A 57,671-nucleotide genomic window follows, 5' to 3' on the forward strand; every position below is an offset into this window, starting at 1 on the left:
CGCCCAGGCCGCTCATCTCGGCGATGCCGCCGGCGTTGTCGGCCACGGGGCCGTAGGCGTCGGTGGCCAGGGTGATGCCCAGGGTGGACAGCATGCCCACGGCGGCGATGCCGATGCCGTACAGGCCCTTGGAGAAGAGCAGCTCATACTCGCCGGAGGCGGTGGACAGGGTGCCGCCGGCGGCCAGGAAGGAGACGATGATGGCGATGCCGATGATCACGATGGGGGCGGCGGTGGACTTCATGCCCAGGGAGATGCCGCCGATGATGGTGGTGGCGGCGCCGGTCTCGGTGGAGTCGGCCAGGTTCTGAGTGGGCTTATAGGTGTCGGAGGTGTAGTACTCGGTGAAGTAGCCGATGGCGCAGCCGCCCACCAGGCCCGCCAGAATGGCGATGTAGGGGCCCCAGGAGCCCATGAGCCAGTAGGTGAGGGGGGCGGCCACCACGGCGGCCAGGATGGCGGCGGTATAGGTACCCTTGCGGAGGGTGGCCAGCAGGGAGCGCTGGTCGGCGTTCTCCTTGGTGCGGACCAGGAAGGAGCCGATGACCGAACACACCACGCCCACAACGGCCACCAGCAGGGGCAGCAGCATGGCGTTCCAGGTCAGGTTGCCGCCGGCATAGGCGGCGGCACCCAGGGCAAAGGTGGCCAGGATGGAGCCCACGTAGGACTCGTACAGGTCGGCGCCCATGCCGGCCACATCGCCCACATTGTCGCCCACGTTGTCGGCGATGGTGGCGGGGTTGCGGGGGTCGTCCTCAGGGATGCCGGCCTCAACCTTGCCCACCAGGTCGGCGCCCACGTCGGCGGCCTTGGTGAAGATGCCGCCGCCCACACGGGCGAACAGGGCCATAAAGGAGGCGCCCATGCCGAACATGACCATGGTGGAGGCGATCTGAGCGGCCTCAAAGTGGGCGATATACTTCAGGATGTGGAACCAGACGGAGATATCAAACAGGCCCAGGCCCACCACGGTGAAGCCCATGACCGCGCCGGAGGAGAAGGCCACGTTCAGGCCCCGGTTCAGGCTCTCGTGGGCGGCGTTGGCGGTGCGGGCATTGGAGCTGGTGGCGATCTTCATGCCGATGAAGCCGGCCAGGGCGGAGTAGATGCCGCCGGTGAGGAAGGCAAAGGGGATGAACCAGTTGTCCAGCAGGTTGAACCAGCGCAGGACCAGCAGGATGACAAACACCACGATGAAGATCTTGGCCACAGTGGTGTACTGCCGCTTCAGGTAGGCGTTGGCGCCCTTGCGGATGGAGGCGGCGATCTTCTTCATCAGATCGGTGCCCTCGGAGAAGCGGAGCACCTTCCGAGCCTGAAAGACGGCGAAGAGCAGCGCTATGGCAGCGCCCAGCAGGCCCAGCCAGAAGAGATTCTGTACGTCCAAATTTCCCACTCCTTTACATAATAGGAAGACTGAAGAAAAAATAATATTTTACTTAAGCGAGAGAAAACACCGTTTGGCTCAGCCTTCCCTTTGCTGATGGCACCTTAATCTTACCATAATCATCTCATTTTGCAAGGAGTTCTTTACAAAAACAGAGGGCGGTCAGTGCGCTTTCGATAAAATCAATAAATTTATAAGGATGCATGATAAAAATTATGATGATTTTGCCCAAACAGAACCGGGGGCTTATAAAACAGAAAAAATGACAGAGCGGGAGACAGATCGTTTGCGTAAAAAATAAAAAGGAGTGGTCAAAAATGGGTAAAAAACTGTGGAATCTCACAACTTAGATAAAATTTTGACAAAAAGCAGGGCGGAAAAAAAGAAAATTACATGTTTTCAATGATAAAGTGCTGAAAAATTTAAATTTTAGAAAATTTCCAGGGAAAAGAGCCCTTGCAGAAACCAGATTGGCGTGCTATGATTGCCACAAATTAGTACAATAGTACTAGATGAATGAAAGGGGCATTCTATTATGAATAAGAAATGGATTTCTGCCTGTGCCGCCGCCGCGCTGCTGCTGAGCACTGCGGCCTGCAGCACGCCTGCGACCGAGGAGAGCACCCAGCCCTCCGCCAGCAGCTCCGCCGCCCAGAGCGAGACCCTGACCGGCAAGGGCAAGGGCTTCGGCGGCGTCATCACCGCCACCCTGACCGTGGAGAACGGCGTCATCACCGCCGCCAGCTTTGACGGTCCCGACGAGACCCCCGATGTGGGCGGCGCCGCCCTGGAGACGCTGGCGGAGCAGGTCGTGGCAGCCAACGGCGCCGAGATCGACGGCGTGTCCGGCGCCACCTACACCAGCGACGGCTGCCGCGCCGCCGTGCTCAACGCCCTGGACCCGGAGGCCAATCCCTTTGAGGCCGAGAGCGGCGACGAGGGCGGGGAGACGGCCTCCTATCCCACCGGCGCCGAGCCTGTGGAGATCCCCAGCGACCGCAAGATCGTCAGCGCCACCACCTACGGCATCTACACCAAGGACGTGACCTCTGCCCAGGACTGCGTCATCAAGGCCACCCTCTACTGGGACCTGGACAACAACCAGGCCTATGCCGTGCAGTTCTATGAGCCCATGCTCCCCTGGGACGACAACGGTGCCGCTTCTGGCTGGGGCAACATGACCGACGAGGCGGTGATCTCCGCCCTGGGTGAGGACGGTCTGGTCACCTTCACCTCCGGCGACACCACCTGTAACTTTGCCAAGTACATCCAGATCGGCGACGTGGTGTGGACCGGCGAGCTGGGCAGCGACCCCGCCTGCGAGGTGGCTGTGGTCTACTCCGCCGACATCGACGGCCAGACCGTGAAGATGAACGACTATGTGGCCACCGAGGAGGGCGGCAAGTGGTACGTGGACGCCTCCGCCCAGCCTGCCTACATCCTCAAGAGCGCCCAGAGCGTCACCAGCGCCGACGATGAGAACGTGGCCATGACCTACCAGATCACCGCCAAGGAGACCAACGGCCACGGCACCGACTTCTGGCCCAGCCCCATCACCTTCCCCGGCAACATGCAGGCCATCAAGGACTTTGTGCTGGAGAACGGCTTTGACTACGACTACTATGCCGACGGCGGCATGACCCAGAACGACGAGGGCTACTGGCAGACCCCCGACGCGGTCTCCGGCGCCACCCTGTCCGAGACACCCACCTACCTGGACATGCTCAAGACCCTCTACGAGCGCATCCAGAACGGCGACTACGTGGAAGAGAACTAAGCAGCATAAAAAAAGCCTGGGGCAGTTCACAACTGTGAACTGCCCCAGGCTTTTTTGTCCGTAATACAGGGCTCATTCCGCCGGAATACGTCCCAGGGCGGCGTATTCCGCCCTGCCGGCAGGGGTGAGATAGGGCATCAGGACGGCCCACTGGGCCGCCAGCATCTCCGATACGGAGATACCATGCGATGAGGGCCAGGTGGCGTTGTGCTGGGCCCAGCCGGTGTGGCTGAGCATGAGCAGGCAGGTTATCTGATCCAGCAGGGGGCCGGACAGCTCGGGCACGAACAGGCCCAGCCCGGTGCAGCTCCCAATGGCGTCCCGCAGGATGTTGAACAGCTCCATCACATTGGCGACATGCCGCGCCTGAAGAGAGGGGACAGAGCTGTACAGCGCCGGGTCGTTGAAGTAGAAGGGCGTCTCCAGGAAGGACTCCAGCATCCGCTCCAGCAGCCGGTTCAGGCCGGGCAGCCCCGGGACGGGGGCGGCGGGCAGGGTGTCCAGCTCGTCGTCCATAATGGCCTCCATGAGCAGCTCCTTCTGGGGGTAGTGGTAGGTCAGGTTGCCCACGCTGATGTCCAGGGCGTCGGCGATGTTGCGCATGGATACGGCCCGGTATCCCCGCGCGTTGAAGAGCTCCCGGGCGGTCTTCCGGATCAGCTCCTTGGTGGTTTTCATGGCGTTACCTCCGGAGATCGATCTGCTGGGATGGAGCGCTCAGGACCGGCTCCAGGCGCTCTTGCTGAACAGGACCAGGATGGGGAGCAGCTCCAGCCGGCCGATGATCATGCACAGGGTGAGCACCAGTTTGGACAGGGCGGAGAAGGCGGAGTAGTTGCCCATGGGCCCCACAGTCTCCAGGCCGGGGCCCACGTTGCCGATGCAGGAGACCACAGCGGTAAAGGTGGTGCCGAAGGAGAAATTGTCCAGGGCCACCACCAGCCCGGCGGTCAGAACAATCAGCATGTACGCGGCAAAGAACAGCAGGATGGAGCGCAGGGTGTCCTCGGGCACCACCTTGCCGTCCAGCTTGACCACGTTGACGGAGCGGGGGTGGATGACCTGGTTGATCTCCCGGCGGATGCACTTGAAGAGCACCAGCACCCGGGAACACTTCAGCGCGCCGCCGGTGGAGCCGGCGCAGGCGCCGATGAACATGAGAATGACCATCAGGAAGCGGGAGAACTCCGGCCACAGGTTAAAGTCCACACTGGAGAAGCCGGTGGTGGAGATGATGGAGGACACCTGGAAGGCGGCGGCCCGCACCGTATCCCCCAGGGAGGTGAAATACCCCTGGGTGAACCACAGGTTGCCCGTGATCAGCAGGATGCTCACTGCCACCACGCCCAGGAAGAACCGGAACTCATCGCTGTGGAGGGCCTGGCGGATCTTTCCGCACAGGATGAGGAAGTAGAGCGTGAAGTTGATGGAGAAGAGCAGCATGAAAATGGTGATGACGACCTCAGCGGCGGGGTTGCCATAGGCGCCGATGGAGGTGTTGCGCACCGAGAAGCCGCCCGTACCGGCCACGGCGAAGGCGTTGACAATGCAGTCGTACCACGCCATACCGGTGAGGCGGAGGCAGAGGATCTGGATGGCGGTCAGGCCGCAGTAGATGCCGTAGAGGATCTTGGAGGACTGGCTGGTCTTGGGTACCAGCTTGCTCACCACGGGGCCGGGGCTCTCCGCCTTCATCAGGTGGAGGGTGCGGCTGCCCAGGGAGGGCATCAGGGCGATGGTGAGGATGAGCACGCCCATGCCGCCCAGCCAGTGGGTAAAGGAGCGCCAGAACAGGATGCCCCTGGGCAGATTCTCCACCACCGGGAGGATGGACGCGCCGGTGGTGGTAAAGCCGGAGGCCGCCTCAAACAGGCAGTCCACATAGCTGGGGAAGTACCCCGAGAACCAGAAGGGCAGGGCGCCGAAGGCGGAGATGAGCACCCAGATCAGGCCCACGGCGAAAAAGCCCTCCCGGGGGAAGAAGTGGTTGGAGGCGGGGAGGGCGGATAAAATACCGCCCACCGCCAGCAGAATGGCGATGGTGAAAAGGAAGGGCAGGGGGGACTCCCTATAGATCAGGGATACCAGCAGGGGCAGCAGCATGCAGCAGGCCTCCACCAGGAGGGTCCTGCCGGTGATGCGGAAGACCAGCTTGAAATTCACAGCCCCGTTCCCCCTATGACGCCGGCATCCAGCAGAGATTCGTCGAAGATGTCGTTGACGTCCAGAATGCCCTCGTCCCGGGACACGATGATGACCGTGTCCCCCTGCTCCATACGGGTGGAGCCCTCAGGGATGATGATGCGGCCCTGATGGATGATGACCGCGATGAGGATGCCCTTTTTCAGCCGCAGGTCCTTCAGAGGGGTGCTCAGGTGGCGGGTGGTCTGGTTGACCACAAACTCCATGGCCTCCACCTTTCCCTCGGCGATGCGGTACAGGGCGGTCATCACGCTGCCCTTGGAGTTCTCCATACCCCGCACCACCTGGAGGATCTGGTTGGCGGTGATGAGCTTGGGGGAGATGACGCTGTCCAGGCCCACGGCCCGGGCGATGCCGGCGTAGTTCTGGCGGTTGGACTTGGCCACCACCTTGGAGATGCCCCGCTGCATGGCATAGAGGGAGATGATCAGGTTGTCCTCGTCCCGGTCGGTGAGGGCCACAAAGGCATCGGCGGAGGCCACGTTTTCCGACTCCAGCAGCTCCTGGTCCGTACCGTCGCCGCAGATGATCATGGTGTGGGGGAGCAGCTCGCTCAGCTCCCGGCAGCGGTCCATGTTCCGCTCCACCACCTTGACGTGGAGGCCCATGCCCTCCATCAGGGTGGTGAGGTAGTGGGAGATACGCCCGCCGCCCACCACAAACACATCCTTGATCTTGGGGGCGTACCGGCCCAGCAGCTTGAAGAACTGGGTCATGCCGGCGGGCTGGCCGATGAGGTAGAGCTTGTCGCCTGCGGTGGGGACGTAGGAGCCGTCGGGGATGATGCTCTGGTCGCCCCGCTCCGCGGCGCAGAACAGGATGGGCAGGGCCTTGACCTGACGGCTGAGCTCGGACAGGGGGTGGCCGCAGATGAAGTCGTCCGCCTGGACCCGGAAGCCGATGAGTTCCACCCGGCCCCGGTAGAAGGTCTCCAGGTTGGCCGCGGAGGGGAACCGGAGCAGCCGGGCGATCTCCACGGCGGTGGCGTTCTCCGGGTTGATGACCATGTCGATGCCCACCACCTTCTTCAGCGTGGGCAGCTCCACGGCGTACTCCACGTTGCGCACCCGGGCGATGGTGTACTTGGTGCCCAGGCGCTTGGCGGTGAGGCAGCAGATCATGTTGATCTCGTCCAGGTTGGTGGCGGCGATGAGGATGTCGGCGCTTTCCGCGCCCGCCTCCCGCAGGGTGGCAATGGAAGCGCCGTTGCCCTTGACGCACATGACATCCAGCGCGTCGGAGGCCCGCTTCAGGGCATCGTCCCGGGTGTCGATGATGGTGACGTCGTGGTCCTCACGGGACAGGTGTTCCGCCAGGGTGAAGCCCACCTTTCCGTCGCCTACAATGATAATCTTCACACACACTCTCTCCTATTTACTTTACATGTTGTATAACATGGCACAGGACACACGCCGCGTAAACGGCGGGTAACTACCATCATATTAGCGCAATTCAGGCCAGCCGTAAAGGGCGAGCAGGCATTTTGGTTGAAAAAAGGGGAAATTTACCTGACAGACACGAAAAAGAGCGGAGCAGGCCGGGCGGGAAAATAGACAACTGGGGTTGCAGAGAGGGAGGAAGAGCAGCTATAATGAATAAAAAAAGACAGAAATAATATTATGAGGTGAGCAATATGCACGAACATGAACTGCAGTTCCACATCCAGTGCAAGGCCGGGGACGTGGGCCGGTATGTGCTGCTGCCCGGCGATCCGGGCCGCTGCGAGATCATTGCCTCCTATTTCGACAACCCGGTGAAGATCCAGTCCAACCGGGAGTACACCACCTATACCGGGACCCTGCTGGGGGAGAAGGTTTCGGTCTGCTCCACCGGCATCGGCGGCCCCTCCGCCGTCATCGCCATGGAGGAGCTGACCAAGATCGGCGCCGACACCTTTGTCCGGGTGGGTACCTGCGGAGGCATCAAGCTGGACGTGAAGGCCGGCGACGTGGTCATCGCCACCGGTGCCATCCGCCACGAGGGCGCCAGCCGGGAGTATGCCCCCATCGAGTTCCCCGCCGTGGCCGACTATGAGGTGCTCACCGCGCTGGTGGACTCCGCCAGGGACCTGGGCCACGTGTGGCACGCCGGTGTGGTCCAGTGCAAGGACTCCTTCTACGGCCAGCACGACCCCGGCCGTATGCCCGTGTCCTATGAGCTCCAGGCCAAGTGGGAGGCATGGAAGCGGCTGGGCGTCCTGGCCTCCGAGATGGAGTCCGCGGCCCTGTTCTGCTGCGCCTCCGCCCTGGGGGTGCGGTGCGGCTCCGCCTTCCACGTCATCTGGAACCAGGAGCGGGACGCCGCCGGCCTGCCCCAGGACGAGAGCCACGACGTGTCCTCCGCCGTCCGGGTGGGCGTGGAGGCCATCAAGCGCCTCATTCAGGCCGACCGGGCCAGAAAGGGCTGAAACTGAGCAAAAGAGAGCCGTCCGCATACAGCGGACGGCTCTCTTTATATAATGTGGATATGGCTCAGAACAGGCCAGTGATCTTTCCGTTTTCGTCCACGTCGATGTTCTCAGCGGCGGGAACCTTGGGCAGCCCAGGCATGGTCATGATGTCCCCGGTGAGGGCCACCAGGAAGCCGGCGCCGGCGGCCACCTTCAGGTTGCGCACAGTGATGCGGAAGCCGCGGGGCGCGCCCAGCAGGGCGGCGTCGTCAGAGAAGGAGTACTGAGTCTTGGCCATGCAGATGGGCAGCTTGTCGTAGCCAAGACTGGTGAGCTGCTTGAGCTGCTTGCGGGCGTTGGAGGTCAGGTCCACGCCGTCGGCCCGGTAGATCTTGCGGGCGATGGCGTCCAGCTTCTCCTCGATGGAGCTGTCCGTGTCGTAGCAGAAGCGGAAGTCGGCGGGGGTCTCGCACAGGCGCATGACCTCCCTGGCCAGCGCCTCGCCGCCTTCGCCGCCCTTGGCCCACACCTCGCTGAGGGCCACGTTGACGCCCAGAGCCTTGCACTTCTCCTCCACCAGGGCCAGCTCGGCCTCAGTGTCGGTGGGGAAGCGGTTGATGGCCACCACGCAGGGCAGGCCGTAGACCTGGGTGATGTTCTCAACGTGCTGGAGCAGGTTGGGCAGGCCCTTTTCCAGGGCGGACAGGTTCTCAGTGCCCAGCTCGTTCTTGGCCGCGCCGCCGTGGTGCTTCAGGGCCCGGACCGTGGCCACCACCACCACGGCGGAGGGGGTCAGGCCGCCGTAGCGGCACTTGATGTCCAGGAACTTCTCAGCGCCCAGGTCGGCGCCGAAGCCGGCCTCGGTCACCGTGTAGTCGCCCAGCCGGAGGGCGGCGTCGGTGGCGGTGATGGAGTTACAGCCGTGGGCGATGTTGGCAAAGGGACCGCCGTGGATGAGGGCGGGGGTGTGCTCCAGGGTCTGGACCAGGTTGGGCTTGATGGCGTCCTTCAGCAGGGCGGTCATGGCGCCGTCCGCCTTCAGGTCGTGGGCGGTGACGGGCCTGTCGTCCCGGGTGTAGGCCACCACCATGCGGCCCAGCCGCTCCTTCAGGTCCTTCAGGCCGGTGGCCAGGCAAAGCACCGCCATGACCTCGCTGGCCACGGTGATGTCGAACCCGTCCTCACGGGGCACGCCGTTGACCTTGCCGCCCAGACCGCAGACGATGTTGCGCAGCTGGCGGTCGTTCATGTCCACACAGCGCTTCCAGGTGATCTTGCGCACGTCGATGTCCAGGGCGTTGCCCTGCTGGATGTGGTTGTCCAGCATGGCGGAGAGCAGGTTGTTGGCCGCGCCGATGGCGTGGAAATCGCCGGTGAAGTGGAGGTTGATGTCCTCCATGGGCACCACCTGGGCATAGCCGCCGCCGGCAGCGCCGCCCTTGATGCCGAACACCGGGCCCAGGGAGGGCTCCCGCAGGGCCAGCACGGCCTTCTTGCCCAGCCGGTGGAGCGCGTCGGCCAGACCCACGCTGGTGGTGGTCTTGCCCTCGCCGGCGGGGGTGGGGTTGATGGCGGTGACCAGGATCAGCCGCCCCTTCCGGGGCAGGGCGCTGAGGGCCGCCGGGTCCAGCTTGGCCTTGTAGCGGCCGTAGGGCTCCAGGATCTCCTGGCTGACGCCCAGCTCCTCCGCCACCTGGGTGATGGGCAGCATGGTGCACGCCTGGGCGATCTCAATATCGGTTTTCATCTGTAACCGCGCCTCCTTAAAGTCGGTTTTCCTGTTTTGGGGATGCAAAAAGGGCACACCGCGCGAAAGCGCAGCGTGCCCAGACGGTCGGCTCATGTCCGCTATACTCCATGTGGTCAACCCACTTCCGTCAGTCATATAGCGCACTGTCAGGATACCAGAGAACCGGGCCGCTGTCAAGGGAAGGTGGCTTTCAGGCGGAGACAAAAAGGACAGAAATGGTATTATGCCCAAAAACAAGCCAAAAAATTTGGCCGTTTTATCGAGATTGCCTGTCAGAAATTTTTGTGCTAAACTATCTACGATCAGGCCGGAATGAGGCCTGCATATTTAATCAGGCGAGGCGGGGCTACTCCAATTTTAAATATTTAATTTAATATAGGCCCGTCTCCCCGTAAAAAAGGAGGAGACCAAAATCCGCCGGGCCGGCGGTGCGGCAGTGTGGAGACCTGTCGTAAAGCATGCGGGGTTTCGCCCCCCGAATGCAAGGCTGTATTTGCGGAGGCATTGCAGTCACGGCCTGTGTACATGGCAACTTTGAGCCTGAAGAACGTCAAGAAGATCTACGACAAGAACGTGGTGGCAGTCCACGACTTCAACCTGGAGATCGCGGACAAGGAATTCATCGTCCTGGTCGGCCCCTCCGGCTGCGGCAAGTCCACCACCCTGCGTATGATCGCCGGTCTGGAGGATATCTCCGAGGGCGATCTGTACATCGGCGACCGCCGCGTCAACGACGTGGAGCCCAAGGACCGCGATATCGCCATGGTCTTCCAGAACTACGCGCTCTATCCCCACATGACCGTGTACGAAAATATGGCCTTCGCCCTCAAGCTGCGCAAGATGCCCAAGGACGAGATCGACCGCCGCGTCCGTGAGGCCGCTGAGATCCTGGACATCACCCAGTACCTGGAGCGTAAGCCCAAGGCTCTGTCCGGCGGCCAGCGCCAGCGTGTGGCCATCGGCCGCGCCATCGTCCGTGAGCCCCAGGTGTTCCTGATGGACGAGCCTCTGTCCAACCTGGACGCCAAGCTGCGCAACCAGATGCGCGCCGAGATCATCAAACTCCGCCAGCGCATCGACACCACCTTCATCTATGTTACCCACGACCAGACCGAGGCTATGACCCTGGGCGACCGTATTGTCATCATGAAGGACGGTTACATCCAGCAGATCGGCACGCCTCAGCAGGTCTTCGACCACCCCGCCAACGTGTTCGTGGCCGGCTTTATCGGCACGCCTCAGATGAACTTCTTTGACGCCAAGCTGATCAAGGACGGCAACGGCTACTATGTGGACTATGCCGGCACCCGGGTCAACCTGGCCAAGAACATCCAGGAGGGTCTGGCCGCCAAGGGCCTGGGCTCCATGGACGTGATCCTGGGCTGCCGTCCCGAGCACCTGATCCTGAAGCCCTCCGCCGGTGAGGGCACCGTCACCGCCCATGTGGACGTGTCCGAGATGATGGGCAGCGAGGTCCACCTGCACGTGGTGGCCGGCGAGAAGGAGGTCGTGCTCCGCATCCCCTCCACCGACCTGCCCGCCCAGCACCGGGCCGGTATCCCCTTCGGCACCGAGGTGGACTTCACCTTCCCCGAGGCGCTGGTGCACCTCTTCGACCCCTCCACCGAGAAGAACCTGCTGGGTTAATCACACGATTCAAACGCCGCCGGCATTTGCCGGCGGCGTTTTCTGCTCTGAGGAAAAGAACGACCGGAACCGCCTCGGCAGCTCCGGTCGTTGTTTTTGTTCTGAAGGGAAGAAGGCTCAGCCCAGCTTGGCGGCGGCCTCCTTGGCCAGGGCGGTCACGGCGTCCAGGTCGGCCTGGGAGGGGGTGAAGGTGCAGCGGAAGGCGGTGTCGGGCACGCTGAAGCGCAGCTGGGCCAGACGGGTGCGCAGCATCTCGGGGCCCTCGCCGCTCCAGCCGTAGGAGCCGAACACAAAGGCGGGCTTCTTGGCGCAGTTGATGGCGTCGATGGAGGTGAGCACGTCCCAGATGGGCTTGGGAGCGTCCCGGTTGATGGTGGGCGCGCCCACGGCCAGCAGGTCGCACTCATTGGCCAGGGCGGCGCTCTCGCTCAGAGGCGTGGTGCTCACGTCCCGCAGCTCCACCCGCAGGCCGGCCTCCCGGAGGGCGGCGGCGGCGGTATTGGCCAGCGTGGCGGTGCAGCCGTAGGCGGAGCAGTAGAGCACGGCGGCCATCTTCTCAGGCTTGGCGGCAGGGGTGCTCCACTGGCGGTAGAGGCCTTCGATCTCGCCGATGCGGTCGGTGAGGCAGGGGCCGTGGCTGGGGCAGACGATAGCGGGGTTGAGAGGCTCAATCTTGTCCAGGCCGGCCAGCACGTGGGGCTTGAAGGGCCCGAAGATGCAGTTGTAGTAGTGGGCCACCATATCCAGATAGGCCTTCTGGTCGTGGATGTTGCGGTCCAGCATGGTGGGCTCGCAGTAGTGGGCGCCCAGGAAGTCGCAGGTAAAGAGTACCTTGTCCTGGGGGCACCAGCTGAACATGGAGTCGGCCCAGTGGAGCATGGCGGAGGGCATAAACTCCAGGGTGCGGCCGCCGCCCAGGTCCACGCTGTCGCCCTGCTTCACCACCCGGCAGGGCAGGGCGGCGTTGTTGGTGATGTCCGCCAGGTGCTTCTTGCCGGCGGCAGTGCACAGAATGGTCAGGTTGGGGCAGGCCGCCAGCAGCTTGGCCACGCTGCCCGAGTGGTCGGGCTCGTTGTGGTTCATGACCAGATAGTCGATCTTCTCCAGAGGGAGCACCTGCTCGATGTTGGAGCGGTACTCGTCCCAGTAGTCGGCGTGGACGGTCTCCACCAGCACGTTCTTCTCGCCGGTGAGCAGATAGGCGTTGTAGCTGGTGCCGTAGGGGGCGGGCATGATGATGTCGAAAATGCGCAGGCCGGGATTCAGCACACCCACAGAGTAGAGGTGCTCGGCCAGCTGAATGGTACCCATAGCAATCGCTCCTTTTTTATCTGGGGCGGCGTGCAGCAATCTTCGGGCCGCCCAATTTTATCTCATAAAAAGTATAAGGAGGACCACAAAAGAAGTCAATCGGAAAACCATATAAAACAGTAGGAAAAATGGGAAGGATTCTCAACCGAATTTCCCAATGCCGGGCTGTCAGGGACAAAACGTCCCGTTACGCGGCGGCGTCCTCGTCCTGCCACAGGTCCTCGTCCCGGTCCTCCACGGCCTGGACGGCGGGGATGGTGGGGATGCCGAAGATGAAGTACAGGATGTGGCACACCCACACGATGGCCAGGATGATCCGGCCCACCGGCACCCGGCCCATCATGGCAAAGCCGAAGGCCATGGTCAGGGTGACCACCGCCATGATCCGCAGCTTGGTGGACCGGGTCATGCCCTTGCCCCGGACAAAGCTCTCCAGATTGTTTTTGTAGAGCTTTGTGGAGGTGAACCAGTTGTGGAGCTTCTCCGAGCTGCGGGCAAAGCAGAAGGCGGAGAGCATCAGAAAAGGAAATGCAGGCAGCAGGGGCAGGGCAGCCCCCAGGGCCCCCAGGCCCAGGCCGATACAGCCCAGAATGATGTACAGAACCTTTTTCATGCCAGTTCCTCCAGTCGTCGTTTTTCCCGCCTGGTCTCCATCATGTGCCGGATGGCGGCCATGGGGTGGACCAGGAGCATCCGGGGCCCGGAAAAGCGCATCACGTCCCGGATCTTCTCCCGCATCTCCGGCCTGTAGCAGTGGACTTTGCAGTTGGAGCAGAAGGTCTTGGTCTCCATAAAGGGGCAGCGGTCGCTCCGCTGCTGGGCGTAGGCCGCCAGGGCGGCGCAGTCGGGACAAAGGCCGCTTCGCGTGCCGTGCTTCTTCCGGCAGTAGAGGGCGATCATCTCGTTTACCATGGCCTTTTCCCGCTGCCGCTTGGCCTGGATGTCGGTCCCCATCAGCTCAGCCTCCCGTTGGCCACCCGGCACACCCGGTGGGCGATGCCCATGGTGGACGCCCGGTGGGACACCAGCACCACGGTCCGGTTTCCCTGCTCCTCTTTCAGAGCCTTGAGGATCACCGCCTCGTTCAGGCTGTCCAGGTTGCTGGTGGGCTCGTCCAGCAGCAGCAGGGGCGCGCCGTGGAGAAAGGCACGGGCCAGACCCAGCCGCTGCCGCTCGCCGCCGGACAGGGTGTCTCCCAGCTCACCCACCGGGGTGTCGTATCCCTTGGGCAGAGAGAGGATGAAGTCGTGGACCGACGCCTTGCGGCAGGCGTCCTCCAGCTCCTCCCGGGTGGCGTCCGGTTTGGCGATGCGCAGGTTGTTGGCGATGCTGTCGTGGAACAGGTGGGTGTCCTGGGTCACCAGGGCCTCCATCCGCCGCAGATCGGCGGTGTTGATATCCTTCACATCGGTATTGGACAGCTTCACAGAACCCCGGTTCACGTCCCAGAACCGCATGAGCAGCCGCAGCAGGGTGGATTTTCCGCTGCCGCTGGGGCCGATGATGCCCAGAATCTCCCCCTTCTTCACGTCAAGACTCAGGTCGGAGAGGATGGTCTCATCACCATAGGAGAAGGAAATTTGCTCACAGCTGCCGCCGGAGAAGGACACAGGGGCCTTGCCTTCCACCTCCTCCACCAGGGGGGCCTCGTCCAGCAGGTCCAGCACCCGGCCGCCAGCCGCCAGGGTGTTCTGGAGGGTGCTGCCCAGGTTGGCCAGGGCCACCACCGGGCCGAAGGAGCTCATGAGGGCCACCAGGGGGATGAGCACCCCGTCAAAACCCACCAGCCCGGCCTGGAACAGCAGGGCGGCAGTCAGGAGCATGGCCAGGTCGAAAAAGAGGATCACCGTGTTGGTCAGAGCCATGCCGTGGGCGGCGGCGTCCTTCAGCTTCTGCTCGGTGTCCGAGAGGGCAGCGGTCCGCTGGTCCAGCTCCTCCAGGCGCTGCGTGCCCCGGCGGTACTGGAGGATTTCACGCAGACCCCGCAGGCTGTCCAGCACAAAGCCGCTGAGTGCCCCCGCACCGGCCCGGAACTGCCTCCCCGCGTCCCTGGTGCTCCGAGAGATGAGGAAGGGAAGCACCAGCCCGACAGTCACATAGGCCATGGCGGCCACCACACCCAGCAGGGGGTGGAAGGAGCCGATGAACACCGCCATGAGCACCGACATGATGAGGGCGATGGCGGCGGGGGAGATGGTGTGGGCGTAAAAGACCTCCAGCAGCTCGATGTCCGAGGTGATGAGGGCGATCAGGTCGCCCCGGTCCCTGCCCTCCAGCTTGGCGGGGCACAGGCGGCGCAGGGCGCCGAAGACCTTGTCCCGCACCAGGGCCAGCAGCTTGAAGGCGATGAAGTGGTTGCAGGCCTGCTCGCCGTACCGCAGGAAGCCCCGCAGCACGGCAGCCAGCACCAGGAAGTGGAACAGCAGGATGAAGGACATGGGGGCCTCCAGCCCCAGCACATCCAGCATGGCCCAGCCGCCCAGCACGGTGATGGCGGTGGCGCACAGGAACCCGGCCACGCCCAGGGCCACGGCCAGCACCATAAAGGGCAGCAGCGGCCCCACCAGTACAATCAGCCGGGCCATAATGCCCAGGCCGCTCCGGTTTGTGTTTTTCGGGGTCATACCGCTTCCTCCTCTTCGTATATTCCGATGTTCTCCAACGCCTGCTGGCTCTCCCACAGGTCCTTGTAGTGTCCGCCCTGGGAGAGCAGGGCGGCGTGGGTGCCCACGCCCGCCAGCCGTCCGCCGTCCATGACGTAGATGCGGTGGGCGGCGGTGACGTTGGCCAGCCGGTGGGTGATAAGTACCACCGTCTTCTCCCGGCTCAGGAGCCTGATCTGCTCCATGATGTCGTTCTCGCTGTCCGGGTCGATGTTGGAGGTGGCCTCGTCAAAGATGTACACCGGGCTGTCGTGGAGCAGGGCCCGGGCCAGGGCCAGCCGCTGCCGCTGTCCGCCGGACAGGTTGGCGCCCTGGCTCTCCAGGGCCAGGTCCAGGCCGCCCTCGCTGCGGAGGAAGCCGGCCAGGTTGGCCCGCTCCAGGGCGGCCCACAGGTCGCTGTCACTGGCGTCCGGCCTGGCCATCCGCAGGTTCTCCCGGACGGTGCCCCGGAAAATCCAGCTGTTAAAGCCCACGTAGGTCACCGCTCTGGTGAGAGCATCGCTGGACAGGGTGTTCAAATTTGCACCGCCCAGGGTCACCTCGCCGGCGTACCCGTGCAGGCGGCCGGAGAGGATGGCGGCCACGGTGCTCTTGCCGCAGCCGCTCTCGCCCACAATGGCGGTGCAGCTGTTGGGCGGGAACTCCATATCCAGCCCGTGGAGCACCTCGCGGTCCGCCTCATAGGAGAAGCGGAGCCCACGGCAGCGTAGGCCGCCCTTTGGGGCATCCTCCACCGTGCCGGAGGCCTCCTCCGGCAGGTCCAGCAGGGCGAAGATCCGGTCGCTGGCGGCCATGCCGTTCATGGCCACGTGGAAGAAGGAACCCAGCTGCCGCATGGGAAGGAAGAACTCGGCGGAGAGCAGCAGGATGGCAAAGCACCCGGCAAAGCCCACCTTGCGGGTCCACAGCTCCACCACGGCCAGGGCGATGCCCAGGGCCGCGCCGCCGTAGGCCACCAGGTCCATGATGGTGATGGAGTTGAGCTGCATGGTGAGCACCTTCATGGTGATGCGGCGGAAGGACTCGGCCTCCTTGTTCATCTCCTCGTGGCGGGCCTGGTCGGCCTGGTAGATCTTCAGGGTGGTCAGGCCCTGGAGGTTCTCCAGAAAGGTGTCCCCCAGGGCGGCGTACTGGCCCCAGTATTTGCCCAGCAGCCGCTTGGCAATGGTCTGCACCGCGGCGATGGACATGGGGATGAGGGGCACACACACCAGCAGGGCCGCAGCTGCCTTCAGGCTCACCGGGGCGAGCAGAAGGAAGAGGGTAATGGGGGCCAGCATGCTGTAAAAGAACTGGGGCAGGTAGCCGCCGAAGTAGGTCTCCAGCTGCTCCACGCCCTCAGTGGACAGCTGTACCGCCTCGGCGGTGGAACACTTCTGGCTGTAGGCCGGGCCCAGACGCAGAAGCTTTTCGTAGATCCTGCGGCGGAGCGCCTGCTTCACCGCCTTGGAGGCCCGGAAGCTCATCCGGCCCGCCCCCACGGCGCACAGCCACCGCACCACTGCGGTCAGCACCACCACACCTGTGGCAGCTGGCAGGCCCCAGGAGGGCAGGCTATCGCTGAGCAGGCCCTGAAGCACCCAGGCGAAGGAAAAGATCATGGCCGCGTTGCTGGCCATACCCAGCCACTGGAAGGCCACGTTTCCCGCGATATACCGCTTGCTCTCGGGTACAATCCCGATGAGCCGTCCGTTGATCATCATGGCAGAGGGAGTCTCCTTTCAAATATTAGCGTAAGCTAACTCGTGGGCAAAAAGAAAAGAAGCGGTCTGCTTCCTGAAAATAAGTGGTTAGTTTTATCTAACATATGGAAGTTTACAAAAGCTAACCGGTTTTGTCAACCAGAAAATTGAGGGAGAACCATTTTTGCCATAAATGTCAATTTGGAAAGAAACTATGTTTTAACATTGGATCAAAAGAAAAGATAAAAAATGCCCGCCGGCGTGATACCGGCGGGCGGGAAGAGCGGGGAGAAACTCAGACCAGGGGCTGAGCGCCCATGGCGGTGTGGAGCTCGGAGGTGAGGGCGCCCCGGAAGAGGCGCACCGCGTGGTAGTGCAGGTCCTCCAGGCCGGAGGCCACCTGGTCGGGGGCGGTGTTCCCGGTGACGGAGAAGTCGCCGTCCAGGATGAACTTGACCTCCGGGTCCTTCTTGGCGCCGCCCAGAAGGCCGGGGCCGGCGTGGACCTTCATCTGGCGGTTCTCCTCCAGGGACATGTTTACCTCCAGGGAGCACTTGCCGATCTTGGACTCGTCCACGTCGGGCTCGGCCATGACGCCCAGAAAGGCGGGCTGGATCAGGTCGGACCAGGGGGTGCCCTCCAGGCCCAGAGCACGGCGGGAGAAGGCGTTGACGTACCGCAGGCCCACCCGCTCAAAGAAGGTGGGGTGGTAGATCTGGATGAACTGGGCCAGGGGACGGTCCAGCCGCTGGGCGAAGTCCTCCCAGCGCTGGTAGCGCAGGGTGGACAGGGCGATGAAGTTCTGGGTCAGATTCAGCTTCCACAGGCCGTCCTCGGAGATAAAGTTGTAGTTGGTGATGGGCTCGGGCTGCACCAGCTTGGGCGCGCCGTCCACCAGGGTCATCCTGGGCGCCGGGCGCTCCTGGGCCTTGTTGAATCTGGGGAACTCCTGCCGGATGGCCTCCTGGAAGTCCACCGGGGCCTTGGCGCCGATGGAGAGAATGGCGGGGAACCGCAGCTGGCAGATGACCTCCACCAGGGGGCTGCGGACATACTGATACCGGTCATAGTGAGAGAAAAGCATAGTACCGCTCCTTTGATAATCTCTGCCGGAAGAGAGGGTTAGAGAAGAATAACGCCGGCGTTCTCACAGGCATGGATGGTCTCGTCGTCCCACACGCTGGCCTGGACCTCGCCGATGTGGGCCTTGCCCAGCAGCAGCATGCACAGCCGGGACTGGCCGATGCCGCCGCCGATGGTGAGGGGCAGCTTGCCCTCCAGCAGCATCTTGTGGAAGGGCAGGTTCCGCCGGTCGTCGCACCCGGCGATGGTGAGCTGCTTGTCCAGGGACTCGGGGGAGACCCGGATACCCATGGAGGACACCTCAAAGGCCCGCTCCAGCACCGGGTTCCACACCAGAATGTCGCCGTTGAGGGACCAGTCGTCGTAGTCGGGGGCGCGGCCGTCGTGGGGCTTGCCCGACTTCAGCGCGCCGCCGATGCCCATGAGGAAGGTGGTGGGGTGGTCCTTTACCCAGGCGTCCTCCCGCTCCTTGGGGGTCAGGCCGGGCCAGCGGTCCTCCAGCTCCTGGGTGGTGACAAAGCACACATCAGGGCTGATGAGGGGCAGGGCGGTGAGCTGGGGGAACATGGAGCGGAGGGTGGACTGGGTCTTGCACAGGCAGGCCACAATGGTGCGCACCGTGGCCTGGAGGTACTCCACCGTCCGGTCCCGGGGGGCGATGACCTTCTCCCAGTCCCACTGGTCCACATAGACCGAGTGGAGGTTGTCGGGCTGCTCATCCCGGCGGATGGCGTTCATGTCGGTGTACAGGCCCTCGCCCACGGAGAACTGGTAGCGGTACAGGGCCATGCGCTTCCATTTGGCCAGGGAGTGGACCACCTGGGCGTCCCGTCCGGCGGCGGGGATGTCAAAGGACACGGGCCGCTCCACGCCGTTGAGGTCGTCGTTCAGGCCGGTGCTGGCCTCCACGAACAGGGGGGCGGACACACGGCGCAGATGGAGGGCGCCGCCCAGCGTGTCCTCAAACAGGCGCTTGAGGATGGCGATGGCCTTCTGGGTATCGTACAGGTTGAGACAGGGGGCATAGCCCTGGGGAATGTAGGTTTTTTCCATGGTTGTGTACTCCTCTGCGGCAAAAATCCGCGTAATAAGATATTATATTATATAGCAAACAGCATGGAAAATCAAGGCGGCAGCGGGGGACGGCGGGGAAAGACTTTTGCGGATCTACCTTGCGAAGAGGGGGAAAAAAGGATATAATGTCTCAAACGCGGTATCGCGGTAAAGGAGTGAAGCCTGATGGAGAAAATCAAGATGACCACCCCTCTGGTGGAGATGGACGGGGACGAGATGACCCGCGTCCTGTGGCAGCAGATCAAGGACGAGCTGCTGCTGCCCTATATTGACCTGAAGACCGAGTATTACGACCTGGGCCTGCCCGAGCGGGAGAAGACCAGGGACCAGGTGACCATCGACTCCGCCGAGGCCACCAAGAAGTACGGCGTGGCCGTCAAGTGCGCCACCATCACCCCCAACGCCCAGCGGGTGGAGGAGTACAAGCTCACCGAGATGTGGAAGTCCCCCAACGGCACCATCCGCGCCATCCTGGACGGCACCGTGTTCCGCGCCCCCATCATGGTCAAGGGCATCTCCCCCGTGGTCAAGACCTGGAAGGAGCCCATCACCATCGCCCGTCACGCCTACGGCGATGTGTATAAGGGCACTGAGTACCGGGTGCCCGGCCCCGGCAAGGCTGAGCTGGTGTTCACCGACGAGAGCGGCAAGGAGCAGTTCCGCCAGACGGTGTACGACTTCGAGTGCGCCGGCGTGCTCCAGGGGCAGTACAACAAGGACAGCTCCATCTCCTCCTTTGCCCGCTCCTGCTTCCAGTACGCCATCGACACCAAGCAGGACCTGTGGTTCGCCACCAAGGACACCATCTCCAAGAAGTACGACCACACCTTCAAAGACATCTTCCAGGAGATCTACGACGCCGAGTACAAGGCCAAGTTCGAGGAACTGGGCATCACCTACTTCTACACCCTCATCGACGACGCGGTGGCCCGGGTTGTCCGCTCCAAGGGCGGCTTCATCTGGGCCTGCAAGAACTACGACGGCGACGTGATGAGCGACATGGTGTCCACCGCCTTTGGTTCCTTGGCCATGATGACCTCCGTGCTGGTGAGCCCCGACGGCAAGTACGAGTACGAGGCCGCCCACGGCACCGTTACCCGCCACTACTACAAGTACCTGAAGGGGGAGGAGACCTCCACCAACCCGGTGGCCACCCTCTTCGCCTGGTCCGGCGCCCTCCGCAAGCGGGGCGAGCTGGACGGCAACGCCGACCTGATGACCTTCGCCGACAAGCTGGAGGCCGCCACCATCGCCACCATCGAGGGCGGCGTGATGACCAAGGATCTGGTGGGCCTGTGGGAGGGCGAGACCCCCGCCAAGGGCGTCACCTCCCTGGAGTTCCTCCGGGCCATCAAGGCCAATCTGGAGAAGAGCCTGTAAAATAGCAAGAGCCCCGCGGCAGCCAGTCCGCGGGGCTCTTGTCCTGTTATGTCAGCGGGATGGTCTCTCCGTTGAGGGTTACCGATTCCACCAGCGACAGATCAATGGGCTCGTCGAACTCCCACATCACCCAGCCCACCCGCTGGCTCCATACCTCGTCGCAGTAGGCAGGGGTGAGGGTCGTACCGTCGGAGAGCGAGACGGTGAGGGACAGCTCTGAGCCGGTGAGCTGACAGGGGTATTCCTGCCCATCGGGTGTGGAGAAGTCGGTGCAAATGCTGAGGGGAGAGACGGTCACCCGGTCCAGTTGGGCATCCCAATCCCGGCCGTAGGGCAGTTCCCCGTTCCGGGTATAGGGGAATACCAGTATCTCCGCCGGAACGGCGGTCCGCTGTTCCACGGCCTCCACAGGGACAGTGACCTCCCAGTTTCCCTCAATCCGTCCACCGGCCACAGAGTAGTGGGTGCGGAGCGCCAGAAGATTCAGATATGGCAGGGTATCCTCTGTCAGACTGGGCAGGCACACATCCCAGCCCCCCTCCACAGCGGTCCACACTGCGTCCCCCACGCCTTGGCTGGGCCAGCGGTTGGGGGCCTCCGGGTCATAGAGGTAGTATTCAACGCTGAAAATCGGTTGATCGGCGTATTCCGACGCATCGGCGGAGGAGACCTTCTCACTCTGGGCAAGGCGGATGTGGTAGCATCCGTCTGCGGCAAAGCCCATGGAGGAGATGAAGACATCCGGCTGGTCGGATTCCGCTACGGGACTCAATGTGGCGCCGGGAAGCTGCTCATCCCCTACCATGAGCAGGGGCGTCTGGCCCGGCAGGAGCACGGTCACACCGCTTTCCAGCGTGGTGCTCTCCAGGGTGGAAGAGGGTACATCCGTGCCCTCCAGCGCCACGCGGGCCGACCGTTCCCCGGGGAGAAGATAGGTCATATTCAGCTTTGCGCGGGTGGGCGGCTCCTGGGAGAGCTCATCGGTGCCCCGGCTGTACACCAGAGTGGCCAGATGCCGCTCCGGGTCGTAGTCCAGCACCTTCAGTCCGCTTCCGCCGTTGCCCCAGCTGAACGTCCCGCCGGTCTCCAGGGAGAGGAGCAGGTCGCAGGAGGTGTCTTCACGAAAGAGTTCTCCGGTCAGATCCTCCATGGTGAAGTAGAGCCGGGTGACGCGGCTGTCTGCCAGAGCGGCCTGTACCTCTATGCGGATGCCCTGGTCCTCGCAGGAGCCCAGCACCTCGGTGGCGTAGGGGGCCCGAGACCCCAGATCCTCCTGAATGATTTTCCACAGGGTGGGTCCTGCCGCCGCGGCGGCGATCACCAGCGCGGCGCACACGGCCAGGGCGGCCACGGCCCTGCGCGGCAGACCGGGGCGGCGGACGGGGGCGGTATGTTCCGCCGACCGGAGCACCTGCTCCCGCATGTCCGCACGGAAGCGCAGGCCGTCCAAAGCCCGGTTCAGGGACTGCGCCATGTCATGCTTCTTCATAATACCACTCCTTCAGCATAGGCTTGAGCCTCTCTCTGGCCCGCATGAGACGGACCGACACGGTTCCGGTGGGAAGGTGGAGCATCTGGGCGATTTCCGGCGTGGAAAAGCCCTGATAGTAGTGAAGCACCACAATCTCCCGGTACTTTTTCGGCAGGGACAGCACGGCGCGGAGCACAGTGCCGTCTTCCGCCTGCTGCTCCGGCGCAGCCAGCTCCCCCAGTGCCTCCCAGTCCACCCGGCGTCTGCGCCAGGGGGAGCGGAGCTGGTGGCGGCACACGTTGACGGCAATGCTGGTCAGCCAGGTTTTGACCGCCGCCCGCCCGTCAAAGCGGTCCCAGCTCTGCCAGGCCCGGAGAAAGGTCTCCTGGGCGGCGTCCTCGGCGGCGGCACGATCCCGCAGGATGAGAAAGCACAGCCGCAGAATACAGTCCCCATGCTCCGCCATGGTCTGCTCCAAATCCATCTGCCTCATCTCCTTTCCTCTGCCTATCAGAGCCGTGAGCCGCCGGTTTTGTTTCAGCTGCCGCATAAAAATATTCCGGCAGGGCATCCTCTCCATATCCATGATAAGGGAGGCACTGCCCATGTCCGTTTCATTTGACAAGAGCCAGACCAGAGAAAACCTGATGCGCGCCTTTGCCGGAGAGAGCCAGGCCCGCAACCGCTACACCTTTGCTGCCGGCCTGGCAGAGAAGAACGACCTCCAGGTGCTCCAGGGAGTCTTTCTCTTCACCGCCGGCCAGGAGGAGCAGCACGCCAAGGTGTACTACGACCTGCTGGAGCAGCTGTCGGGTCAGACCGTCAAGGTGGACGGCACCTATCCGGTGGATCTCTTCCCCGATGTGCTCAGCCATCTCCGGGCCGCCCGGCGCAATGAGTACCAGGAGTTTGAGCACGATTACACCGGTTTTGCCAAGGTGGCCAAGGAGGAGGGTTTCCCCGAGATTTCCCACATTTTCTCCTCCATCGCCAGGGTGGAAAAGAGCCATGGCGACCGCTTCGGCGCCTTTGCCGACCTGCTGGAGCAGGGCAAACTCTTTGTCAGCGACGTGGAGTGCCGCTGGATGTGTCTCAACTGCGGCCACGTGGTGGAGGGGACCATGGCCCCGGCGGCCTGTCCCGTGTGCAAGCACCCCCAGGGCTACTTTATCCGCTGGGAGATGGCTCCCTGGGGTGTGCCGCTGAAGTGACAAAAATGCGGAGGCGTCTCAGACGAGACGCCTCCGCTTGGCGTTTTATCAGGTCATTGTGCTGTCGGCGATTTTTTCGTCCGTGTCTGCAATCAGCTGCTCCCGCAGGGCCTTTAGAAAGGGAAAGGGGGCGGCGTCCTCCACGCCGTAGGTGCGGTTGAGCTCGAACTCCAGGGGAATCCAGGTGTCCAGCGGGGCCTCGTTGTGCTGGAGCACCGCCTCCATCCGGTCCAGAGCCTTGAACACCCGGGCTTCGGGGGTCGTCCTGGCCTCCATCTCGGCAAACAGGGCGGAAAACTCGTCCGAGAGAGGGCGGGGCAGGGCGGCCGCCAGGCTGTCCACAGCCCTGGCCTCGGTGTGCCGGTGGTCGTCGGTCTTTTCAAAGGCGGGGATGTCGCCGGTGATGGCCTCCCCCAGGTCGTGGATGAGGCACATCTTCAGCACCTTGTCCATATCCACGCCGGGGAGCTGGTCCTTCATCAGAAAGGCCATCAGGGCCAGCCGCCAGGAGTGCTCGGCCACCGACTCATGCCGCCCGCTGGAGGTGTAGGAGTGGCGGGTGTTGCACTTGAGGTGCTCGGCGATGTGGAGAAAATCAAGCAGTTCTTTGGGTTCCATGTTATGTTACCTCCTGGGGCCGCACTCTGGGCCGGTCGGGATGCTCCCCGGACCAGCCAGCCTGGGGCATGGCCCGCAGCGCCGCCATCTCCTCCTCGGTCAGGGCGAAGGAGAACAGGTCCAGGTTCTCCGCCATCCGCTCCGGGCTGGAGGACTTGGGCAGGGGGAGCACGCCCTGCTGAAGGGCAAAGCGCAGGCAGATTTGGGCGGGGGACACGCCGTGGACCTGCGCCAGTTGGGAGAGCAGAGGATGGCCCGCCAGCCGGTTCCGGCCCAGGGGGCTCCAGGCCTCCACCAGGATGTTGTGGGCCTGGCAGAAGGCCGCCGCCTCCGCCTGGATGTAGCCCGGGTGGAACTCCAATTGGTCCACCATGGGGGCCACGTTGGCCCAGGCCAGAAGGGGCTCCAGGTGGTGGGGCAGGAAGTTGCTCACCCCGATGGCACGCACCTGGCCGGACTCATACAGCCGCTCCAGCGCCCGCCAGGTCTCCCGGTCCAACCCGGCCCAGTCCGCCAGCTCCAGGTCCGGCCTGGGCCAGTGGATGAGGTAGAGGTCCAGATAGCCGGTGCCCAGCCGCTCCAGCGTGGCGTCAAAGGCCCGGAGGGCGGCGTCATAGCCCATCTCGGTCTTCCACAGCTTGGAGGTGAGAAAGAAGTCCTCCCGGGGCAGGCCGCTCTCCGCCACGGCACGGCCCAGGGCGGCCTCAGTGCCGTAGAAGGAGGCGGTATCAAAGTGGCGGTACCCCTGGGCGATGGCGGCGGACAGCACGGCGCCGTCCGCCGTCTTATAGGTGCCGAAGCCCACGGCGGGGACGGACACGCCGTTGGAGAGGACAAATTCTTTCTCGGGACTGCACATAGCGGTGCCCCCTTTCCATTTGGGAAAAGGGTACCACGCCCCGGGGGAGAAGTCAACCGGCCTTTGCGGGGGCGGGCGAGGGCGCATTCTGGGGATATGCCAGCTTGGGGGCGGGGACCCGGCCGCCCCTGGTGAGGAGGGGCACCAGGCCCATCAGCTCGGCCAGCGCACACACCTTGTCCATGCAGCTGACCACCAGGGACTCCCAGCGGCGGTAGAACCGGTTGAGGGGCAGCGGCCACATGTGGGTGGCAATGATGTCCCGCTCGGTATCGTTGAGGACAAAACGGGCCTGGGCGTTTTCCAGGGCGTAGAGCGGGTGGCGGAAGGCGTGGTCAGCGCCGGGGCGGGAGTCGGTCTGCCAGTTGTAGAGGAAAAAGTCGTGGAGCAGGCCGCCCCGGGCGGCGGAGCGGGCGTCCAGCCCCAGAGCCGCGCAGACGCGGAAGCTGGAGTAGGCCACCAGACAGCAGTGGTCATAGGTGCTCACCCCCTTGGCGTGCTGGGGGAAAAAGCGCATGGACTGCACGTCAGGGTGGGACTCCAGGTCGGCCACGCAGGCCAGGTACTGAGCGGTATATTTGAAATTCCACATGGTGTTCATACTCCTTTGTTGCCTGTCTGTTGTACCCAGTATACCGGGAAAAGCGAAAGAGAGGCTTTGCATCCCCTTACGATTTCCTTAAGACTTGCGCAAGGAGGCGTAAACAAAGCGGGGTCAGGTCTATTGTGCCATACATGACAGTGGGCCTCCACCAGGGCGGCGTATGGTATGGGTGGAGCTCTGGTAAAGGAAAGAAAAATTCCGCCTGCCATCTTGACGGCAGCGGGGGAGAGCGAGTAAAATAACATGTACCAGACGAGAGCGGACAGCCTGGGTACAGCGTACCAAGGCTGTTCTTGCTTTTTGCGCAAGTACAGGGTTTTTGGCCTCTGGGGGCCAGAAACCCTGAATGTTTTCCCGCGGAGCGGGAATAAAAAACGGAGAATGAGAGAAAAAACAGGGACAAGGGCGTCCCGGGACAATGGGGTCCCATCCATTGATGGGAGGAATATAACATGGCAGTGAAGTACATCTTTGTCACCGGCGGCGTGGTCTCCGGGCTGGGTAAGGGCATCGCGGCGGCGTCCCTGGGGCGCCTGCTCAAGCAGCGGGGGCTGCGGGTGGCCCTCCAGAAGTTCGATCCCTATCTGAACGTGGACCCGGGCACCATGAACCCTTACCAGCACGGCGAGGTATTTGTCACCGACGACGGCGCCGAGACCGACCTGGACCTGGGCCACTACGAGCGCTTTACTGACGAAAACCTCACCGTCAACTCCTCGGTCACCTCGGGCAAGGTGTACTGGACCGTGCTGAGCCGGGAGCGGAGCGGCGACTATCTGGGCGGCACCATCCAGGTCATCCCCCACATCACCGACGAGATCAAGAACCGGATCTACCGGGTGGGCCGGTCGGGCATGGCGGACGTGGTCATCACCGAGATCGGCGGCACCGTGGGCGACATCGAGTCCCAGCCCTTCCTGGAGGCCATCCGTCAGGTGGGCCAGGAGGTGGGCCGGCAGGACGTGATGTACCTCCACGTGTCCCTGATCGTGTCCATCCCGGGCACCGGCGAGCTCAAGAGCAAGCCCACCCAGCACTCGGTGAAGGAGCTGCTGGGCCTGGGCATCCAGCCCGACGTGATCCTGGCCCGGAGCGACAGCCCTGTGCCCCGCGACCTGCAGGAGAAGATCGCCCTGTTCTGCAACATTGCCCCGGAGAACGTGATCCCCAACCTGACCGCCCCCATCCTCTACGAGGTGCCCCTCATGCTGGAGGCGGAGGGACTGGCCCGGGCGGTGTGCCGCCGGCTGAGCCTGACCGATATCTCCCCCGACCTGACCGAGTGGCAGGCCATGGTGGAGCGGGCCAAGCACCCCACGGGCACTGTGCGCATCGCCCTGGTGGGCAAGTATGTGGCCCTCCACGACGCCTATCTGTCGGTGGCTGAGGCCCTGACCCACGGCGGCATTGAGAACGACGTGAAGGTGGACATCAAGTGGGTGGACGCAGAGCACGTCACCGACGAGAACGCGGCCGATCAGCTGAAGGACTGCGACGGCATTCTGGTGCCCGGCGGCTTCGGCAGCCGGGGTGTGGAGGGCAAGATCTCCGCCATCCGGTATGCCCGGGAGCACAATGTGCCCTTCTTTGGCATCTGCCTGGGCATGCAGATGGCGGTGGTGGAGTTTGCCCGCCACGTGGCCGGCCTCACCGGCGCCCATTCCGCCGAGCTGGACCCGGTCACTCCCTACCCTGTCATCGCCCTGATGGACGAGCAGCGGAACGTGACCGAGAAGGGCGGCACCATGCGCCTGGGGGCCTACCCCTGCCGCCTGAAGGAGGAGAACACCAAGATCCGCCAGGCCTATGGCCAGGAGATGATCTCCGAGCGGCACCGCCACCGCTATGAGTTCAACAACGAGTACCGGGAGACCCTGACGGCCAAGGGACTGGTGCTCTCCGGCCTGTCCCCGGACGGCAGCCTGGTGGAGACCGTGGAGCTGCCCGGTCACCCCTGGTTCGTGGGCGTGCAGTACCACCCGGAGTTCAAGAGCCGTCCCAACAAGGCCCACCCCCTGTTCCGGGCGTTTGTGGCCGCGGCGAAGGAAAAGCAGAAGTGCTGAGATGCGGACGCGGGACGGCTCGTGTCATCCCCGAGCGGTTCCGGCGGAGCCGGGAGCGAGTGGGGACATAAGATGAGGCGGCATGCCGCCTCCCGTCCCAACAAGGCCTACCCCCTGTTCCGGGCATTTGTGGCCGCGGCGAAGGAAAAGCAGAAGTGCTGAGATGCGGACGCGGGACGGCTCGTGTCATCCCCGAGCGGTTCCGGCGGAGCCGGGAGCGAGTGGGGACATAAGATGAGGCGGCATGCCGCCTCCCGTCCCAACAAGGCCCACCCCCTGTTCCGGGCGTTTGTGGCTGCGGCCAAGGCAGGGAAGTAATCATAATATAAATTATGTAAATTGACTGCGGCGAAGAGAAAGGAGAACGCCTGTGTTCCAGGGCTTCAGCGACGAGACGATAGATTTTATGTGGGGCATCCGCTTCAACAACGAAAAGGCCTGGTTTGAGGCCCACAAGGAGGAATACCTCACCTATTTCTACAACCCCATGCGGGAACTGGGGCGGCAGGTGTTTGACGGCATGACGCAGCGGCACGGGGACCTGGGGCTGGTGCTCAAGGTGTCCCGCATCTACCGGGACGCCCGGCGGCTCCACGGACGGGGGCCCTACAAGGACCACCTGTGGCTGTCCATAGAGCGTCCAGGATGCGAGCAGTGGACCGGCCGTCCCACCTTCTGGTTTGAACTGGGGCCGGAGGCGTGGAGCTACGGACTGGGCTACTGGTGCGCCAGCGCCCTGACCATGGCCAAGTTCCGCGCCCGGCTGGACCGGGACCCCAAGCCCTTTGAGAAGCTGGCCCGGGCCTTCGATAAGCAGGACCTGTTCGTGCTGGAGGGGGAGGAGTACAAGCGGCCCAAGGGGCAGACCACCCCGCTGCTGGCGCCCTGGTACAACCGGAAGGGGCTGGTGCTCTCCCGGGAGTGCTCCAACGGCGGCGTGCTCTTCACGCCGGAGCTGCCCGACGTACTGCTGGAGGGCTTTGAGTGGCTGCTGCCCTACTACCGGTATTTCCTCACCCTGGAAGGAGACCAGGACCCCAGGGACGGACAGTAAAAAGAAAAAATTGCATCACAAAAAAAGCCCGCTGCCGCACATACTGTCTCTGAACGGACAGAAAGGCGGCGGACGGGATGGAATACAGGCGGAAAAGGCAGAGATTCGCTCTGATGAGCGGCGCGGCGGTCCTGGCGCTGGCCCTTTTGGCGGGGGCGGCGCTGAGGGCCGCTTTGCCTGCCGCCGTCACGGCGGAGGCGGAGGTGCCCCTGCTGCCTGAGGATGGGGAGCAGAAGCTTATCGCCCTCACCTTTGACGACGGACCCCGGCGCTCCACCACCACCGCCCTGCTGGACGGCCTGGCGGAACGGGGGGTCCACGCCACCTTTTTCCTCATCGGCGCCCAGGTGGAGGGAAATGAGGACGTGGTCCGGCGCATGGAGGCGGAGGGGCACCAGGTGGGCATCCACACCTACGACCACGTGGCGCTCACCGGGCTGAACCGGGCGGACTTTGACGCCCAGGTGGGCCGCACCAGAGCGCTGCTCTCCACTGTGCTGGGCCACGGGGACTTCCTTCTCCGGCCGCCCTACGGCATGACGGACGCCTCGGTGAAGGCCTGGGCGGAGTGCCCCATCATCATCTGGTCCATCGATCCGGAGGACTGGCGGGATCAGAACACCCCCCGTGAGGTGGAGGAGGTGGTGTCCCAGGCCAGGGACGGGGCAATCATTCTCATGCATGACATCTTCCCTGCCTCGGTGGACGCGGCGCTCCAGATCGTGGACCGGCTCCACGCCCAGGGCTATCTGTTTGTCACCGTGGAGGAGCTGTTTGCCGCCCGGCACATTTCGCTGGAGCCGGGAAAGAGCTACTCCAACGCCTATCCATAGGCAAGGGAACCGTTTTCAGGCCTGATACCGCCCGGTTTTCCGGCGGCGTCAGGCCTGTTTTTGCCTCAGAAACACCCGGCAGCCGGACGCGGCGGGGCGGCCTGCAAATCCCTTGCTTTTTCCCGCCTCCGGAGGTACAATATTGATACTTTAGCTATGCAATACGGCAGGCTGGCCGGCGTCCCGGATCTCCGGAGGGAGGAACTGCAATGACACGGGAAGAAGCTTTTGAATTTCTGGATCGGACCGCCCGGGGCATTGCGGAGATGTTCGGCAGCTCCTGCGAGACCCTGGTCCACGATATGGGGGACCCCACCCACCCCATCCTGTCCATCTATAACGGACATATCTCCGGGCGGACCGTTGGCTCCACCATGGACATCCTGGGCACCGACCTGGCCCTGGATGAGACCGCCCTGGTGACCGACTTCGTCAATCTGTACGCCACCACCCCCAGCGGCCAGCAGATCAAGAGCAGTACCTTCCACCTGATCGGGGACGGGTACAATCTGGCCCTGGGCATCAATTTTGACTACACCTCTCTGGTGTACGCAAACCGGATCCTGGTGGACCTGATGAGCGCCGAGGCAGACCTCCAGAGCGCCATGTGGCGGGGCGGAGACAGCCAGCTCTCCGCCATCTTTGACGAGTGCCTCAGCGTTGTGGGCAAGCCGGTGTCCGCCCTGACCAAAAAGGACCGGATGAAGATCATTGCCCTGCTGGATCAGAAAAACGCCTTTTCCTTCCGCAAGTCGGTGCCCTTTGTGGCCCGGCGGCTCCAGGTGTCCCGGTACACGGTGTACAAATACCTGGGAGAGCTGACCGGCGGCGGGGAGGAAGAGGAGAAATAGAGCTCATACCCGGCCAGGCCGGAGAGAAGGAGGAAATTTCATGATGAAATACGAGGAGCAGATCCGTGCCTATTTTGACGACCCCGCCAAGCAGCGGGAACTGGTGGCGGCGGTGTGCCGTCTGGTGTCCGTCCGCAGCGTGAAGGGGGAGGCCCAGCCGGGCATGCCCTTCGGCGAGGGCCCTGCCCGGGCGCTGGACGAGGCCCTGAAGCTGTGCGATGAGCTGGGCTTTGCCACCAGGAACCACGACGGCTACGTGGGCACCGCCGAGCTCAACGACAAGGACACCATCCTCCACATCCTGGCCCACATGGACGTGGTGGGCGAGGGCAAGGGCTGGGATACCGACCCCTACGGCCCGGTGGAGAAGGACGGCGTGCTCTACGGCCGGGGCGTGGCCGACGACAAGGGCCCCGCTGTGGCGGCCCTGTTCGCCATGAAGTGCGTGAAGGACCTGGGCCTGCCTCTGAACCACTCCGCCCGCATGATCCTGGGCACCGACGAGGAGTCCGGCTCCGAGGACATCGCCCACTACTACGCCACCGAGCCCTACGCCAAGTACACCTTCTCCCCCGACGCGGATTTCCCCGTCATCAACATCGAGAAGGGCCACTACCACCCCGACTTCGGCAGCACCTGGGCCAAGTCCGAGGTCCTGCCCCGGGTGACCGGGCTGAAGGGCGGCTTCCGCACCAACGTGGTGCCGCCGGAGTCCCAGGCCCTGGTGGTGGGCGTGTCCGCCGCCGACCTGGAGGCCGCCGCCCAGCAGACCGCCGCGGAGACCGGCGCCACCTTCACCCTGGAGGCGGCGGAAGAGGGGACCCTCATCCTCTGCGCGGGCAAGAACGCCCACGCCGCCAGCCCTGACGGCGGCAACAACGCCATCACCGCCCTGCTGACCCTGCTGGACCGTCTGCCTCTGGCCGACTGCAGCAGCACCGCCGCCATCAAGTCCATGCACACCCTCTTCCCCCACGGGGATACCCGCGGCAAGGCCCTGGGCATCGCCCAGGCCGACGAGCTGTCCGGCCCCCTGACCCTGAACCTGGCCCTCATGACCCTGGATGAGACCGGCTTCAGCGCCAAGTTCGACGTGCGCTTCCCCATCTGCGCCAACGAGGACAACTGCAAGAAGGCCTGCGAGGCCTCCTTCGCCGCCCGCGGCATCACCGTCACCGGCGACGGGGACATGACCAGCGTCCACCACACCGACGCCAACTCCCCCTTTGTCCGCACCCTGCTGGCCTGCTATGAGAACTACACCGGCGTGAAGGACGCCAAGCCCCTGGCCATCGGCGGCGGCACCTATGTCCACGACATCCCCGGCGGCGTGGCCTTCGGCTGCGAGCTGCCCGGCGCCGATCCCCGCATGCACGGTCCCAACGAGCGCATCCCTGTGGCCGACCTGGTGCTCTCCTGCAAGATCTTTGCCCAGGCCATCGCCGAGCTGTGCGGCTGACCGCTGCCCAGGACGACCTGCCGGGCCGATTCCCTTTCCCCGCGCATAGACAGAGCGGAGTCGTTCCGGCCTGCCTGAAGCGCCGGAACCTCCCTCTGGATGTCTGTGTCACATACAGAGAATGGAGGAACTGAGAATGAAGAAACTGCGCAAGCTCACACTGCTCACCCTGGCCCTGTCCCTTGTCCTGTGCCTGACCGCCTGCGGCCTTTTGGGCGGAGGCGTCACCAAGCAGGACGCGGTGGACTACGTCAAGGCCCAGATGGACGTGATCTACAAGGGCGAGTACCAGGAGTACCTGAAGCTGGTGACCGACTCCAGTGAGGAGGAGTGCCAGCAGGCATATGATGACAAGATGCTCAACGAGGCCCAGTATCTGATGAGCAGCCTGGGCATCGAGTATCCCACCGACGAGCTGACTGCCCGCTTTGCCGAGGCCTACCGCCAGATCTTCGCCAAGGCGGACTACACCGTCCAGGAGGCCAGCAGGATGGACGACGGCAGCTACTCCGTCAAGGTGACGGTGCGGCCCATCGACATCATCGACCAGCTCAACGACGCCTACCCCGCCTTCTCCGAGACCTTTGAGGCCAAGTACGCCGACGTGGACATTGACTCCATGACGGACGAAGCGTATTCGGACTGGTATGTCAATACCTACGACGCCGACTACGGCCAGGGCCTGGCCGACCTGCTGGAGTCCCTGATCCCCTCTCTGGGCTACATGGACGAGACCTCCATCCTGGTGCAGGTCCAGCCTGACGAGGAAGGCTACTACTACCTGAGCGAGGACGACTTTACCAATCTGGACTGGCTGGTGGTCTACTACGACAGCCTGGGTTCCTGAATTGAAACAAAAGCGGCAGTCCGGTTTTAACCGGACTGCCGCTTTTTTCTGTACGTCTCAGGAGAAGAGGGCCATGAAAGAGGCGCCGAACTTGTTCCAGTAGCCCATGACAAAGATGATGAGCACCAGCAGGGGCAGCACATAGCGGAAGTAGGGACGGAACCGGGCGGGGAAGCGGATGCCGTCGCCTGCGTCCGCCTCGGCCAGGAAATTGTCCCAGCCCCAGCCCTGCCTGGAGACGCAGAAGAGCAGATACACCAGGCTGCCCAGGGGGAGCAGGTTGTCCGACAGGACAAAGTCCTCCAGATCCATGACCACGCTGCCGTCCCCGAAGGGCTGGAAGCCGGACCACAGGTTGAAGCCCAGCAGGCAGGGCAGGCTGAGGATGATGATGACCACCAGGTTCACCAGTACCGACTTTTTGTGGCTCCACCCCCACTTGTCCATGGGGAAGGAGATGATGTTCTGGAATACGGCGATGACCGTGGACAGGGCGGCGAAGGACATGAACACGAAGAACAGCGCGCCCCACAGCCGGCCCAGAGGCATGGAGTTGAACACGTTGGGCAGGGTGAGGAAGATCAGGTTGGGGCCGCTGTCGGGCTGGATGCCGAAGGCGAAGGCGGAGGGGAAGATGACCAGACCCACCACAAAGGCCACAAAGGTGTCCAGGATGCCCACGTTGATGGCCTCGCCCATGAGGCGGTGCTCCTTGCCGATGTAGCTGCCGAAGATGGCCATGGCGCCGATGCCCAGGGACAGGGTGAAGAAGGACTGCCCCATGGCGGCAAAGATGGCCTCGCCCAGGATGAAGTTGCCGTTGGCGTCGTACATCAGGTTGTGAAAGTTGGGCTTGAGGTAGAACTCCAGGCCCTGGACCGCGTTCTCCAGGGTGACCGACCGGACCACCAGCACGATCAGGATGGCCAGCAGCAGCACCATCATCACCTTGGTGATCTTCTCCACGCCGTCCTGAAGGCCCAGGGAACACACGCCCATGCCGATGAGTACCACAATGATCATGAAGATGAGCATGAGCCCCGGGTTGGACAGCATGCCGTAGTAGATGTCCTGGACGGCCTGGGGGTCAGCGCCCACAAAGTCGCCCTTGGCCATCTTGATGCAGTAGAGGATCATCCAGCCGGCCACTGTGGTGTAGAACATCATCAGCATGTAGTTGCCCGCCATGCCGAACCAGCTGTACCAGTGCCACTTGGTGCCCTTGGGCTCCAGCTTGTGGAAACTGGTGGCGATACTCTGGCGGCTGGCGCGGCCCACAGAGAACTCCATGGCCATGATGGGCAGGCCCAGAATCACCAGAAATACCAGGTAGATGAGCACAAAGGCGGCGCCGCCGTACTTGCCCACAATGTAGGGAAAGCGCCACACGTTTCCCAAACCGATGGCACATCCCGCCGAAATGAGCACAAAGCCCAGACGGGAGGCAAAGGTCTCTCTCTCCTTCACAGGAAATCCTCCTTACATCTTTATGAAAGATATTGTGAAAACAGACACCGGATTATCATAGTGCATTTATCGGGGAAAGTCAATCTTCAGACAGGACGATTAGGGGGAAACCAGGGAATCAGGACGAGATATCTGCAAAATATTTTAAACCGGCGGGACGAAATTTCCGGAGGGCCTAGAGAACAGTTTTGTATGCTTATGCCGCCGGTTTGAATATAGAAATAAGAGCAGGCGCGTTGGAATGTTCCAATGCGCCTGCTTTGTACTGGTTAGCTTTAGCGTAACGACGCCCCCCAGCTCAGCCGGGGGTCCTGACTACTGCGCCAGATAGTCCTGCCACCACTGTGCCGATTCCTGCCAGTGGGCGGTGTTGGCGGAGGTCTGCTTCCGGGGGACCAGGCCCACATCATCAGTCAGGTACTCCCCCAGCCAGGCGGAGAAGACGGCCGCGCCGTCCTGGTTCAGGTGGCCGCCGTCGTAGAGGTGGAGGGTGGGCACCAGCCCGATCTCCTCAAACATCTCGCTCCAGTTGCAGAAGATCACGTTCTCGTCCAGAGCCTGGATTTCCCGGCCGATGCGCTCGTAGGTCTCCTGGGTGCAGCGGGTGTAGGTGGGGTTGAAGGTGATGATGGGAGTGGCCCCATGCTCCTGGCACAGGTCCAGAATTTTGCCCAGCCAGGACAGGTTGGAGGCGTAGTCCTCGTCCGAGATCTCCCGGTCGGCCACATAGGGTTCGACTCCCACCCCCTCCTTCACCTCGTCGATGGCGGTGTACCCCTTCAGATAGTCCCGCTGGATGGGGAACAGGGCCCGCTTCACGTCCCCAGGGCGGATCTCCGACCAGCGTCCGTGGTAGAACCACAGGTCAAAGAGCAGCCCGGTGCGCAGGTCCGGCTCGGCGGCGGTGAAGATGGCCCCCAGCTTGTTGAGGGAGAAGGGCATCAGGTCGATGTTGAGCTGGGTGTAGTTCTGGTACTGTGCGAAGAAGAGAGAGGTGGCCTCCAGCACCACCGCGGAGGGGGACTGGGTCTTGAAGACCTCCTTCAGGTACCAGTAGGTGATGGACAGGGTCTGCTCCGAGCCGCCCATCACGTACCCCGTCAGGCCGGAGCTGCCGTAGATGACGGAGGGGTTGAAGTCGCAGTAGGCGTAGGAGCTGCCCAGGTAGATGACGTCCAGGCTGTCCTCCGGCTCGGCCCGGAAGGAGCTCCAGGTGGAGCCGTAGTCCGTGTGGGCGGGGCGGAGCACGTCGGAGGCGAAGTTGAGCAGCAGAGCGGTGATGAGCAGGAAAACCGCGGCCAGCGGCAGTTCCCTGCGGAGAAAACGAGATTTCAAGCCGGGTCCTCCTTCCGGTCAGAAGCTGAAGCCATAGATAAAAGACTGGGCGTCGTACCCTGCGCCGTAGCTGCCCAGCACCACGCAGGAGAAGAGCAGGAACCACAGCGCCAGCCACCGCGCCGGGCGGGGGGCGGAGAGGTAGTCGGCGGTGATGTCGTGGTTGACCGACCGCAGGTCCACGACCAGCAGTACCACCAGCCCGAAGAGGGCCGCCAGCAGCTCCCAACGGTCCAGACCCATGCTGGTGAAGACCCACAGGGGCCCGTGGAGCATGCCGGACAGAATGTCCAGCCCGGTGGACACCGATCCGGCCTTGAAGAACACAAAGGCCGCTGTGGCCAGCAGGAAGGTGCAGAAAATCTGCCACAGCCGCAGGGGCCAGCCGTCCTCTTTCAGATGGAGGGCGCTGTGGACCTTGCCCCGGAGAGGGGCGGTGACGCCGCCGATGACCTGATACAGGCCGTTGAGCAGTCCCCACACCACAAAGGTCATGGCCGCGCCGTGCCACAGCCCGCTGACGGCAAAGACGATGAGCACGTTCAGGTACTTCCGGGCCGTGCCCCGCCGGGAGCCGCCCAGGGGGATATAGAGGTAGTCCCGGAACCAGAAGGACAGGGACATGTGCCACCGCCGCCAGAACTCCGCGATGGAGCGGGAGAAGAAGGGGGTGCGGAAGTTCTCTATCAGGGAGAAGCCCATGGCCCGGGCGGTGCCCAGGGCCATGTCGGAGTAGGAGGAGAAGTCACAGTAGAGCTGGAGGGAGAAGGCCACGGCGGCCCCCGCCAGCTGGAGGGCGCCGAAGTCCTGGGGCGCGGTAAAGATGGTGTTCACCAGCACGGCCAGCCGGTCAGCCAGCACCAGCTTCTTGAATGCGCCCCACAGGAACCGGAACAGTCCGGCCCGGAACTCGTCCCAGTCGAACCGGTGCTCCGAGCGGAACTGGGGCAGCAGCTGGTCCGCCCGGGCAATGGGGCCGGAGACGATGTGGGGGAAGAAGGAGAGAAACAGGGCGTAGAGGAGCAGATCCCGCTCCGCCGGAACCTTGCCCCGGTACACGTCGATGACGTACCCCATGGCCTGGAACAGGTAGAAGGAGATGCCCACGGGCATCAGGATGTCCAGCACCGGGGCCGAGAAGGAGAAGCCCAGAGCGCCCAGGCCCCGCCCTACCAGGGACAGGGCGAAGTTCAGGTACTTGAACACGAACAGCAGCAGGCCCAGGATCACCAGGCAGGCCGCCAGGGCGCCCTTGCTTTTCTTCCGCTCCAGCAGCCGCCCGGTCAGGTAGGATGCGGCGATGGTGAAGAGCAGAAAGGTGAGATATACTGGCTTGGCGCACAGGTAGAAGAACCAGCTGGCCAGCAGCAGCCAGGGGTTGCGGGCCCGCTGAGGCAGCAGGAAAAAGACCAGCGCCGTCACGGGAAAGAAGCAGAAGAACTGCGGCGTGAGGAAGGTCACGGAGTCACCGCCTTTTCAAAAAGTAGGTACTATTTTAGCCGATATAGCGGGGAAAGTCAATTTACCGGCGTGCCGCGACCCGTACGGAGGCGACCGATGACACGCCCACCCGCCCGGAAGATCAGGCTGCGCACATAGTCCACGCCGATGCCCGCGATAAAGATGGCCAGACCGATGGCCAGGGCTCCGGCCAGGCACAGGGGCGTGGAGAGTTGGGCCAGAAATGCGGTCCGGCCCGCCAGCAGGTGGGACCACACAAGCGGGTGGGTGTGGAGCAGGTACACGCCGAAGGACAGGGGCGCGCAGAAGGACATCACCCGGGCTATGGGAGCGGGCAGGGCAGGCATACGGCACAGGGCCAGGAACAGGCACAGGGCGGCCAGAAGGATGAGGGGAGAGGTGTAGGACAGGAGGATCCCCCATTTAAAAAAGGCACCGGGCTGGGATACGCCGAAGGTCTTGCCCGCCAGGGCGAGCAGAGAGAATCCCGCATATCCGGCCAGCAGCAGCCAGGGCTGGGGCAGGCGGGCGGGGGGATGGAGCCGCAGGTATCCGCCCAGCAGGTAGAGCACCGCCAGCCAGGCCACGCTGTACCCGCCCCGGGTGGAGAAAATCTCCTCCGGGGAGATGAAATCGGCCAGGGAAAAGACAGCAATCAGCGCCAGAACCAGCCGTTTGGCAGAAGCAGGGGACAGGGCGGTGAGGGCGCTGTCCAGGAAGGGCATCAGCAGGAAAAGGGCGAAATAGGCGCTGAAATACCAGTAGGTGCCGTTGAGCACCGGAAAAAAGGGCGCGATCATGTCCCGGACACGGAGAGAGCCGGGGTCAAGCAGGCCGAACAGGACCGTGAGCGCGGCGGAGTAAAACGCCGCCTGGAGCCAGAGGGCGCCCAGCCGGGAGAGGGGGTGCCTCCGTCCCACGCCCAGGTAACCGCTGAGCAGGCCGTAGCAGTTCACCGCGCAGGAGCACAGGGCCTCCAGGCTCCAGAGGGCCCACCAGCGGAGGGAGCCGGGCGGCAGGGCGGAGAGCAGGCCGCCCACGCCGGAGATGTGGAGCAGGACCACCATCAGCATGGACCCGTTGCGCAGGACGTCCGGGCCGGAGAGCCGGGCATTGGTGGATGGGGACAAGAATATCGCCTCCCTGACGTAGATCTGTCATGTTCTGCGGAGGTAGCTGCTCTCATCATAGGGAGGGCGAGGGAGAATGTCAAGCCCCGGGCCATACAGCAAAGCTTTAACTTATTTTAATAAAACACCTATGGAAGAAATAAGATTACTCTGCTATGCTTGGCGGTACCTGGGAGAAGGAGGATATTGTCCATGGAATTGCTGCTCAACATACTGCGCGTCATTCTGGCCCTGCTGGCCGCGGCGGCGGTGGGGACGCTGATTTTCTTCAAGCTGACCGCCGGCCTCCGGGACAGCCGCCGCCGCTGGGCGGAAAAGCGGGTGGGGCAGGGGGAGCGGAAGGCCCTGCTCCTGTACCAGCCCTCCAACGCCAGGCGCAACGTGCCCCAGGCGGAGGCGCTGGCCGCCCGCCTGGCGGAGATGGGCTATGCCGTGACGGTGAACCACCCCTCGGAGGACCTGCCCTATGCGCCCGGAGACTACGACCTGCTGGTGTTCGGCACCCCCGTCTACCTGGGGGAGACCGCCCGGCCGCTGCGCCGGTATCTGGAGACCCACCCCTTCACTGGCAAGCGGGTGCTGCTGTATGTGGACGGCCTGGACCTGGAGCACGCCCCTGAGCTGGAGCCGCTGAAGGAGCTGGTGCCCCCGGGCAATGAGCTCCACGCCGTCAAGGTGGCGCCCCGGGACCGGGCGGGACTGCTGGCCTTTGCCGCGGAATACGGAGGCTGAGGGCGTGGTCATAGTGAGGGACAAACCTGCATATATATCTCACATCCTGAGAAACGACACGGGAGTGTGGATTGGTATGCAGACAGACTGGAACGAGAACCATGCCTTCCTGCGGGGCGAGGCGGTGGCGGCGCCTGTGGTCTCCCACGAGAACCGGGGCGTCACCTACTGGACCTTCCCCCTGCGGGTGGAGCGGCTGTCCGGCGCGGAGGACCGGCTCAACGTGGTGGTCTCCGCCGGGCAGCTGGAGCAGTGCCCGGTGACGCCGGGGACAGAGTTGGAGATCGAGGGGGAGGTCCGCTCCTTCAACAACAAGAGCGGCCGGGGCAGCCGGCTGGTCATCACCCTCTTTGCCCGCAGCCTGCGCCGGGCGGAGGGGGAGCACGCCAACGACCTGTCCCTGGCCGGGGTGCTGTGCAAGCCGCCGGTGCTCCGCCGAACTCCGCTTGGCCGGGACATCTGCGACCTGATGCTGGCGGTGAACCGCCGGTACGGCCGGGCGGACTACCTGCCCTGCATCGTGTGGGGTTCCCTGGCCCAGCGGTGCGCCTCCCTCAGCGTGGGGGACGGCGTACGGCTGGAGGGCCGGCTTCAGAGCCGGCAGTACATCAAGGTGGAGAACGGACAGAACCTGACCCGCACCGCCTTTGAGGTGTCGGTGATGAAGCTGGAGCCGGCGGGAGCGGCTATCCTGCCGGAGCAGACTCAACAGGCGTCCCTCTGACCGCAGAACAGAGACGGTCTCCCCGCTGTGGGAGACCGTCTCAGCATGTCGAAAAATCTCTGTTCAAACGCGATGGCCTGGATTGCGGCGGGGGAGTTCGAGGGGGCAGCCGCCCGCCTCGAATGGAATCGAATGCCCCGCAAGCCTTGCGATGCAAGGGTTGCGGCGAGCAGAGCGAGGACTTTTGTACCGCTGTACGGTACAAAAGTAACGGCATTTTTCAGGCTGTCGAAAAAGTTCTTGGACTTTTTCGACAGCCTGAGACGGTCTCCCCGCTGTGGGAGACCGTCTTTGACAGAATCTGATTCTTACGCTATAATAACATCTTACATCCTTTTGCGGGGGAAATCGTACAAATGAACCAACTGCTGAGACGAGAGAGAACATATGGGGCGGGGACAGAGTCGGAAGCGCGCTGTGCCGTACTCCCGGACAGCCGCCGGTGGGCGGTGCTGCTGGCGGTGCTGCTGCTGACGCCCTTTACCGCGGTGTGGCTGATGCAGCTGGCCTACGGCGTGCCGCCGTGGGCCATGCCGCTACCTGCGGCAGCGGCCAATGCCCTCTGTATCGCCCTGCTCTACTGGCCGCTGTGCGGCCTGACCGGGCAGGTAAGGCGCTGCTGCTGCGGCATCCACATCGCGGCGGGCGCCTGGGGCGCGGCCAACTATTTTGTCAACCTCTTCCGGGGCACGCCCATCCTGCCCTGGGACTTCTCTGCCCTGGGTACCGCAGCCGACGTGGCGGGGAGCTACCGCTTTGTCCCCACCTGGCAGATGTGCCTGGCGGCTGCCCTGGCCGCGGCACTGGTGTGGGGACTGAGACGGAAGCAGGTGCGGAGCAAGCTGCGGCTGACGGGCTGGAAGGCCCGGCTGGGGGTGGCCTGCGCCGGGCTGGCCTGCCTGTTTTTCCTGCTTCCCACCAGTCGGCTGGGAGAGCTGGGGGTGGTCACCGACGTGTGGGACCCTGCCGGGTCCTACCGCGCCAGCGGCTGCCTGGCCACCTTCCTGCGCAACACCGAGTTCCTGGAGGTGGACAAGCCGGCGGACACCTCGCCGGAGGGCGTGGACCGGCTCATGTCCCAGGCGTCTGGCCCGACAGGAACGGCGGCCGTCCCGGAGCGGCCCAACGTGATCGCCATTATGAACGAGTCCTGGGCGGATTTTGAGTTCTTCGGCAATCTGGACCTGAGCGAGAGCGTGGTGGACTATGTCAGCACTCTGGACAACGGGGTATTCGGCCACGCCTATACCTCCGTGTTTGGCGCGGGCACCAGCGCCAGCGAGTTTGAATTTCTCACCGGCAACTCCATGGCCTTTCTCCCCTCCGGCAGCATCCCCTATCAGCAGTATGTGCTGGAGCCCACCTATTCCCTGGCATCCCTGCTCAAGGAGCAGGGGTACAGCACCCTGGCCTTTCACCCGGGCACCCGCACCTCCTGGCAGCGGGACCGGGCCTATCCCCTGCTGGGCTTTGACAGCTTCAAATGCGGCGACGATATGGCCGTGCCCCAGACTATGGAGCACGGCTATGTGAGCGACCAGTCGGACTTCGAGCAGGTCATATGGGAGCTGGAGCACAAGGAGGCGGACAAACCCCTGTTCCTTTTCAACGTCACCATTCAGAACCACGGCAGCTACACCGTGGAGGACTACCCGGCGGAGGTGACGGTGGCCGACGAGCCGGGGAAGTACCCCATGGCGGAGCAGTACCTCACCCTGGCCAACAAGAGCGACCAGGCCTTCCGCACGCTGATCGAGTACCTCTCCCAGCTGGACGAGCCCACCATTTTAGTCATGTTCGGCGACCATCAGCCCTCGGTGGAGCAGGAATTCCTGGACAAGGCCTACGGCGTCACCCAGGGGGAGATGACCATGGAGCAGTACATGGGCAAATACCAGGTGCCCTTTGTGGTTTGGGCCAACTATCCCCTTCCGGAGGAGGTGCCCCAGGTGACCAGTCTGAACTTTCTGGCCCTGTACGTGCTGCGCTGCGCCGGGCTGGAGGGCACGGCCTGGGACAATTTCCTCTGGGACGTGCAGGAGCAGCTGCCTGCCATGACCTTTGTGGGGTACACGGACACCAGCGGCCACGCGTACAGCCACCTGGAGCAGAATGAGTATACCGGCCTGATCGAGCAGTACCGGCAGGTGCAGTACAACAACCTCTTCGGCGGCCGGGACCGGCGGGAGCAGTATTTTTCCCTGAGAGCGGGGCAATAAACAGGGGAGCGCGCCGCGCATTTTAAAATGAAACAGGGCGTGTGCTGCAAAAATTTGGCGCAAGCGGGGGCGAATATAAAAATCTCACGGGGCAAAGCTATGTTCGGATTCTCAATCCAACAAACTTAAACACAAGGAGATGCACAAGCTATGACCAGTTCCAACAAGGCTGTTGTCCCCAGCGCCCGTGAGGCTCTCGACAAGTTCAAGATGGAGGCCGCCTCCGAGGTGGGCGTCAACCTGAAGCAGGGCTACAACGGTGACCTGACCTCCCGTGAGGCCGGCTCCGTGGGCGGCCAGATGGTCAAGAAGATGATCCAGGCCTACGAGAACGGCATGCAGTAACCCCTGGGCCATCCGGACCGGAAGACCCCGGACGGTGCTCTGAAAAAGGCGAGGCGCGCGGTGTATGCCGCGCGCCTCGCCTTTTTTCCAGCCGGCCGTTTCCAGGACGGCGTGGGGCGGAAATGGCGGGATTTCGCGGACAAAAACATAAAAAACATGCCACTTTTTGGCGAAAATAACAAAAAACGTTGACGAAGTTGGGCGATTAGTATATTATAATATCAATTGTAAACTGATTTTGAGGCCGCCTTCCTGGAGACGGGCTCTCCGACACAAGGCATATGGGGGGATCCCTGTGGTAAGGATTGGGATCGTGGATGACGAAAAAGAGGCCAGAGAGCAGCTGCGGGCCGCGATCAGACGGTTTGAAGAAGAGTACCAGGTGGAGTTCGAGATACAGGAGTTTGACAGCGCGCAGGCCTACCTGGCCGACCCGAACAACGACTGCGACATCCTATACATGGACATCGACATGCCCAAAATGACAGGGATGGAGCTGGCCGAGCGGATCCGGGAGACGAACGGAGAGATCATCCTGATCTTCTGCACCAATCTGGAGCAGTTCGCCCTGAACGGGTACAGCGTCTCCGCCCTGGGCTTTCTGGTAAAGCCGGTGCAGTGGTACCCCCTCCGGCTGTACCTGGAACGGGCGCTGAAGGTGATAGAGAAGCGGACCCGGCGGGCACAGCAGCCGGAGATGAGGCGGATCGTGATCAAGGACGGGACAGTCTCGAAGGTGGTGGACGCGGCGTCCATCCGGTATGTGGAGGTCCAGCAGCACTATCTTTTTTACCACATGCAGGGCGATTCGGCCGGCCGGGACACCGTGGTCAAGACCCGCGGGACCATGCAGGAGGCCACCGATCTGCTGGTGCCCCGGGGATTTGTGCGCTGCAGCTCCAGCTTTCTGGTCAATCTGGAGCATATCACGGCGGTGAGCCGCATGAACGTCTACCTGGGGGAGGAGGCCCTGCCCTTGGGGAGGACGTACAAGGACGCATTCACCAGGGAATTTTCCCGTTTTCTGGCGAAAAAGGGATGGGGTGATCCGTGTTGATCCTGGACTTTCTCCTCCGCTGGCAGATCGAGATAGGAATGCTGGGCGCGACCTGCCTGTTTGTGCCGTGGAACCGGCGCAGGCCCCATTTCCTCTTCCGCGCCGTACTGGGGGTGGGCCTCCTGTTCGCGGTCGCCTACCTGGAGTCCGCCCTCATGAAGGACGGGTGGAGGAGCGCCTTGCCCACCTATGTCATCTCCCTGCTGCTGGATACAGCTCTCCTGGTCCTTCTGATCTGGCGGAGCTTTGACTGCAGCCCCGTCCACGCCATGTTCTCCGCCACCTGCGCCTACGCGGTGCAGCACATGACCAGCAAGCTGGCCTACATGGACGTGATGAGCCTGCTGCACCGCGGCCCCATCCAGAAGTGGTATCCCCTGCTGCTGCTGCTGCTGGCCAACGTCCTGGTGTGCGTGCCCATCTTTTTGGGCTTTACCCGCCGCTTTTTCAAAGAGGGACAGCTCATGTTCGACCGGCGCAAGACAGTGATCTACTCCGGACTGTTCCTCTTTGTGGCGGTCTACCTCAGCTCTTTGCTGGAGCAGAATCTGGACACATCGGCCCCCACCTATCTCACCAGCTATCTGGCCCTCAACGCCTTCTGCGTGCTCTTCGCTGTGGCCGTGCTGTCCATGGAGTTCTCCAATTGCAGCATGAAGCGGCTGGAGAGTGAGAACCTGATCCTGGAGCAGATGCTGGAGAACGACAGGCAGCAGTACGAGCTGGCCAAACAGGAGATGGAGAAGATCAATATCCGCTACCACGACCTCAAGCAGCAGTATTCCCGGGCCCCGGATGAGGAGCGGGCCAAGCTGGAGCAGGAGATGGAGGCCATCCGGCTGCGCTACTACACAGGGAACAAGGCTCTGGACATCGTCCTCACCCAGAAATCCGGCCTGTGCGAGCAGGCGGGCATCCAGTTGGTGTGCTCGGTGGACGGCAGCTGCCTGTCCGGCATGACCCACTACCACATCTACTCCATGCTGGGCAACGCCATCGACAACGCCATGGAGTGCCTGGCCAAGGTGGAGGACAAGGAGAAGAAGGTGATCAACCTGTCCATCTGCCGCCGGGCGGATATGGCGGTCATCTGTGTGGAGAATTATACGCCCGTTCCGCCGGTGGTGCGGGACGGTGCTCTGGTCACCACCAAGCAGGATGCGGCCTCCCACGGATACGGCACAAAGAGCATAAAAAGTATCGCCGAGCTGTACGGCGGGACCGCCGATTATTTCGTGGAAGAAGAAATTTTTTATTTGCTGATTACGATTCCGTGCGCGGGAACGGTTGCCCGAACCGACCGCGCAGCGTGCTGAATCGGAGCCAGGAGACGAGTATCCCCCCCATGGATATGGGGGGATATTTTTTTCACCTCTGCTGATTGCGACGCATTTTTTGACAATGGTGCCAGAGCGATTGACGCTCCGGGAGAATCTCAATATCATGGTCGTATCAAGGCAAAGAGAGGAAACGTTTCCGACCCGGCCGCACCCCGCAAGAGGCGCGGCCACCCCGGGCCGGAACCCTCCGAAAACGGGCGGTGCACAGCCCGCTTTCAGAGGGGTTCGGCCATGTTCCAAACGTGTTAAGGAGGTCAAATTGATGGCACGAAAGGCAACCACAAAAAAGTCCCAGCGCTGGCTCGGACTGGCTGGTGCAGCAATCCTGATCGCAAACCTTACTTTGACCGGGACTGCCGTCGCGTTCCAGCAGGAGGGCGAGATCAACCACGCGCTGGGCATTGAGGGCTCCGGCGCTACCTACGGCGGAACCGAGTTCACGGACGACGGTTCCCTGTCGGACGAGGGCTATGCCAAGTACATTGAAGCTGCCTACGACTTCTGCGAGCAGGAAGAGGAAGAGGGCAGCGTCCTGCTCTATAACAAGGACAACGCTCTGCCCCTGTCGGAGGACGAGCGGAACGTGACCGCCTTCGGCCGCGGCAGCGTGGACCCTGTGTTCCGGAGCACCGCCGGCGGCTCCTCCACCAACAAGGAGTATCAGCAGACCCCGGTGGACGCCCTGAAGGGCGCCGGCTTCAACGTCAACCAGACGGTGCTGGACGCCTACTCCTCCGCTGAGGACCCCGGCGCCCGCAGCGTGTCCCACGTGGGCGAGTATGACCCCGCCGTCTACACCGACAGCGTTCAGGCTTCCTTTGACGACTACAGCGATGTGGCCTTTGTCACCCTCTCCCGCTTCGCCACTGAGGGCAACGACCTGGCCATGGTCAACGACAAGGGCGCCCGGATGCTGGAGCTGGACGAGGACGAGCGGGCCATCTTCCAGATGATCAAGGACTCCGGCAAGTTCGACAAGGTCGTTGTGATCCTCAACTCTGTGTTCGCCATGGAGCTGGACTGGCTGGAGGAGTACGACGTGGACGCCGTGCTGTGGGTGGGCAACCCCGGCTTCTACGGCATGCCCGGCGCCGTCCGTGTGATCACCGGCGAGGTCAACCCCTCCGGCCACACGGTGGATACCTTTGCCGCCAACTCCCTGTCCGCCCCCTCCGCCGAGAACTTCGGCCTGCACTCCTATGACTACGGCAGCAAGACGCCCCGGGCGGCCGGCGACAGCTTCGTGACCTACAACGAGGGCATCTACGTGGGCTACAAGTACTACGAGACCCGGTATGAGGACACCGTTCTGGGCCAGGGCAACGCCAGCTCCTCCGTGGGCGCCAAGGCGTCCACCGACGGCTGGAACTACGCCGAGGAGGTCTGCTTCCCCTTCGGCTTCGGCCTGTCCTACACCACCTACGAGTACACCATGGACAGCCTGGTGTATGACGCCGACGCCGACACCTTCACCGCCACTGTCACCGTGGCCAACACCGGCGACATGGACGGCAAGGCCAGCGTCCAGCTCTACTTCCAGAGCCCCTACACCGACTACGACAAGGAGAACGGCATCGAGAAGGCCTCCATCCAGCTGCTGGCCTACGACAAGGTTGACGTGGCGGCCGGCGCCTCCGAGACCGTCACCCTGGAGGTGCCCGGTTACTTCCTGGCCTCCTATGACGCCAACAACGCCAAGGGCTACATCCTGGATGCCGGCGACTACTACTTCGCCGTCGGCAACGGCGCCCACGAGGCCCTGAACAACGTTCTGGCCCTCAAGTGCGGCGACGAGGTGAGCGGCAAGCTGGTGGACCAGGACGGCAACGTGGTCACCGGCAACACCGCCGCGGCCGCCAAGTGGACCTCCACCAACGCCACCGTGGACACCGAGAAGTACCGTCAGTCCCGCTACGACAGCAGCGTCACCGTCACCAACACCTTTGACGACGCCGACATCAACTACTGGGTCAACGACGACGAGAAGGTCACCTACCTGTCCCGCAGCGCCTGGGACACCACCTACCCCGTGACCGTTGAGACCATCACCGTCAACGACAAGCTCTACGACGGCCTCAACATGCAGTTCTACACCAAGGCTGATGACGCCAAGAGCGTCTCCGACTTCCAGCTGGGCGTGACGCTGGACGAGAAGATCGACTTCATCGACATGAAGGGCGTGGACTTTGACGATCCCAAGTGGGACGACTTCCTCTCCCAGCTCACCCTCAGCGAGCTGCTCATCAACATGGGCGACTCCAAGGGCATCAAGGCCGTGAAGGCCGTCAACAAGCCCGGCTGCACCATCGTGGACGGCCCCGAGGGCATGAACGGCCAGTTCAAGTACGGCGACCGCCGCAACTGCACCGGCTGGGCCACCCTGCCCATCGTGGCGGCCTCCTGGGACCATGACCTGCAGTACCGCTTCGGCCAGATGTACGGCGAGGACGCTCTGTACGCCTCCATCCCCATTGCCTACGCCCCCGGCTGCGATATCCACCGTTCCCCCTACTCCGGCCGCAGCTCCGAGTACTTCTCCGAGGACGCGATGCTCACCTACTACGCCGCTGCCAATGTCTCTGAGGGCATGCGCAGCAAGGGCCTGATCGGCACCATCAAGCACTTCTTCCTCAACGAGCAGGAGGCCGGCCGTCAGGGCATCTCCACCTTTGCCAACGAGCAGTCCATCCGCGAGATCTACATGCGGGCCTTTGAGGGCTCCCTGTCCAGCAGCAACGGCGAGCAGGACGGCAGCAAGTCCCTGGGCGTGATGACCGCCTACAACCGTATCGGCGTGATGTACGCCGCGGCCAGCCAGGGCATCCAGCACATCCTGCGGGACGAGTGGAACTACGGCGGCTACATCATCGACGACGCTCTGACCGCTTCCGAGTACTCCTCCGCTCCTGAAATGCTGATGGCGGGCAACAACATCTTCTGTCTGGATACCGCCCGTCCCACTCAGATCGAGGAGCTGATCACCTCCACCGACGACGGCGACCTGCTGGAGAAGGTGCTGGAGTCCAACCACTATCTCTACTACGTCATGCTCCAGTCCTCCATGGGCAACTCCTCTGCCGAGGACCTGGTGGTGAGCGACGCGATGCCCTGGTGGCAGATCATGCTTATCTCGGTGGACGCCGTGTTCTGTGCGCTGGCTGTTGCCGCTGTTGTCATGTACGTGCTGCATACCTATACCGATGTCTTTTCCCGCAGGAAAAGCTCGGCTGGGCGGAATTGACGGAGGTGGAAACTGATGCTGAAAATGGGCATAAAGAACAAGGCGGCCGGCAGCTATCTCTCTCTGGTCGCAGCTCTGGTAGCTCTGGTCACGGCAATCGTGTTCCTGGCGACCCAGGCGACGGCAGCCCCTCTGGGGCATGACGGAACCGCACCCGGCGTGGTGCTCCTGGCGGGCGTGGCCGCCGCAGTGGTGCTCTTCATCTTCCCCATTCGCTTTGGAGCACTGATCCAGGCCATCATCTACAATATCGCACTCTATCTTGTGGTCGTCCAGCTGTACTTCGTGTTTGCTGACGTGATCAACAACGTGACCTTCGCCGGCGGCAATGCGGGCCTGTGTGTGTTCTACATGATGGGCACCCTGGTCTGCTGCCTGCTGAGCGTGGTGGCCTGCTTCTTCAAGCAGACCCGGGACGAGTCCGAGGCGCAGCCCGAGGGGACCAAGTCCAGCCCTGTGGGCGCTGTGGCGCCTGCCGTGCTGCTGTGCGTCATCGCCGTGTGCGTGGGCGTGTACTTCAACATGGACGGCGGCATCAGCACGCCTGCCTCCGGCACTGAAGGCGGCGACGGCGGTGCTACCGCAGAGAATACCGAGGGTGTCAGCGTGAACTATACCGACAACACCTTCAAGGATATGTCCCTTGAGGATCTGGCTGCCATTCCCATGGAGACCTGGGAGGCCAAGGAGGCCGACGGCCAGGTGGCCTACTACTTCGAGGGCCAGTACACCGAGGGCTTCAGCACCATCGTTGATCCCGCCTGCCTGGATATGTACTGCTGCACCGACGGCTCCATGTACGGCTCCTTCAGCGGCCCCACCACTTCCGTGGGCAGCGGCACGGTGTCCTATGTGTACGGCTACTGGTACAACTACGATGAGAACGGCGAGTACAACTTCGTCATCCACATCACCGGCAACCAGGATGCCGACGGCACCCTCCGTCCCACCAACGTGGAGGGCGGCGCCGACGCGGATGTGTACATCTTCGACACCGATCACGGCGCCTACAACTGGGAGGCCAGCCTGAGCTACGGCGTGATGGGCGGCATGATCACCCGTAACATCAACATCTATGGCCAGGTGTACACCAAGGCCCAGAGCCTGACCATCGACTCCTCCGCCCTGCCCGTGTTCTACACCGGCGACAGCTTTGACGCCACCTCCCTGGTGGCCACCGCGGTCCGCGGCAACGGCGCCGAGGAGTCCATCTGGAACGGCCGTATCTCCTACAGCGGCTTTGACTCCGAGACCCCCGGCACCAAGACGGTGACGGCCAGCTTCCTGGGCGCCACTGCCACCTTCGACGTGACGGTGGAGGAGCTGGTGGCCGACACCTATACCGGCAGCTACGAGCTGGTGGTGGACGGCACGCCCACTGCCACTGAGGCCCAGATGGTGGTGGACTACTCCCACAAGACCTGCACAGTGACCAGCACCGACGGCACCCTCTCCATCAGCGGCACCGTGGAGGATTCCGCTGACGGCAGCGTGACCATCACCCTGAACGGCAGCGAGCCTATGACCGCTGTCATCACCGAGAGCGACGCCGGCACCCAGATCACCATCCCCGCCCACCAGGAGGTTGTCTCCGGCTGGGGTACCAGCGAGACCTACGAGATCGGGGAGTGCACCATGACTCTGTCCGCCTGAGGCGGGAGAGAGATCGCTCCAGAGATCTGATGCAGAATAAACTGCCCCTAAGAGCAGGGCGCGCGGTATATGCCGCGCGCCCTGCTTTTGCCGTTCAGCACAAAAGCGGAGCCGGAATCGGCCTGGTCTTCTGTTTGACGGCGCGGCGGAAGATGGGGTATACTGATAACCGATATAAAAGGATAAGACAGATGGGATACCGCGGCGTATCCGGCGTGCAGGGAAGGCATGCCGCCTGGCGGGACGGTATGCCCGGCTGCTGAGAGAGGAGTTCAGTCCCATGTTCCAGCTTTACGATATGCACACGCATACCGTGTTTTCCCCCGATTCCCAGACCCCCATGGAGGACATGGCGGAGGAGGCCATCCGCCGGGGTATCACCGGTATGGCCATTACAGATCACTATAACCCCGACTACCCCACCCTGCGTTTCCGTACCGGCCAGCCCACGGCTGAGTACCACCGGGCCATGGAGCGCCTGGCGGAGCAGTATGCCGGACGGCTGGAGGTGCTCAAGGGCGTTGAGATGGGCGTCCTGGACGGGGACACCATGGACCGCTGCCGGGCGGCGGCCAGGGATTACCACTACGACTTTATCCTCGCCTCCTTCCACTCCGACCGGGAGCGGACCTTTGACGACATGGCCCGGGACCCCTTCTCCAGGACGGAGGAGGTGTTCCGGCACTACTACGAGTACGTCCTGTCCTGCATCAAGCAGTTCAAGGACTACGACGTGCTGGCCCACCTGAATCTGGTGGACCGCTACGCGCCCTATATACCTGACGATAGCCTGTACACCGACCTGGTGGACGAGATCCTCCGCACCGCTGTGGCCGACGGCAAGGGCCTGGAGATCAATACCGCCAGCTGGCGGTACCGCATGGGGGAGCGCACCACCCCCACCGCCGCCATCCTCCGGCGCTACCGGGAGCTGGGCGGCGAGTACGTCACCGTGGGCTCGGACGCCCACACCCCCAACTGGCTGGGCGACCACCTGGGCGAGGGCTGCCAGCTGCTGCGGGACCTGGGCTGGGAATACTACACCGTGTACCGGAATAGAAAGCCCTGCCCCATCAAGCTGTGACCTGACGGCGCGTCAGCGGCGCCGGTTAAGATATGCGGAACGTACCGGAAGAAAGGGGACTGGGCATGTATTCCAAACAGATCACCATCCAGAACAGGAGCGGGCTTCACGCCCGGCCTGCCGCTGACTTTGTCAGCCAGGCGGGCAAGTTCAAGGCCAAGATCGGGGTCCAGCGTGCCGGAGAGGACGTGGTGGCCGACGGGAAATCCATCATCATGCTCCTCGCCATGGGCCTGGCCCAGGGGGAAGAGGTGATCCTCTCCGCCGACGGCGAGGACGAGAAGGAGGCCGTGGAGGCTCTGGCCGAAGTGCTGGCCAATTGCAGGACATAAATTTCCACAAATGGACTGCTGGCCTTGTAAGAGATGCCGGGGGTATGATATCCTTAATAAAGAAGTAAAAGCACGGGAAGCCGCCGCATGAGACAGGGCGCGGCGGGTATTTCGTCGCAGGAAAGGAATGAATGGCAGTGGAAATGAACAAGCACAGCAACCTGGACCCCGCGTCCCTCGCCGCCTACATCGACCACACCCTCCTCAAGCCGGAGGCCTCCGTGGCGGACATCAAGAAGGTGTGCGACGAGGCCAAAGAGCACCACTTTGCCAGCGTGTGCGTCAATCCGTCCTACATCCACTATGTGGCCGGGCAGCTGGCAGGCAGCGGCGTGACCCCCTGCTGCGTCATCGGCTTCCCCTTCGGCACCCAGACCCCCGAGGCCAAGGCCTTCGAGGCCCGGGACGCGGTGGCCAACGGCGCCCGTGAGGTGGACATGGTCATCAACGTGGGCGCCATCAAGTCGGGCGACTGGGCCCTGGTGGAGCGGGACATCGCCGGCGTGGTGGAGGCCACGGGCGGCAAGGCGGCCGTGAAGGTGATCCTGGAGACCTGCCTGCTCACCGACGAGGAGAAGGTGGAGGCCTGCAAGATCAGCAAGAAGGCGGGCGCGGCCTTTGTCAAGACCTCCACCGGCTACTCCAAGGGCGGCGCCACCGTGGAGGACGTGCGCCTCATGCGGGAGACCGTGGGCCCCGATATGGGCGTGAAGGCCTCCGGCGGCATCCGCACCTATGAGGACGCGGTGGCCATGATCGAGGCCGGCGCCAACCGCCTGGGCGCCAGCGCGGGCATCAAGATCATCGCCGGTCCTGCGGGTACGGAGAGCGCCACGGGCGCCGGTTACTGAGAAAAGCGCATAAGAACGTCATTGGGGCGGGAAAGCCGTAAAAGCGCGGCTTTCCCGCCTTTTCGCCGAAAGCGGCATCTCCGCCTCCTTGGCAGAGAAGAGAATGTGGTCCGTGGTAAAAAAAGGAGGATCTTTGGTAAAAAGAGCGGATGGTCTTGCGCTGCAGGAGCGTTTATGATATGCTAAAAAACCGGTGAGGGCCGGAGAGAATTTTGTTGAGAAGGATGAAAGCCAAGACGGTTTTTTCTTTCAAATGGTCTCCTGTCCCCGCCTTAGTCTGCCTGATCGGGCGGATTTTGGAGCGAGTTGAATAGAACAGTGCGGATGCGGTGCGGCATAAAGCCGCCTAACAGGGAAGACCGGTGAAACTCCGGCGCAGTCTTACCTCTACTGTAAGCGCGGACGAGAGCGTCAGTCCATTGGCATAGCCGAGAAGGGACGCTGGAGGGTGAAGCGCAAGCCAGGAGACCTGCCGCAGTTCGGTACGTACTCTGAGGTGGAGGGTACTGGCATACGTAAAACGCGGGCCCTTTCCATTGGAAAGGGCCCGTTTCTTTGTTGCCAGACCGGGAGGCGCTATGGCAAAGCTGGAACACTATATCGATGTGGGGGACAAAAAGCTGCGCTGCGGCTATACCACCGGCACCTGCGCGGCTGCGGCGGTCCGGGGCGCGGCGGAGCTGCTGCTCCTGGGGCGGCGGCTGAGCGCCGTCCGGCTGGACACCCCGGCGGGCATCCCGGTGGAGGCCGAGCTGCTGGAGCTCTCCGCCGGGCCGGACTGGGCGTCCTGCGCCGTGCGCAAGGACGGGGGCGACGATCCGGATATCACCGACGGCACCCTGATCTGCGCCCGGGTGGAGCGGACGGACGCGCCCGGCGTGGAGATCGACGGCGGCGAGGGCGTGGGCCGGGTGACCAGGCCCGGCCTGGACCAGCCTGTGGGCGCGGCGGCCATCAACTCCACACCCCGGCGGATGATCCGGGAGCAGGCCGAGGATGTGCTGAAGGAGTGGGGCGGGACCGGCGGAGTGCGGGTCATCATCTCCGCACCCGAGGGCCAGCGGCTGGCTGGCGGCACCTTCAACCCCCGGCTGGGCATCCAGGGGGGCATCTCCATCCTGGGCACCAGCGGCATCGTCCGGCCCATGAGCGAGGAGGCCCTCATCCGCTCGGTCCACCTGGAGCTGGACCTGGTGCGCTCCGGCGGGGCGGAGGACGTGCTGGTCACCCCCGGCAACTACGGTGAGGACTTTGCCCGGGACGTGCTGGGGCTGAGCCTGGACCGATGGGCCCTGTGCAGCAACTACGTGGGCGAGGCCATCGACCACGCCCGGGGGCTGGGGTTCCGGTCCCTGCTGCTGGTGGGCCACCTGGGCAAACTGGTGAAGGTGGCGGCGGGCATCATGAACACCCATTCCCGCACCGCCGACGGCCGGGGAGAGACCATGGCCGCCCACACCGCCCTGTGCGGCGGGGACCGGGCCCTGGTGGAGCGGGTCTTTGACGCCCCCACCACCGACGGTGGGGTGGCGCTGCTGGAGGAGGCCGGCCTGAAGGAGGACGTGATGGCCTCCCTGTCGGCAGCCCTGGACAGGCGGCTCAAGGCCCGGGCGGGGGCGGACATGGAGATCGAGGCTCTCTTCTTCTCCAACCGGTTTGGCATTTTGGGACAGACCCCCGGTGCGGCGCGGCTGCTGGCGCGCCACCGGGCGGAACATGATAGATAACAAAAAACGGAGGCTCACTGATATGGTACACTTTATCGGCGCCGGTCCCGGCGCACCTGATCTCATCACCCTGCGGGGCGCCCGGCTGCTGGCTGAGGCCGACGTGATCATCTATGCCGGTTCCCTGGTGAACCCAGCCCTGCTGGAGGGCCGCAAGGAGGGCTGCGCCGTGTACGACAGCGCGTCCATGACCCTGGAGGAGGTGCTCTCCGTCATGGAGCAGGCCGAGCGGGAGGGCAAGACCACCATCCGGCTCCACACCGGCGACCCCTCCCTCTACGGCGCCATCCGGGAGCAGATGGATGAGCTGGACAAGATGGGCGTGTCCTACGACGTGACCCCCGGCGTGTCCTCCTTCTCCGGCGCCGCCGCGGCCCTCAACGCGGAGTATACTCTGCCAGATGTATCGCAGTCCGTTATCATCACCCGCATGGCGGGCCGCACGCCCGTACCCGAGGGCGAGGCTTTGGCCAAGATGGCCTCCCACGGCTGCACCATGGTGCTCTTCCTGTCCACCGGCCTGCTGGAGGATGTGGAGAAGGAGTTGATGAAGGGCGGCTATGCCCCCGACACCCCGGCGGCCATTGTGTACAAGGCCACCTGGCCCGACCAGAGGGTGTACCGCTGCACCGTATCCACCCTGGCCCAGACCGCCAGGGACAACCACGTCACCAAGACCGCCCTCATCACCGTGGGCGGCTTCCTGGGCACCGAGTACGAGCGCTCCAAGCTCTACGACCCCACCTTCACCCACGGCTGCCGGAAGGGGACCGAGGGATGAAGCTGGCCATGGCCGCCTTCACCGCCCGTGGGGCGGCGCTGGGGAAGCGGCTGGCGGCGGCCCTGGCGGCGGAGGGGGAGGATTGCTCCCTGTCCGTCCCCGCCCGACTGGCCCCGGCGCTGGACCTGCCCGCCATGGACAGCCTGGCGGACTGGACGGCCCGGGAGTTTGCCCGGGCGGACGGCCTGATCTTCGTGGGGGCCTGCGGCATTGCCGTTCGGGCCATCGCGCCCTATGTGAAGGATAAGCTCACCGACCCCGCCGTGGCGGCGGTGGACGAGGCGGGGCGCTGGGTGGTGCCTCTCCTGTCCGGCCACGTGGGGGGCGCCAACGACCTGGCCCGGCGCATCGCCGCCCTCACCGGCGGACAGGCGGCGGTCTCCACCGCCACCGACGTCAACGGCCTTTTCGCCGTGGACCAGTGGGCCGCCCGGCAGGGCTTCGCCATTGAGGACAGAACGGCCGCCAAGGCGGTCTCCGCCGCCCTGCTGGACGGGGAAGCTGTGGGCTTTGTAAGCGATTTCCCGGTGGACGGCGCCCTGCCCAAGGGCGTGACGGCGGGAGGGGCGAATATCGGCTTTTCCGTCACCGTAAAGACGGCCCCGCTGCCCTTTGAGACCGGCCTGCGGCTGGTGCCCCGAGCGCTTCGGCTGGGCATCGGCTGCCGTCGGGGCATGGCCGAGGAGACCATCGCCGCCGCCGTGGACGCGGCCCTGGCGGAACACGGGCTTTCCACAAAAGCGGTGGCCGGAGTGGGCACCATCGACCTGAAGAAGGACGAGGCCGGATTGATTGCCTTCTGCGACCACCGGGGCTGGCCCCTGCGCTGTTACAGCGCGGAGGAACTGCTCCGGGCGGAGGGGGAGTTCACTCCTTCCGACTTCGTGAAGGGAGTCACCGGAGTGGACAACGTGTGTGAGCGGGCCGCCGTGCTGGACGGCGGACAGCTGGTCATCCGCAAACGGGCGGCCGATGGCGTCACCGTGGCGGCGGCCCTGCTGCCTCTGCGGGTGACCTTTGAATAAGAAGAAAATACCGCGCCTCAGGGCGCGTATGGAGGTTTTTGGATGAAAGTGACCGTAATCGGTCTGGGCCCCGGCGCGGGCGCCGACCTGACCGGCCGGGCCAGAGAGGCCCTGGCCGCCTGCGACCTGGTGGTGGGCTACACCGCCTATGTGGCCCTGATCAAGGACGAGTTCCCCGACAAGGAGTACCGCTCCACCGGCATGCGCAAGGAAGTGGACCGGTGCCGGGCGGCGGTGGAGGCCGCCGTGGAGGGCCACGACGTGGCCATGGTGTGCTCCGGCGACTCGGGCGTGTACGGCATGGCGGGGCTCATCTATGAGGTGGCCCAGGACTATCCGCCGGTGGACATTGAGGTGGTGCCCGGCATCACCGCCGCCTGCGGCGGCGCCGCCGTGCTGGGTGCGCCTCTGACCCACGACTTTGCAGTGGTGTCCCTGTCTGACCTGCTCACCCCCTGGGAGCTCATCGAGAAGCGGCTCACCTGCGCCGCTGAGGCGGACTTTGTCCTGTGTATCTACAACCCCATGAGCCACAGCCGTCCCGACCACCTGCGCCGGGCCTGCGACATCCTGCTGAAGGTGAAGGACCCCGGCACGGTGTGCGGCTGGGTGCGCAACATCGGCCGTGAGGGCGAGGAGTGCAAGCTCCTGACCCTGGCGGAGCTGAGAGACGAGAAGGTGGACATGTTCACCACTGTGTTTGTGGGCAGCAGCGCCACCATGAACCTGAACGGCAAGATGGTCACACCCCGTGGCTACCGGGGCGTGGGCTCCCGGGAGGCGTAAGCAGCTCGGGCATAAGGAGGAAAAAGCGTGGAAATTCTGCTCTTCGGCGGCACCACCGAGGGCCGCCAGCTGGCTGAATGGCTGGCAGAGGCGGGACAGCGGGTGACCTACTGCGCGGCCACCGAGTACGGCGGCGCCCTGGCCCCGGAAAGCGCGGGCGTCACGGTCCACACCGGACGGCTGGATCAGGCGGGCATGGCCGCCCTGCTGGCGGCGGGCACCTTTGACTACGCGGTGGACGCCACCCACCCCTACGCCCCACAGGTCAGCGCCAATCTGAGGGCGGCGGCCGGGGAGGCGGAGGTGCCCTATCTCCGCCTGCTGCGGGAGGGTCCGCCGGAGGACGAGGGCTGGCTCCACGCACCCGACGCACCCTCCGCAGCCGGGATGCTGCTGGGCATGGAGGGCAACATCCTCCTCACCACCGGCAGCAAGGAGCTGGACTGCTACGCTGTGACGGGCCTGCGGGAGCGGGTATTTCCCCGGGTGCTGCCCAGCCCCGATTCGCTGAACCGGTGCCTGGAGCTGGGGTTCCCCCCGGCCCATATCATCTGCATGCAGGGGCCCTTTTCCCGGGCCCTCAACGCCGCCATGGCAGAGCAGCTGAACATCAGGGTGATGGTCACCAAGGCCAGTGGAGGGACGGGCGGCTTCTGGGATAAGGCCGCCGCCGCCCGGGACGTGGGAGCGGCCCTGCTGGTCATCGACCGCCCCTGCCGGGAGACCGGATTGAGCCTGGAAGAGATGAAGGCATTTCTGACCCGGGCATTTTGATGGAGAGATAAAGGAGAGAAACGACCATGAAAAGCCCGGTTTATCTGATCGGCGTAGGCATGGGGGACAGTGGGACCCTGACTGCCGACGCCGCCGACGCCATTGACGCCTGCGACCTGCTCATCGGTGCGCCCCGTCTGCTGGAGCCCTGGCGGGACAAGGGGAAGGAGACGGAGGCCATCATCCCCGCCCAGGACATCGCCGACTGTATCCTCAGCCAGGATAACCGCTGTACCGTAGGCGTGCTGCTGTCCGGCGACGTGGGCTTTTACAGCGGGGCCAAGAACCTCTACCCCCTCCTGGAGGAGGAGCGGGAGGTCATCGCCATCCCCGGCATCAGCAGCCTGGTGTACTTCTGCGCCCGCATCCACACCGCCTGGCAGGACGTCCACCTGGTCAGCGCCCATGGCCGCAGCTGCGACGCGGCCGCCGAGATGAGCCGCAATGCCAAGACCTTCTTCCTCACCGGCGGGGACAACGGCCCGGCGGAGCTGTGCGCCCGCCTGCGGGACCGTGGCCTGGGCCAGGTAAAGGTGTGGGTGGGGGAGCGGCTGTCCTATGAGGACGAGCGGGTTACCTACGGCACCGCCCAGGAGCTGGCCGAGGACGAGTTCGACCCCCTGGCCGTGATGCTGGCGGTCAACCCCAGCCCCGAGCGGGGCAGGGCCTACATCCCCACCCTCACCGACGAGGACTTTATCCGCGGGGACGTGCCCATGACCAAGGAGGAGGTTCGGGCCCTGGCCCTGGTCAAGCTCCGCCTGGAGCCGGGACAGAAGGTGTGGGACGTGGGCGCGGGCACCGGCTCGGTGTCAGTGGAATGCGCCCGGTCCATCCCGGACGGCGACGTGTTTGCCATTGAGAAAAAGCAGGAGGCCCTGGAGCTCCTGTCCAAGAACAAAGCCAAATTCGGCGTGTCCAACCTCCACCTGGTGGCCGGAGAGGCCCCCGGGGCCCTGGAGGGCCTGCCCATCCCCGACCGGGTGTTCCTGGGCGGCACCTCGGGCAGCCTGGGAGAGATCCTGGGCATCGTGTTCCGCAAGAACCCCGCCGCCCGGGTGGTGGCCGCCGCCATCACCCTGGAGACTCTGGGGGAGGCCATGCGATGCTTTGAGGGCATGGGCCTGGCCAATGTGGAGATCACCCAGATCTCCGTCAGCAAGGCCAGAACCGTGGGCCCCTACCACATGATGAACGCCCAGAACCCGGTGTGGCTCATCTCCGGGGAGGGACAGGGATGAGCGGCGGGGCGCTGCCCCGGCTCCTGCTCTGCGCCCTGGCAAGCGGCGGCGGAAAGACCACCGTCACCTGCGCCATTCTCCAGGCCCTGGTGAACCGGGGGCTGGCCCCCGCGTCCTTCAAGTGCGGCCCGGACTACATCGACCCCAT

50 protein-coding genes and 2 riboswitches (1 of these 52 running past the window's edge) are annotated in these 57,671 nt (G+C 63.7%); of the genes, 29 read left to right on the forward strand and 21 right to left on the reverse strand.

The genetic code is table 11. The features are described 5' to 3' along the window. Positions 1-1,399: sodium/proton-translocating pyrophosphatase (locus Q0K23_RS02645; RefSeq protein ID WP_294517543.1), on the reverse strand; the 1,399-nt coding region annotated here is incomplete at its 3' end. A gap of 526 nt (positions 1,400-1,925) precedes the next feature. Here Q0K23_RS02645 and Q0K23_RS02650 point away from each other — a divergent pair. After that, positions 1,926-3,167, forward strand: a complete 1,242-nt coding sequence (locus tag Q0K23_RS02650) for an FMN-binding protein (RefSeq protein ID WP_294517546.1) — start codon at positions 1,926-1,928, stop codon at positions 3,165-3,167. Positions 3,168-3,239: 72 nt separating this feature from the next. On the opposite strand, the gene Q0K23_RS02655 is transcribed toward Q0K23_RS02650, so the two are convergent. Genes Q0K23_RS02655 through trkA form a run of 3 tightly spaced genes read right to left on the reverse strand, consistent with a single transcriptional unit; the run spans position 3,240 to position 6,727 of the window. Beyond that, the gene (locus tag Q0K23_RS02655) at positions 3,240-3,845 is read right to left on the reverse strand and encodes a TetR/AcrR family transcriptional regulator (protein WP_294517548.1); all 606 of its coding nucleotides are present in this window, start codon (positions 3,843-3,845) and stop codon (positions 3,240-3,242) included. Positions 3,846-3,884: 39 nt separating this feature from the next. Next, positions 3,885-5,330 carry a TrkH family potassium uptake protein gene (locus Q0K23_RS02660; RefSeq protein ID WP_294517550.1) on the reverse strand — a complete coding sequence of 482 codons (1,446 nt, stop codon included), beginning with the start codon at positions 5,328-5,330 and terminating at the stop codon, positions 3,885-3,887. Next, entirely contained in the window at positions 5,327-6,727 is a 1,401-nt protein-coding gene (gene trkA, locus Q0K23_RS02665; RefSeq protein WP_294517552.1) for a Trk system potassium transporter TrkA, read from the reverse strand. Before trkA ends, Q0K23_RS02660 begins: the two co-directional genes overlap by 4 nt. 275 nt (positions 6,728-7,002) lie before the next feature. Between trkA and udp the strand changes: the two genes are divergently transcribed. Beyond that, positions 7,003-7,776 (forward strand): uridine phosphorylase, encoded by a 774-nt coding sequence (udp, locus tag Q0K23_RS02670; protein ID WP_294517554.1) that lies wholly within the window; start codon positions 7,003-7,005, stop codon positions 7,774-7,776. Between the two features lie 64 nt (positions 7,777-7,840). Here udp and Q0K23_RS02675 read toward each other — a convergent pair whose 3' ends face one another. Then, positions 7,841-9,505: a formate--tetrahydrofolate ligase gene (locus tag Q0K23_RS02675; protein WP_294517557.1), complete on the reverse strand. Its 1,665-nt coding sequence runs from the start codon at positions 9,503-9,505 to the stop codon at positions 7,841-7,843. 70 nt (positions 9,506-9,575) lie between these two features. Beyond that, positions 9,576-9,653: riboswitch (ZMP/ZTP riboswitch) on the reverse strand. A gap of 380 nt (positions 9,654-10,033) precedes the next feature. Between Q0K23_RS02675 and Q0K23_RS02680 the strand changes: the two genes are divergently transcribed. Beyond that, positions 10,034-11,155, forward strand: coding sequence for an ABC transporter ATP-binding protein (locus Q0K23_RS02680; protein ID WP_294517560.1), 1,122 nt, complete (start codon positions 10,034-10,036; stop codon positions 11,153-11,155). Between the two features lie 117 nt (positions 11,156-11,272). Here the strand turns inward: Q0K23_RS02680 and Q0K23_RS02685 are convergent, their stop codons facing one another. The 7 genes from Q0K23_RS02685 to asnA all read right to left on the reverse strand — a co-directional run bounded on the left by Q0K23_RS02685 (position 11,273) and on the right by asnA (position 18,947). After that, on the reverse strand, positions 11,273-12,466 hold the full coding sequence (locus Q0K23_RS02685) for an FprA family A-type flavoprotein (protein ID WP_294517562.1): 1,194 nt from the start codon (positions 12,464-12,466) through the stop codon (positions 11,273-11,275). A 187-nt stretch (positions 12,467-12,653) separates the two neighbouring features. Beyond that, positions 12,654-13,079 carry a YbaN family protein gene (locus tag Q0K23_RS02690; protein ID WP_294517564.1) on the reverse strand — a complete coding sequence of 142 codons (426 nt, stop codon included), beginning with the start codon at positions 13,077-13,079 and terminating at the stop codon, positions 12,654-12,656. Continuing rightward, positions 13,076-13,420: a nitrous oxide-stimulated promoter family protein gene (locus tag Q0K23_RS02695; protein ID WP_294517566.1), complete on the reverse strand. Its 345-nt coding sequence runs from the start codon at positions 13,418-13,420 to the stop codon at positions 13,076-13,078. Before Q0K23_RS02695 ends, Q0K23_RS02690 begins: the two co-directional genes overlap by 4 nt. After that, complete coding sequence (locus tag Q0K23_RS02700) at positions 13,420-15,090, reverse strand: amino acid ABC transporter ATP-binding/permease protein (RefSeq protein ID WP_294517568.1); 1,671 nt, start codon at positions 15,088-15,090, stop codon at positions 13,420-13,422. Before Q0K23_RS02700 ends, Q0K23_RS02695 begins: the two co-directional genes overlap by 1 nt. After that, positions 15,087-16,832 (reverse strand): ABC transporter ATP-binding protein/permease, encoded by a 1,746-nt coding sequence (locus tag Q0K23_RS02705; protein WP_294517570.1) that lies wholly within the window; start codon positions 16,830-16,832, stop codon positions 15,087-15,089. Before Q0K23_RS02705 ends, Q0K23_RS02700 begins: the two co-directional genes overlap by 4 nt. A gap of 274 nt (positions 16,833-17,106) precedes the next feature. After that, the gene (locus Q0K23_RS02710) at positions 17,107-17,895 is read right to left on the reverse strand and encodes a TIGR04255 family protein (protein ID WP_294517572.1); all 789 of its coding nucleotides are present in this window, start codon (positions 17,893-17,895) and stop codon (positions 17,107-17,109) included. A gap of 38 nt (positions 17,896-17,933) precedes the next feature. After that, on the reverse strand, positions 17,934-18,947 hold the full coding sequence (gene asnA / locus Q0K23_RS02715) for an aspartate--ammonia ligase (protein ID WP_294517574.1): 1,014 nt from the start codon (positions 18,945-18,947) through the stop codon (positions 17,934-17,936). 186 nt (positions 18,948-19,133) lie between these two features. Between asnA and Q0K23_RS02720 the strand changes: the two genes are divergently transcribed. Next, complete coding sequence (locus tag Q0K23_RS02720; RefSeq protein ID WP_294517576.1) at positions 19,134-20,348, forward strand: NADP-dependent isocitrate dehydrogenase; 1,215 nt, start codon at positions 19,134-19,136, stop codon at positions 20,346-20,348. 46 nt (positions 20,349-20,394) lie between these two features. On the opposite strand, the gene Q0K23_RS02725 is transcribed toward Q0K23_RS02720, so the two are convergent. Beyond that, positions 20,395-21,837: a hypothetical protein gene (locus Q0K23_RS02725; RefSeq protein WP_294517578.1), complete on the reverse strand. Its 1,443-nt coding sequence runs from the start codon at positions 21,835-21,837 to the stop codon at positions 20,395-20,397. After that, entirely contained in the window at positions 21,824-22,303 is a 480-nt protein-coding gene (locus tag Q0K23_RS02730) for a sigma-70 family RNA polymerase sigma factor (protein ID WP_294517580.1), read from the reverse strand. The genes Q0K23_RS02725 and Q0K23_RS02730 overlap by 14 nt, the downstream gene beginning before the upstream one ends. 121 nt (positions 22,304-22,424) lie before the next feature. Here Q0K23_RS02730 and rbr point away from each other — a divergent pair, with 121 nt between their 5' ends. Further along, on the forward strand, positions 22,425-23,030 hold the full coding sequence (gene rbr / locus Q0K23_RS02735) for a rubrerythrin (protein ID WP_294517583.1): 606 nt from the start codon (positions 22,425-22,427) through the stop codon (positions 23,028-23,030). Positions 23,031-23,078: 48 nt separating this feature from the next. Here rbr and Q0K23_RS02740 read toward each other — a convergent pair whose 3' ends face one another. The 3 genes from Q0K23_RS02740 to Q0K23_RS02750 are packed head-to-tail and all read right to left on the reverse strand — an operon-like array spanning position 23,079 to position 25,099. Next, entirely contained in the window at positions 23,079-23,648 is a 570-nt protein-coding gene (locus Q0K23_RS02740; RefSeq protein ID WP_294517585.1) for an HD family hydrolase, read from the reverse strand. A 1-nt stretch (position 23,649) separates the two neighbouring features. Beyond that, positions 23,650-24,507 carry an aldo/keto reductase gene (locus Q0K23_RS02745; protein ID WP_294517588.1) on the reverse strand — a complete coding sequence of 286 codons (858 nt, stop codon included), beginning with the start codon at positions 24,505-24,507 and terminating at the stop codon, positions 23,650-23,652. Between the two features lie 52 nt (positions 24,508-24,559). Then, positions 24,560-25,099, reverse strand: a complete 540-nt coding sequence (locus tag Q0K23_RS02750) for a phosphohydrolase (RefSeq protein ID WP_294517591.1) — start codon at positions 25,097-25,099, stop codon at positions 24,560-24,562. A 464-nt stretch (positions 25,100-25,563) separates the two neighbouring features. Between Q0K23_RS02750 and Q0K23_RS02755 the strand changes: the two genes are divergently transcribed. The 6 genes from Q0K23_RS02755 (at position 25,564) to Q0K23_RS02780 (ending at position 32,218) form a co-directional block, all read left to right on the forward strand. Continuing rightward, complete coding sequence (locus Q0K23_RS02755; RefSeq protein ID WP_294517593.1) at positions 25,564-27,174, forward strand: CTP synthase; 1,611 nt, start codon at positions 25,564-25,566, stop codon at positions 27,172-27,174. Positions 27,175-27,544: 370 nt separating this feature from the next. Next, positions 27,545-28,228 carry a DUF2461 domain-containing protein gene (locus Q0K23_RS02760; protein ID WP_294517595.1) on the forward strand — a complete coding sequence of 228 codons (684 nt, stop codon included), beginning with the start codon at positions 27,545-27,547 and terminating at the stop codon, positions 28,226-28,228. Between the two features lie 113 nt (positions 28,229-28,341). Beyond that, on the forward strand, positions 28,342-29,061 hold the full coding sequence (locus tag Q0K23_RS02765) for a polysaccharide deacetylase family protein (RefSeq protein WP_294517597.1): 720 nt from the start codon (positions 28,342-28,344) through the stop codon (positions 29,059-29,061). Between the two features lie 209 nt (positions 29,062-29,270). Beyond that, positions 29,271-29,912: a transcriptional regulator gene (locus tag Q0K23_RS02770; RefSeq protein ID WP_294517599.1), complete on the forward strand. Its 642-nt coding sequence runs from the start codon at positions 29,271-29,273 to the stop codon at positions 29,910-29,912. A 40-nt stretch (positions 29,913-29,952) separates the two neighbouring features. After that, positions 29,953-31,371 (forward strand): M20 family metallopeptidase, encoded by a 1,419-nt coding sequence (locus Q0K23_RS02775; protein ID WP_367179030.1) that lies wholly within the window; start codon positions 29,953-29,955, stop codon positions 31,369-31,371. Positions 31,372-31,507: 136 nt separating this feature from the next. Beyond that, positions 31,508-32,218: a hypothetical protein gene (locus tag Q0K23_RS02780; protein WP_294517602.1), complete on the forward strand. Its 711-nt coding sequence runs from the start codon at positions 31,508-31,510 to the stop codon at positions 32,216-32,218. A gap of 57 nt (positions 32,219-32,275) precedes the next feature. On the opposite strand, the gene Q0K23_RS02785 is transcribed toward Q0K23_RS02780, so the two are convergent. The 4 genes from Q0K23_RS02785 to Q0K23_RS02800 all read right to left on the reverse strand — a co-directional run bounded on the left by Q0K23_RS02785 (position 32,276) and on the right by Q0K23_RS02800 (position 37,611). After that, positions 32,276-33,685, reverse strand: coding sequence for a sodium-dependent transporter (locus tag Q0K23_RS02785; protein ID WP_294517604.1), 1,410 nt, complete (start codon positions 33,683-33,685; stop codon positions 32,276-32,278). A 315-nt stretch (positions 33,686-34,000) separates the two neighbouring features. Next, the gene (locus tag Q0K23_RS02790) at positions 34,001-35,020 is read right to left on the reverse strand and encodes a hypothetical protein (protein WP_294517606.1); all 1,020 of its coding nucleotides are present in this window, start codon (positions 35,018-35,020) and stop codon (positions 34,001-34,003) included. Between the two features lie 18 nt (positions 35,021-35,038). Continuing rightward, positions 35,039-36,481 (reverse strand): MBOAT family protein, encoded by a 1,443-nt coding sequence (locus Q0K23_RS02795; RefSeq protein WP_294517608.1) that lies wholly within the window; start codon positions 36,479-36,481, stop codon positions 35,039-35,041. A gap of 56 nt (positions 36,482-36,537) precedes the next feature. After that, positions 36,538-37,611, reverse strand: coding sequence for an acyltransferase (locus Q0K23_RS02800; RefSeq protein WP_294517610.1), 1,074 nt, complete (start codon positions 37,609-37,611; stop codon positions 36,538-36,540). A gap of 192 nt (positions 37,612-37,803) precedes the next feature. Between Q0K23_RS02800 and Q0K23_RS02805 the strand changes: the two genes are divergently transcribed. The 18 genes from Q0K23_RS02805 to Q0K23_RS02890 form a co-directional block, all read left to right on the forward strand. Then, positions 37,804-38,343 carry a hypothetical protein gene (locus tag Q0K23_RS02805; protein WP_294517612.1) on the forward strand — a complete coding sequence of 180 codons (540 nt, stop codon included), beginning with the start codon at positions 37,804-37,806 and terminating at the stop codon, positions 38,341-38,343. Positions 38,344-38,419: 76 nt separating this feature from the next. Then, positions 38,420-39,067, forward strand: coding sequence for a single-stranded DNA-binding protein (locus tag Q0K23_RS02810; protein ID WP_294517614.1), 648 nt, complete (start codon positions 38,420-38,422; stop codon positions 39,065-39,067). Between the two features lie 356 nt (positions 39,068-39,423). Continuing rightward, positions 39,424-41,286 carry an LTA synthase family protein gene (locus Q0K23_RS02815; protein ID WP_294517616.1) on the forward strand — a complete coding sequence of 621 codons (1,863 nt, stop codon included), beginning with the start codon at positions 39,424-39,426 and terminating at the stop codon, positions 41,284-41,286. A gap of 150 nt (positions 41,287-41,436) precedes the next feature. Next, entirely contained in the window at positions 41,437-41,631 is a 195-nt protein-coding gene (locus Q0K23_RS02820; protein ID WP_294517618.1) for an alpha/beta-type small acid-soluble spore protein, read from the forward strand. A 313-nt stretch (positions 41,632-41,944) separates the two neighbouring features. Next, a complete protein-coding gene (locus Q0K23_RS02825; protein ID WP_294517620.1) occupies positions 41,945-42,688 on the forward strand; it encodes a LytTR family DNA-binding domain-containing protein in 744 nt (247 codons plus the stop codon). Next, the gene (locus Q0K23_RS02830) at positions 42,682-44,004 is read left to right on the forward strand and encodes a GHKL domain-containing protein (RefSeq protein ID WP_294517621.1); all 1,323 of its coding nucleotides are present in this window, start codon (positions 42,682-42,684) and stop codon (positions 44,002-44,004) included. The genes Q0K23_RS02825 and Q0K23_RS02830 overlap by 7 nt, the downstream gene beginning before the upstream one ends. A 286-nt stretch (positions 44,005-44,290) precedes the next feature. Then, the gene (locus Q0K23_RS02835; RefSeq protein WP_294517623.1) at positions 44,291-47,269 is read left to right on the forward strand and encodes a glycoside hydrolase family 3 protein; all 2,979 of its coding nucleotides are present in this window, start codon (positions 44,291-44,293) and stop codon (positions 47,267-47,269) included. 15 nt (positions 47,270-47,284) lie between these two features. Continuing rightward, positions 47,285-48,922 (forward strand): bacterial Ig-like domain-containing protein, encoded by a 1,638-nt coding sequence (locus tag Q0K23_RS02840; protein ID WP_294517625.1) that lies wholly within the window; start codon positions 47,285-47,287, stop codon positions 48,920-48,922. A 280-nt stretch (positions 48,923-49,202) separates the two neighbouring features. Beyond that, entirely contained in the window at positions 49,203-50,006 is an 804-nt protein-coding gene (locus Q0K23_RS02845) for a histidinol-phosphatase HisJ family protein (protein WP_294517627.1), read from the forward strand. Between the two features lie 65 nt (positions 50,007-50,071). Further along, complete coding sequence (locus Q0K23_RS02850; protein WP_294517629.1) at positions 50,072-50,338, forward strand: HPr family phosphocarrier protein; 267 nt, start codon at positions 50,072-50,074, stop codon at positions 50,336-50,338. A 161-nt stretch (positions 50,339-50,499) separates the two neighbouring features. Further along, entirely contained in the window at positions 50,500-51,189 is a 690-nt protein-coding gene (gene deoC, locus Q0K23_RS02855) for a deoxyribose-phosphate aldolase (protein ID WP_294517706.1), read from the forward strand. A gap of 310 nt (positions 51,190-51,499) precedes the next feature. Further along, positions 51,500-51,681: riboswitch (cobalamin riboswitch) on the forward strand. An 86-nt stretch (positions 51,682-51,767) separates the two neighbouring features. Continuing rightward, positions 51,768-52,916 (forward strand): cobalt-precorrin-5B (C(1))-methyltransferase CbiD, encoded by a 1,149-nt coding sequence (gene cbiD / locus Q0K23_RS02860; protein WP_294517631.1) that lies wholly within the window; start codon positions 51,768-51,770, stop codon positions 52,914-52,916. A gap of 22 nt (positions 52,917-52,938) precedes the next feature. After that, entirely contained in the window at positions 52,939-53,697 is a 759-nt protein-coding gene (gene cobM / locus Q0K23_RS02865) for a precorrin-4 C(11)-methyltransferase (protein ID WP_294517633.1), read from the forward strand. Continuing rightward, positions 53,694-54,722, forward strand: a complete 1,029-nt coding sequence (locus tag Q0K23_RS02870) for a cobalt-precorrin 5A hydrolase (RefSeq protein ID WP_294517637.1) — start codon at positions 53,694-53,696, stop codon at positions 54,720-54,722. The genes cobM and Q0K23_RS02870 overlap by 4 nt, the downstream gene beginning before the upstream one ends. A 42-nt stretch (positions 54,723-54,764) precedes the next feature. Then, positions 54,765-55,508 carry a precorrin-3B C(17)-methyltransferase gene (gene cobJ, locus Q0K23_RS02875; RefSeq protein ID WP_294517639.1) on the forward strand — a complete coding sequence of 248 codons (744 nt, stop codon included), beginning with the start codon at positions 54,765-54,767 and terminating at the stop codon, positions 55,506-55,508. Between the two features lie 27 nt (positions 55,509-55,535). Beyond that, positions 55,536-56,282, forward strand: coding sequence for a precorrin-6A reductase (cobK, locus tag Q0K23_RS02880; protein ID WP_294517641.1), 747 nt, complete (start codon positions 55,536-55,538; stop codon positions 56,280-56,282). Positions 56,283-56,308: 26 nt separating this feature from the next. Then, entirely contained in the window at positions 56,309-57,523 is a 1,215-nt protein-coding gene (gene cbiE, locus Q0K23_RS02885; RefSeq protein WP_294517643.1) for a precorrin-6y C5,15-methyltransferase (decarboxylating) subunit CbiE, read from the forward strand. Then, on the forward strand, positions 57,520-57,671 hold the 5' end (the start) of the coding sequence (locus Q0K23_RS02890) for a cobyrinate a,c-diamide synthase (protein ID WP_294517645.1). Its footprint extends 1,225 nt past the window's final position; 152 of the gene's 1,377 nt are visible here — the first part of the coding sequence; the start codon lies at positions 57,520-57,522; its stop codon lies beyond the right edge, outside the window. Before cbiE ends, Q0K23_RS02890 begins: the two co-directional genes overlap by 4 nt.

It is taken from the genome of uncultured Pseudoflavonifractor sp. (assembly GCF_944387275.1).
Lineage (GTDB): Bacteria > Bacillota > Clostridia > Oscillospirales > Oscillospiraceae > Pseudoflavonifractor > Pseudoflavonifractor intestinihominis.

Coding starts and splice junctions, on each gene's coding strand:
- rbr (WP_294517583.1), top strand. CDS start 22,425: ATGTCCGTTTCATTTGACAAGAGCCAGACCAGAGAAAACCTGATGCGC.
- Q0K23_RS02820 (WP_294517618.1), top strand. CDS start 41,437: ATGACCAGTTCCAACAAGGCTGTTGTCCCCAGCGCCCGTGAGGCTCTC.
- udp (WP_294517554.1), top strand. CDS start 7,003: ATGCACGAACATGAACTGCAGTTCCACATCCAGTGCAAGGCCGGGGAC.
- Q0K23_RS02680 (WP_294517560.1), top strand. CDS start 10,034: ATGGCAACTTTGAGCCTGAAGAACGTCAAGAAGATCTACGACAAGAAC.
- Q0K23_RS02840 (WP_294517625.1), top strand. CDS start 47,285: ATGCTGAAAATGGGCATAAAGAACAAGGCGGCCGGCAGCTATCTCTCT.
- Q0K23_RS02775 (WP_367179030.1), top strand. CDS start 29,953: ATGATGAAATACGAGGAGCAGATCCGTGCCTATTTTGACGACCCCGCC.
- cbiD (WP_294517631.1), top strand. CDS start 51,768: ATGGCAAAGCTGGAACACTATATCGATGTGGGGGACAAAAAGCTGCGC.
- Q0K23_RS02780 (WP_294517602.1), top strand. CDS start 31,508: ATGAAGAAACTGCGCAAGCTCACACTGCTCACCCTGGCCCTGTCCCTT.
- Q0K23_RS02705 (WP_294517570.1), bottom strand. CDS start 16,832: ATGATGATCAACGGACGGCTCATCGGGATTGTACCCGAGAGCAAGCGG.
- Q0K23_RS02850 (WP_294517629.1), top strand. CDS start 50,072: ATGTATTCCAAACAGATCACCATCCAGAACAGGAGCGGGCTTCACGCC.
- Q0K23_RS02690 (WP_294517564.1), bottom strand. CDS start 13,079: ATGAAAAAGGTTCTGTACATCATTCTGGGCTGTATCGGCCTGGGCCTG.
- Q0K23_RS02765 (WP_294517597.1), top strand. CDS start 28,342: ATGAGCGGCGCGGCGGTCCTGGCGCTGGCCCTTTTGGCGGGGGCGGCG.
- cobM (WP_294517633.1), top strand. CDS start 52,939: ATGGTACACTTTATCGGCGCCGGTCCCGGCGCACCTGATCTCATCACC.
- cobJ (WP_294517639.1), top strand. CDS start 54,765: ATGAAAGTGACCGTAATCGGTCTGGGCCCCGGCGCGGGCGCCGACCTG.
- Q0K23_RS02815 (WP_294517616.1), top strand. CDS start 39,424: ATGAACCAACTGCTGAGACGAGAGAGAACATATGGGGCGGGGACAGAG.
- Q0K23_RS02750 (WP_294517591.1), bottom strand. CDS start 25,099: ATGTGGAATTTCAAATATACCGCTCAGTACCTGGCCTGCGTGGCCGAC.
- Q0K23_RS02655 (WP_294517548.1), bottom strand. CDS start 3,845: ATGAAAACCACCAAGGAGCTGATCCGGAAGACCGCCCGGGAGCTCTTC.
- Q0K23_RS02730 (WP_294517580.1), bottom strand. CDS start 22,303: ATGGATTTGGAGCAGACCATGGCGGAGCATGGGGACTGTATTCTGCGG.
- Q0K23_RS02870 (WP_294517637.1), top strand. CDS start 53,694: ATGAAGCTGGCCATGGCCGCCTTCACCGCCCGTGGGGCGGCGCTGGGG.
- Q0K23_RS02675 (WP_294517557.1), bottom strand. CDS start 9,505: ATGAAAACCGATATTGAGATCGCCCAGGCGTGCACCATGCTGCCCATC.
- Q0K23_RS02810 (WP_294517614.1), top strand. CDS start 38,420: ATGCAGACAGACTGGAACGAGAACCATGCCTTCCTGCGGGGCGAGGCG.
- Q0K23_RS02740 (WP_294517585.1), bottom strand. CDS start 23,648: ATGGAACCCAAAGAACTGCTTGATTTTCTCCACATCGCCGAGCACCTC.
- Q0K23_RS02745 (WP_294517588.1), bottom strand. CDS start 24,507: ATGTGCAGTCCCGAGAAAGAATTTGTCCTCTCCAACGGCGTGTCCGTC.
- Q0K23_RS02695 (WP_294517566.1), bottom strand. CDS start 13,420: ATGGGGACCGACATCCAGGCCAAGCGGCAGCGGGAAAAGGCCATGGTA.
- Q0K23_RS02700 (WP_294517568.1), bottom strand. CDS start 15,090: ATGACCCCGAAAAACACAAACCGGAGCGGCCTGGGCATTATGGCCCGG.
- Q0K23_RS02685 (WP_294517562.1), bottom strand. CDS start 12,466: ATGGGTACCATTCAGCTGGCCGAGCACCTCTACTCTGTGGGTGTGCTG.
- Q0K23_RS02720 (WP_294517576.1), top strand. CDS start 19,134: ATGGAGAAAATCAAGATGACCACCCCTCTGGTGGAGATGGACGGGGAC.
- Q0K23_RS02755 (WP_294517593.1), top strand. CDS start 25,564: ATGGCAGTGAAGTACATCTTTGTCACCGGCGGCGTGGTCTCCGGGCTG.
- Q0K23_RS02650 (WP_294517546.1), top strand. CDS start 1,926: ATGAATAAGAAATGGATTTCTGCCTGTGCCGCCGCCGCGCTGCTGCTG.
- Q0K23_RS02725 (WP_294517578.1), bottom strand. CDS start 21,837: ATGAAGAAGCATGACATGGCGCAGTCCCTGAACCGGGCTTTGGACGGC.
- Q0K23_RS02805 (WP_294517612.1), top strand. CDS start 37,804: ATGGAATTGCTGCTCAACATACTGCGCGTCATTCTGGCCCTGCTGGCC.
- asnA (WP_294517574.1), bottom strand. CDS start 18,947: ATGGAAAAAACCTACATTCCCCAGGGCTATGCCCCCTGTCTCAACCTG.
- Q0K23_RS02770 (WP_294517599.1), top strand. CDS start 29,271: ATGACACGGGAAGAAGCTTTTGAATTTCTGGATCGGACCGCCCGGGGC.
- Q0K23_RS02710 (WP_294517572.1), bottom strand. CDS start 17,895: ATGCTTTTCTCTCACTATGACCGGTATCAGTATGTCCGCAGCCCCCTG.
- Q0K23_RS02835 (WP_294517623.1), top strand. CDS start 44,291: ATGGCACGAAAGGCAACCACAAAAAAGTCCCAGCGCTGGCTCGGACTG.
- Q0K23_RS02845 (WP_294517627.1), top strand. CDS start 49,203: ATGTTCCAGCTTTACGATATGCACACGCATACCGTGTTTTCCCCCGAT.
- cbiE (WP_294517643.1), top strand. CDS start 56,309: ATGAAAAGCCCGGTTTATCTGATCGGCGTAGGCATGGGGGACAGTGGG.